50 protein-coding genes, 1 pseudogene and 1 riboswitch (1 of these 52 cut by a window edge) are annotated in these 57,671 nt (G+C 63.1%); of the genes and pseudogenes, 22 read left to right on the top strand and 29 right to left on the bottom strand.

What is annotated here, in order from left to right; genetic code table 11:
• The 4 genes and pseudogenes from D3242_RS07315 to D3242_RS07295 form a co-directional block, all read right to left on the bottom strand.
• On the bottom strand, positions 1-688 hold the 5' portion of the coding sequence (locus tag D3242_RS07315) for a FadR/GntR family transcriptional regulator (RefSeq protein ID WP_019858396.1). 95 nt of this gene lie to the left of the window's left edge; 688 of the gene's 783 nt are visible here — the first part of the coding sequence; it begins with the start codon at positions 686-688; its stop codon lies off the left edge, out of view.
• Positions 689-801: 113 nt separating this feature from the next.
• Positions 802-2,254, bottom strand: a pseudogene (locus tag D3242_RS07310) (FAD-dependent monooxygenase).
• A 513-nt stretch (positions 2,255-2,767) separates the two neighbouring features.
• Positions 2,768-4,141: a PleD family two-component system response regulator gene (locus tag D3242_RS07300; protein WP_064984260.1), complete on the bottom strand. Its 1,374-nt coding sequence runs from the start codon at positions 4,139-4,141 to the stop codon at positions 2,768-2,770.
• A gap of 33 nt (positions 4,142-4,174) precedes the next feature.
• Positions 4,175-4,546 (bottom strand): response regulator, encoded by a 372-nt coding sequence (locus D3242_RS07295; protein ID WP_006334976.1) that lies wholly within the window; start codon positions 4,544-4,546, stop codon positions 4,175-4,177.
• 247 nt (positions 4,547-4,793) lie between these two features.
• Between D3242_RS07295 and D3242_RS07290 the strand changes: the two genes are divergently transcribed.
• Both D3242_RS07290 and D3242_RS07285 read left to right on the top strand, forming a co-directional pair.
• Positions 4,794-5,093, top strand: a complete 300-nt coding sequence (locus tag D3242_RS07290) for a DUF3572 domain-containing protein (RefSeq protein ID WP_027046883.1) — start codon at positions 4,794-4,796, stop codon at positions 5,091-5,093.
• Positions 5,090-5,743: a hypothetical protein gene (locus D3242_RS07285; RefSeq protein WP_019858401.1), complete on the top strand. Its 654-nt coding sequence runs from the start codon at positions 5,090-5,092 to the stop codon at positions 5,741-5,743. The genes D3242_RS07290 and D3242_RS07285 overlap by 4 nt, the downstream gene beginning before the upstream one ends.
• Positions 5,744-5,808: 65 nt before the next feature.
• On the opposite strand, the gene D3242_RS07280 is transcribed toward D3242_RS07285, so the two are convergent.
• Entirely contained in the window at positions 5,809-7,380 is a 1,572-nt protein-coding gene (locus tag D3242_RS07280; protein ID WP_064984359.1) for a hypothetical protein, read from the bottom strand.
• A gap of 85 nt (positions 7,381-7,465) precedes the next feature.
• Positions 7,466-8,053, bottom strand: a complete 588-nt coding sequence (locus D3242_RS07275; RefSeq protein WP_064984258.1) for a GNAT family N-acetyltransferase — start codon at positions 8,051-8,053, stop codon at positions 7,466-7,468.
• Between the two features lie 66 nt (positions 8,054-8,119).
• Between D3242_RS07275 and D3242_RS07270 the strand changes: the two genes are divergently transcribed.
• The gene (locus D3242_RS07270; RefSeq protein WP_064984256.1) at positions 8,120-9,448 is read left to right on the top strand and encodes a DNA polymerase IV; all 1,329 of its coding nucleotides are present in this window, start codon (positions 8,120-8,122) and stop codon (positions 9,446-9,448) included.
• Positions 9,449-9,486: 38 nt separating this feature from the next.
• Here the strand turns inward: D3242_RS07270 and D3242_RS07265 are convergent, their stop codons facing one another.
• Positions 9,487-9,993, bottom strand: a complete 507-nt coding sequence (locus D3242_RS07265) for a hypothetical protein (protein ID WP_019858407.1) — start codon at positions 9,991-9,993, stop codon at positions 9,487-9,489.
• 194 nt (positions 9,994-10,187) lie between these two features.
• Between D3242_RS07265 and D3242_RS07260 the strand changes: the two genes are divergently transcribed.
• A complete protein-coding gene (locus D3242_RS07260) occupies positions 10,188-11,069 on the top strand; it encodes a DMT family transporter (RefSeq protein ID WP_064984357.1) in 882 nt (293 codons plus the stop codon).
• Positions 11,070-11,080: 11 nt separating this feature from the next.
• Here D3242_RS07260 and D3242_RS07255 read toward each other — a convergent pair whose 3' ends face one another.
• The 3 genes from D3242_RS07255 to D3242_RS07245 all read right to left on the bottom strand — a co-directional run bounded on the left by D3242_RS07255 (position 11,081) and on the right by D3242_RS07245 (position 17,725).
• Complete coding sequence (locus D3242_RS07255) at positions 11,081-11,884, bottom strand: potassium channel family protein (protein WP_064984253.1); 804 nt, start codon at positions 11,882-11,884, stop codon at positions 11,081-11,083.
• A 52-nt stretch (positions 11,885-11,936) separates the two neighbouring features.
• Entirely contained in the window at positions 11,937-15,464 is a 3,528-nt protein-coding gene (gene dnaE / locus D3242_RS07250; RefSeq protein WP_064984250.1) for a DNA polymerase III subunit alpha, read from the bottom strand.
• 248 nt (positions 15,465-15,712) lie between these two features.
• A complete protein-coding gene (locus tag D3242_RS07245; protein ID WP_064984248.1) occupies positions 15,713-17,725 on the bottom strand; it encodes an acetyl-CoA carboxylase biotin carboxylase subunit in 2,013 nt (670 codons plus the stop codon).
• 200 nt (positions 17,726-17,925) lie between these two features.
• Here D3242_RS07245 and D3242_RS07240 point away from each other — a divergent pair, with 200 nt between their 5' ends.
• The 7 genes from D3242_RS07240 to D3242_RS07210 all read left to right on the top strand — a co-directional run bounded on the left by D3242_RS07240 (position 17,926) and on the right by D3242_RS07210 (position 23,156).
• Positions 17,926-19,053, top strand: coding sequence for an S-(hydroxymethyl)glutathione dehydrogenase/class III alcohol dehydrogenase (locus D3242_RS07240; RefSeq protein ID WP_019858413.1), 1,128 nt, complete (start codon positions 17,926-17,928; stop codon positions 19,051-19,053).
• Between the two features lie 67 nt (positions 19,054-19,120).
• Positions 19,121-19,690 (top strand): S-(hydroxymethyl)glutathione synthase, encoded by a 570-nt coding sequence (gfa, locus tag D3242_RS07235; RefSeq protein ID WP_027046885.1) that lies wholly within the window; start codon positions 19,121-19,123, stop codon positions 19,688-19,690.
• A gap of 63 nt (positions 19,691-19,753) precedes the next feature.
• Positions 19,754-20,221 carry a YaiI/YqxD family protein gene (locus D3242_RS07230; protein WP_019858415.1) on the top strand — a complete coding sequence of 156 codons (468 nt, stop codon included), beginning with the start codon at positions 19,754-19,756 and terminating at the stop codon, positions 20,219-20,221.
• A gap of 30 nt (positions 20,222-20,251) precedes the next feature.
• Entirely contained in the window at positions 20,252-20,929 is a 678-nt protein-coding gene (locus tag D3242_RS07225; RefSeq protein ID WP_064984246.1) for a DUF1345 domain-containing protein, read from the top strand.
• A gap of 97 nt (positions 20,930-21,026) precedes the next feature.
• A complete protein-coding gene (locus tag D3242_RS07220) occupies positions 21,027-21,908 on the top strand; it encodes a cytochrome b/b6 domain-containing protein (RefSeq protein ID WP_064984244.1) in 882 nt (293 codons plus the stop codon).
• Between the two features lies 1 nt (position 21,909).
• The gene (locus D3242_RS07215) at positions 21,910-22,719 is read left to right on the top strand and encodes a molybdopterin-binding protein (protein ID WP_064984242.1); all 810 of its coding nucleotides are present in this window, start codon (positions 21,910-21,912) and stop codon (positions 22,717-22,719) included.
• Positions 22,719-23,156 carry a GNAT family N-acetyltransferase gene (locus tag D3242_RS07210; RefSeq protein WP_064984241.1) on the top strand — a complete coding sequence of 146 codons (438 nt, stop codon included), beginning with the start codon at positions 22,719-22,721 and terminating at the stop codon, positions 23,154-23,156. The genes D3242_RS07215 and D3242_RS07210 overlap by 1 nt, the downstream gene beginning before the upstream one ends.
• On the opposite strand, the gene D3242_RS07205 is transcribed toward D3242_RS07210, so the two are convergent.
• Complete coding sequence (locus D3242_RS07205; protein WP_064984239.1) at positions 23,153-24,154, bottom strand: hypothetical protein; 1,002 nt, start codon at positions 24,152-24,154, stop codon at positions 23,153-23,155. The two genes, D3242_RS07210 and D3242_RS07205, sit on opposite strands and share 4 nt — an antisense overlap.
• Positions 24,155-24,431: 277 nt before the next feature.
• Positions 24,432-24,518: riboswitch (glycine riboswitch) on the top strand.
• A gap of 149 nt (positions 24,519-24,667) precedes the next feature.
• On the opposite strand from D3242_RS07205, the gene gcvT reads away from it, so the two are divergent.
• From gcvT to gcvP, 3 genes are read left to right on the top strand one after another with little or no spacing between them, the layout of a single operon-like run.
• A complete protein-coding gene (gene gcvT / locus D3242_RS07200; RefSeq protein WP_038647063.1) occupies positions 24,668-25,768 on the top strand; it encodes a glycine cleavage system aminomethyltransferase GcvT in 1,101 nt (366 codons plus the stop codon).
• Positions 25,769-25,773: 5 nt separating this feature from the next.
• Positions 25,774-26,142 (top strand): glycine cleavage system protein GcvH, encoded by a 369-nt coding sequence (gcvH, locus tag D3242_RS07195; RefSeq protein ID WP_027046888.1) that lies wholly within the window; start codon positions 25,774-25,776, stop codon positions 26,140-26,142.
• Between the two features lie 15 nt (positions 26,143-26,157).
• Positions 26,158-28,971, top strand: coding sequence for an aminomethyl-transferring glycine dehydrogenase (gcvP, locus tag D3242_RS07190; RefSeq protein WP_064984238.1), 2,814 nt, complete (start codon positions 26,158-26,160; stop codon positions 28,969-28,971).
• Here the strand turns inward: gcvP and D3242_RS07185 are convergent, their stop codons facing one another.
• The 10 genes from D3242_RS07185 to cpaB form a co-directional block, all read right to left on the bottom strand.
• Complete coding sequence (locus D3242_RS07185) at positions 28,972-30,147, bottom strand: GGDEF domain-containing protein (protein WP_064984236.1); 1,176 nt, start codon at positions 30,145-30,147, stop codon at positions 28,972-28,974.
• A gap of 173 nt (positions 30,148-30,320) precedes the next feature.
• Positions 30,321-30,794 (bottom strand): tetratricopeptide repeat protein, encoded by a 474-nt coding sequence (locus tag D3242_RS07180; RefSeq protein WP_019858425.1) that lies wholly within the window; start codon positions 30,792-30,794, stop codon positions 30,321-30,323.
• 162 nt (positions 30,795-30,956) lie between these two features.
• Positions 30,957-31,784 (bottom strand): PA3715 family protein, encoded by an 828-nt coding sequence (locus tag D3242_RS07175; protein WP_064984235.1) that lies wholly within the window; start codon positions 31,782-31,784, stop codon positions 30,957-30,959.
• 110 nt (positions 31,785-31,894) lie between these two features.
• On the bottom strand, positions 31,895-32,860 hold the full coding sequence (locus D3242_RS07170) for a type II secretion system F family protein (protein ID WP_019858427.1): 966 nt from the start codon (positions 32,858-32,860) through the stop codon (positions 31,895-31,897).
• 1 nt (position 32,861) lies between these two features.
• Positions 32,862-33,827, bottom strand: a complete 966-nt coding sequence (locus D3242_RS07165; RefSeq protein WP_032930462.1) for a type II secretion system F family protein — start codon at positions 33,825-33,827, stop codon at positions 32,862-32,864.
• Positions 33,828-33,831: 4 nt separating this feature from the next.
• A complete protein-coding gene (locus D3242_RS07160) occupies positions 33,832-35,253 on the bottom strand; it encodes a TadA family conjugal transfer-associated ATPase (RefSeq protein ID WP_019858429.1) in 1,422 nt (473 codons plus the stop codon).
• Positions 35,250-36,464: a CpaE/TadZ family protein gene (locus tag D3242_RS07155; protein ID WP_064984233.1), complete on the bottom strand. Its 1,215-nt coding sequence runs from the start codon at positions 36,462-36,464 to the stop codon at positions 35,250-35,252. The genes D3242_RS07160 and D3242_RS07155 overlap by 4 nt, the downstream gene beginning before the upstream one ends.
• 35 nt (positions 36,465-36,499) lie before the next feature.
• Positions 36,500-36,769, bottom strand: coding sequence for a hypothetical protein (locus D3242_RS07150; RefSeq protein ID WP_019858432.1), 270 nt, complete (start codon positions 36,767-36,769; stop codon positions 36,500-36,502).
• Positions 36,770-36,773: 4 nt separating this feature from the next.
• Complete coding sequence (locus D3242_RS07145; RefSeq protein WP_394811855.1) at positions 36,774-38,192, bottom strand: type II and III secretion system protein family protein; 1,419 nt, start codon at positions 38,190-38,192, stop codon at positions 36,774-36,776.
• Positions 38,193-38,249: 57 nt separating this feature from the next.
• Complete coding sequence (gene cpaB / locus D3242_RS07140; RefSeq protein WP_064984232.1) at positions 38,250-39,155, bottom strand: Flp pilus assembly protein CpaB; 906 nt, start codon at positions 39,153-39,155, stop codon at positions 38,250-38,252.
• Positions 39,156-39,413: 258 nt separating this feature from the next.
• Between cpaB and parE the strand changes: the two genes are divergently transcribed.
• Complete coding sequence (gene parE / locus D3242_RS07135) at positions 39,414-41,471, top strand: DNA topoisomerase IV subunit B (RefSeq protein ID WP_064984353.1); 2,058 nt, start codon at positions 39,414-39,416, stop codon at positions 41,469-41,471.
• Between the two features lie 44 nt (positions 41,472-41,515).
• Entirely contained in the window at positions 41,516-43,582 is a 2,067-nt protein-coding gene (locus D3242_RS07130; protein ID WP_064984230.1) for an FUSC family protein, read from the top strand.
• Here the strand turns inward: D3242_RS07130 and D3242_RS07125 are convergent.
• On the bottom strand, positions 43,579-44,703 hold the full coding sequence (locus D3242_RS07125; RefSeq protein WP_064984228.1) for a DUF2336 domain-containing protein: 1,125 nt from the start codon (positions 44,701-44,703) through the stop codon (positions 43,579-43,581). The two genes, D3242_RS07130 and D3242_RS07125, sit on opposite strands and share 4 nt — an antisense overlap.
• A gap of 153 nt (positions 44,704-44,856) precedes the next feature.
• Between D3242_RS07125 and D3242_RS07120 the strand changes: the two genes are divergently transcribed.
• Both D3242_RS07120 and D3242_RS07115 read left to right on the top strand, forming a co-directional pair.
• Positions 44,857-45,309 (top strand): MaoC family dehydratase, encoded by a 453-nt coding sequence (locus D3242_RS07120; protein ID WP_019858440.1) that lies wholly within the window; start codon positions 44,857-44,859, stop codon positions 45,307-45,309.
• The gene (locus D3242_RS07115) at positions 45,309-46,190 is read left to right on the top strand and encodes an HpcH/HpaI aldolase/citrate lyase family protein (protein WP_064984226.1); all 882 of its coding nucleotides are present in this window, start codon (positions 45,309-45,311) and stop codon (positions 46,188-46,190) included. Before D3242_RS07120 ends, D3242_RS07115 begins: the two co-directional genes overlap by 1 nt.
• Positions 46,191-46,209: 19 nt before the next feature.
• On the opposite strand, the gene D3242_RS07110 is transcribed toward D3242_RS07115, so the two are convergent.
• Entirely contained in the window at positions 46,210-48,111 is a 1,902-nt protein-coding gene (locus tag D3242_RS07110; RefSeq protein WP_064984225.1) for a CASTOR/POLLUX-related putative ion channel, read from the bottom strand.
• A 168-nt stretch (positions 48,112-48,279) separates the two neighbouring features.
• Positions 48,280-48,954, bottom strand: a complete 675-nt coding sequence (locus D3242_RS07105) for a methyltransferase family protein (protein ID WP_064984223.1) — start codon at positions 48,952-48,954, stop codon at positions 48,280-48,282.
• 145 nt (positions 48,955-49,099) lie between these two features.
• Between D3242_RS07105 and D3242_RS07100 the strand changes: the two genes are divergently transcribed.
• Positions 49,100-49,810: a TetR/AcrR family transcriptional regulator gene (locus D3242_RS07100; protein WP_064984222.1), complete on the top strand. Its 711-nt coding sequence runs from the start codon at positions 49,100-49,102 to the stop codon at positions 49,808-49,810.
• 17 nt (positions 49,811-49,827) lie between these two features.
• Here D3242_RS07100 and D3242_RS07095 read toward each other — a convergent pair whose 3' ends face one another.
• On the bottom strand, positions 49,828-50,436 hold the full coding sequence (locus D3242_RS07095; protein WP_064984220.1) for a flavin reductase family protein: 609 nt from the start codon (positions 50,434-50,436) through the stop codon (positions 49,828-49,830).
• Positions 50,437-51,021 carry a nitroreductase family protein gene (locus D3242_RS07090; protein WP_064984219.1) on the bottom strand — a complete coding sequence of 195 codons (585 nt, stop codon included), beginning with the start codon at positions 51,019-51,021 and terminating at the stop codon, positions 50,437-50,439.
• Positions 51,022-51,176: 155 nt separating this feature from the next.
• On the opposite strand from D3242_RS07090, the gene D3242_RS07085 reads away from it, so the two are divergent.
• Positions 51,177-52,139 carry a hypothetical protein gene (locus D3242_RS07085; RefSeq protein WP_019858448.1) on the top strand — a complete coding sequence of 321 codons (963 nt, stop codon included), beginning with the start codon at positions 51,177-51,179 and terminating at the stop codon, positions 52,137-52,139.
• 2 nt (positions 52,140-52,141) lie between these two features.
• On the opposite strand, the gene D3242_RS07080 is transcribed toward D3242_RS07085, so the two are convergent.
• Together D3242_RS07080 and thrS are read right to left on the bottom strand one after the other, a co-directional pair.
• On the bottom strand, positions 52,142-53,080 hold the full coding sequence (locus D3242_RS07080) for a lysophospholipid acyltransferase family protein (protein WP_038647088.1): 939 nt from the start codon (positions 53,078-53,080) through the stop codon (positions 52,142-52,144).
• 82 nt (positions 53,081-53,162) lie between these two features.
• Positions 53,163-55,139: a threonine--tRNA ligase gene (thrS, locus tag D3242_RS07075; protein ID WP_064984217.1), complete on the bottom strand. Its 1,977-nt coding sequence runs from the start codon at positions 55,137-55,139 to the stop codon at positions 53,163-53,165.
• Positions 55,140-55,407: 268 nt separating this feature from the next.
• Between thrS and D3242_RS07070 the strand changes: the two genes are divergently transcribed.
• Positions 55,408-56,244, top strand: coding sequence for an SAM-dependent methyltransferase (locus D3242_RS07070; RefSeq protein ID WP_064984215.1), 837 nt, complete (start codon positions 55,408-55,410; stop codon positions 56,242-56,244).
• Between the two features lie 4 nt (positions 56,245-56,248).
• Here the strand turns inward: D3242_RS07070 and blaOXA are convergent, their stop codons facing one another.
• On the bottom strand, positions 56,249-57,076 hold the full coding sequence (gene blaOXA / locus D3242_RS07065; RefSeq protein WP_064984213.1) for a class D beta-lactamase: 828 nt from the start codon (positions 57,074-57,076) through the stop codon (positions 56,249-56,251).
• A 275-nt stretch (positions 57,077-57,351) separates the two neighbouring features.
• On the opposite strand from blaOXA, the gene D3242_RS07060 reads away from it, so the two are divergent.
• Complete coding sequence (locus tag D3242_RS07060; protein WP_065203635.1) at positions 57,352-57,657, top strand: hypothetical protein; 306 nt, start codon at positions 57,352-57,354, stop codon at positions 57,655-57,657.
• The last annotated feature ends 14 nt before the right edge of the window (positions 57,658-57,671 follow it).

Below are 57,671 nucleotides of genomic sequence, written 5' to 3'. Positions count from 1 at the left end.
GCGGGTCGCGCGCGGCAATGCATTCGTAGATGGTGCGGTGATAGGGAAAGCTGGCGTGGCCGAAATCGCGCACGCCGAGCGGATGCTCCCAGAAGCGATGGAACAGTTCGTGCATCGCGGCGATGATCTGCTCGAACAGCGGATTGCCGGAGACCCGGTAGATCGCCTGATGGAACTCCCAGTCCTCTTCCGACGACATGCCGTCACGGGTGCGGAAGGCCTGCTCCATGATGTCGAGCTTGCGCTTGATTTCGGCAATGTCCGCGGGGCTCGCGCGTTCGGCACAAAGGGCCGCGGCCTCCGCTTCCAGTGCGCGGCGAATTTCAAGCGTATGCATCAGGCTGGTGAAGTCGTTGCCGCCTGCCAGCGTCAGCGGCATGTGCAGCATGTCGGGCGAAACAGCCGCCTTGAGGTAGGTGCCGCTGCCTTGCCGGCGCTCAACCAGGCCAAGCCCCTCCCACCGCGTCAGCGCCTCGCGCACCGTGTTGCGGCTGACCTTCAGCCGCTCGGCCAGGATGCGTTCGGTCGGAAGCCGGTCGCCGGGTTGCAAGGCCTCGGCGCGAACAAAACCCACCAACGCCTTCAGCACGGCGTCATCGCGCGCCGTCGTCTGAATGGGCGGCAGGCTGTTCTGGTCCACAAATCCTCCTGAATTCAAGTGGTCCAATGGTCCAACCAATTTCTGCATAGATGAAACCTCCTGTCAATCGGTTGTCAGGAGAACTGTCGGCTTTTGCCTTGTCGCAAGCTGCCACGCGATGCGCTTCAGGACATTGCGTGGACCCGCCTCCATCTTATCCGCTAACTGGCGGGCGGCCCGAACCAGATGGTCAGAGCCTCGGCCAACCCCTGTTGGGTTCCGACCCCAACCCAGGCCACATAGCCATCGGGCCGGATCAAAACGGCGGCGGGCGCGGCGACCGTCCCGAGAACCGGCAGCTCCCAGGGGCCGTCATATCCGGCCTCGATCTGCCGGACCCGATCCGCCCAGGGCGCAATGTCCAGCCTGCCTGGTTCGCCCAGGTTGAGAAGCACCGGCCGGGCGTCATGAAGCAAGCTGAAGACCCGCACTGGACCGCTGGCCGTGGCCAGGTCGAGGTCGGGCATTCGCCGCCCAAGCAGTGGATGTCCCACACCGAGATCGTAGTGGATGCCCAGACCGGACATCTCCGCGGCGATCCGTTTGCGCGGCTCATCCATGCTAAGCAGCTCGGCAAAAGTGTCGTTCAATGCCTTGGTGCTGGCATCCATACGACGAAGCGCAACCTGTGCCTTCGCGTTGCGCAGGACGCGAGCGGCGATCGGATGACGCTCGGTGTGATAGCTGTCGAGAAGGCTTTCCGGTGATATCAGCTTGACCACCTGGGCCAGCTTCCACCCCAGATTGACCGCGTCCTGCACGCCGATGTTGAGCCCCTGCCCGCCCATCGGAGGATGGATGTGCGCGGCGTCACCGGCCAGCAGGACACGTCTGTCGCGGTAGGCGGCGGCCTGCCGTGTCACGTCGGTAAAGCGGGAGATCCAGGTCGGATTGTGGACCCCGTAATCCGTGCCATAGACTGCGACAAGCGCCTCGCTGAGATCGGCCAGCGTCGGTTCGCCGCCGATGGTCAACTGCCTCTCGGTCAACACGACACCCACCCGGCCGCTTTCCTCGATCTTGCCTATCGCATGAATTCCGTAGGCGTCGCTGCGAAAGCCCAGACATTTCGACCTCGGCGATCATCCAACTCATCGTCGGATCCCATCCGGGGAACTCAATGCCCGCCGCCTTGCGGATCGTGCTGCGCCCTCCGTCGCAGCCGACGAGGTATTGCGCCCGCAACCGTTGGCCACCGGACAGCTCCACGTCGACGCCGCCATCCTCCTGCGCGAAACCAGTGACGTCCTGTCCGCGATGGATCGGCACCCCCAACTCGTTGATCCAGTCGGCCAATATCCGCTCTATGTTGTTTTGACGCAGCGCCAGCAGGTAGTTGTGCCGGCTGGGAAAGTCGCTGATATCCAAACGGATCATGTGGAAGCCGACGGTCGGGAAGCTCTGCCCCTGCGAGACAAACCGGTCGGCGATTCCGCGCTGATCGAGAATTTCGATGGTACGCGCGTGCAGGCCGCCCGCGCGCAACCCGATCAGCTGCTGGTCCAGCCGCCGCTCGACAATGGCCACATCGATCCCTGCCAGCGCGAGTTCCCCCGCCAGCATCAATCCTGACGGGCCGCCCCCGGCGATCACCACCGCATGCTCTGAAATCATTGATCGCCACTCCCGTTTTCGCGCCTGATCTGCGGGGGTTTTTACGGGAGGAGCCGGGTCTTGCCGCAAGCCCCTTGTGCGCCATATGTATGAATGGAAGGGGCGCTCTCCCGCGCGGGTCGCTTTGGCTGGCCGACACCCGCGGATCGAAGACGGAGCCCGGATTGCTCACAGGCAAAAAAATCAGAGTCCTTCGTGCCTTGGCACGAAGTTCTGATGTTCTGTTTGGAGAAAGGGGGCCGGTCGGCGTTTGGCAGCGGTACGAGGAGGCCACTATGTGCCAGCGCCGGCCGGCCGACCCCACGGACCCAGGAGATGCGGCGGACCTGAGCATCATGGGGTATTTCTAGGGATCGAGCCGGTTGTCTACTCTCGTGCCGGCTTCGTCTTGGCCTTCACATTTACGCAAGAGCTTATGAAAATCAACAGTTTCTTAACCAAGGCTCGCGAATCGCTTGGATTAAGGTAAATAGCTAACCTTGTTGGATTGACCGTGGAATCGGTCGCGGATGCTCACGCCGCCTTGGCTACAACGCGGTTGCGGCCACCGCTCTTGGCTTCGTAGAGCGCGAGATCGGCGCGCTTCATCAGCGCCGCCACCGTATCCACGCCCTTCAGCACCGACGACACGCCGACGCTGACGGTAACCTCGATCGTCTTGCCGTCGGCGCCGATGGCGAAAGGCTTCTGGGCGATTTCGGCGCGGATGCGTTCGGCCACTTTCTCGGCAACGGCGCCATCGGTGTCGGGCATCACCACGACGAACTCCTCGCCACCGAACCGGCAAGCAAGGTCGATACCCCTGACATTCTTGCGCAGCCGCCGCGCGAATTCCCGCAGCACCTCGTCGCCGCCATCATGGCCATACGCATCATTGATCGACTTGAAACGGTCGAGATCGGTGATCATCACCGACAGCGGCCGGCGCCGCGCCACGGCGCGGTCGAACAGCGTCTGCAGATGGCTGTCGAGGTAGCGGCGGTTGTGCAGCCCGGTCAGGCCGTCGGTCACCGCCATCTCGATGGTCTGGGTGACACTGGCGCGCAATTGGTCGTTGTAGCGCTTGCGGCGCACCTGGGTGCGCAGCCGCGCCGTCAGCTCCTGCTGGTCGATCGGCCGCATCAGATAATCGTTGATGCCGAGTTCGAGACCGCGGATGATACGCTCCTCCTCGCCCTCTTCCGCCAAAAGGATGATCGGCACGAAACGGGTGCGGTCGAGCGAGCGCAATTGTGAGCAGAGCCGCAGCGGATCGAAATCGGCGAAGGCCGTCGCGATCATCACGCATTCATAGGACGTCTCGGCGGCTTGAAAGAACCCGGCATGCGGGTCGCCGATAACATCGAGGTCGGCACGGTCGAGCAGCATTTTCTGGATGCGCTCGACAGACGATTTGCGCTCGTCGATCAACAGCACTTTCGGCGCCGTGTCCTCGGACGCGAAATTGCGGCTGAGCAGCTCTTCGATGCCGATATTGCGCGTCGTCGAGGCCCGTAGCCTGAGTTCGTCTGTGAGAGACTTCAACCGGACCAGGCTCTTGACCCGCGTCATCAGCTGCAGGTCGTTAACCGGCTTGGTCAGGAAATCGTCGGCGCCGGCCTCGAGCCCGCGCACGCGGTCGGAAACCTGGTCGAGCGCGGTGATCATCACCACCGGGATGTGCGACGTCGCGGGATCGCTCTTCAGCCTACGGCAGACCTCGAACCCGTCCATGTCGGGCATCATCACGTCGAGCAGCACGACATCGACCTTGCCGTTTTCACAGGTCTCGATGGCGTCAGGCCCGTTGGTGGCCGTCAGCACCTCGAAATATTCGGCCAGCAGCCGGACCTCCAGCAGCCTCACATTGGCAGGGATGTCGTCGACGACGAGGATCCGCGCGGTCATTTCACAAGGCTCCGGCTCGGCTGGAAAGGGACATCAGGCATCGCCCAGGTAAGATTTGATGGTTTCGATGAAACGAGGCACCGAGATCGGCTTCGAAATATAGGCCTCGCAGCCGCCCTGGCGGATGCGTTCCTCATCGCCTTTCATGGCGAAGGCGGTCACGGCGATGACCGGAATGACGTGCAGATCGTCATCTTCCTTCAGCCATTTGGTCACTTCCAGCCCCGACACCTCGGGCAGCTGGATGTCCATAAGGATGAGATCCGGCCGGTGCTGACGTGCCAGGTCGAGCGCCTCCAGACCATTGCGGGTGCGCACCGTCTCGTAACCGCTCGCTTCGATGAGGTCCCGAAAGAGCTTCATGTTGAGCTCATTGTCCTCGACGATCATAACCTTCTTAGGCATCGACATCCCGTCCCGGCCGTCCTTCCGCTCGAAGGTGGCCGTCATGCGCTCCCGGTTGAACGCACCAAACCCTGCTTCACTATACGGCAATATGATTGACGAAACGGAAACCTCCGGGCTGCAAAGCAGCGCGAATTCCACCTCGCCTCGCTGCGCGTCCAAACGGCGCGCGGCGCTGTAAGGGCTTGCCGCAAGCAAATCTTGCCATTACTGCGGAAGAGACTCATTCCACGTACCGAAGGTAGTGATGGCAAACGCGGCGTCAATGCGCGAAGAGGCTGAAACCATTGCCGTGAAGGCGCTGGGCTTCGTCGCCTCTGATCCGGAGCTGTTGCCGCGCTTTCTGGCGATCACCGGCATAGAGGCGCATTCGATCCGCAAGGCCGCCGGCGAGCCGGGCTTTTTGGCTGGCGTGCTGCAGTTTATCCTTGCCCATGAGCCGACCCTGATGCGCTTTGCCGAGGAAACCGGTACGCCGCCGGCCGCCGTCGGCAAGGCGTTGCGCGCACTGCCGCTCGGCGACGACAACCACGAGCTTTCCATATGAGCGATGATCCCGAGACCGCGCGCCAGATCGAGGAACTGTCAGCGGACGACCGGCCGCTGCTGGTGCTCGACGTCGACGACGTCGTGCTCGAATTCATTCGCCCCTTCCCGCATTTCTTGAAGTCGCGCGGCTATGGCCTGACGCTGGCGTCCTTCCGGCTGACCGGCAACATTGCCGAAACGGCCAGCGGCCGTCTGATCGAACAGCCAGAAGTGACGGCACTTCTGGGCGATTTCTTCGACACCCAGGCCGATTGGCAAAGCATAACCGACGGCGCCGCGGAAACCTTGGCAAGGCTTGGCAACCGCGCGGAAATCATAATGCTGACGGCCATGCCGCACCGGCATCGTGCCGTGCGCCGCGCGCATCTCGACGCGCTCGGGCTGAGCTATCCGCTGCTGACCACCGAGATGGCCAAGGGACCGGCAGTGGCCAGGCTGCGCGGCAAGAGTGGCCGGCCTGTGGTCTTCGTCGACGACCAGCCGCACAATCTGGCGTCTGTGCGCGAATCCGTCGCCGACGCCAGTCTCTTCCACCTGATGGCCGACAATTCGCTGCGCGCCTTCCTGCCGCCGGTCCCGGACGATGTCATCGTCGTCCAGGACTGGCACGAAGCCGGGCCGAGGATCGCCGGCGCGCTGGGGCTCTAAACGTCAGACGCAATCTCAGGAAAAGCGCCATGCGCTTTTCCCGGAATTGCAGAAAAGCCGAACCCTCAAGGATTCAGCTTCGCACCGGCTCCGCCATTGTCGCTGCCGCCACCATTGGCGCCATCGCCATTGTCGCCGCCGCTGCTGTCGTCCGCGCCGTCACCGTCGCCGACGCTGTCGTCCACCGCCGGATCGGCGGGCTTCAGCATGACGCCGTTGACGGTGACCGAGCCGTCGGCCTTGGTGCTGACGGCCCATTCCAGCCGGCCGTCCGGCAGCGTCTTGGCAAAACCCTTGACCATGAGAGCGACAGGCACATACTGCCCGACCTCCGGCTCCGCCTTTGCCGCTTCCTGCAGATGCGCCATGATCTTGTCGAAGCCGGCGACATCGACAGTGAGATTTGCGTCGGGTTTCTGCCCGAAGCTCGTCATCTCGCCTTCCAGCGCGATCTCCATGTCCTTGTTCTTCACAACGCTGTGGCCGATGACGACCTTCGGCGCCTTGGCCAGGAAGTCGGCCTTGAGCTGGGCGCCAAACTCGGCCGACAGCGGCGGATCCTGATTGAGATCAAAGGCTTCGATCGCCTTCTTCGCCATGCTGTCGAGATCGATATTGGCACCGCCGAAGTTCAGGTCGATATCGGTGGGCAGCAACGCAACGCTCCAGCTAGGCAAAAGCTGCTGCGGCACGGTCAGCCCCGATGCCTTGATGCCGTAGGTGACCTTGCCGCTCTGAGAAACGCCGTCGCTGCCGAACGCGGTGCTGAGCTGGGTTGCGCCGAAAGTGCCAATCGGGCTGTCGACTGCGAAATCCTTGAAGCCATAGGTGCCGTCGATGCGCTCCCACACCGGAAGCGCTGCGCGCAGAAGCGACTTGAGCTCCGCCTGGTTTGCCTTCAGCGTCTTCTCGTCCTCATTGGCCACGGCAAATGCCAGGAGGTCGAGCAGCGGCCTCGTCTGCACGCCCTTGCCGCTGGCTTCTACCGACAATTCCGGCGACTTGATGGTGACCGGGAAATTCAGCCCGTTCTCGGGATCGTCCAGTTTGATCGCCTCGGCGAAATTCGAAATTTTTTGCGACATCGTGAAATCGACGCCGCCATTGGCAGCCTTGGTGGCGGCGATCGTCGCGGTGCCGGCACCCGTGCTGGCCTCCATCTGCTGCTTGGCATCCTTCGAGGCCATCGTCATGCCGGCCAACGAACTGGCGCCGCTGATGAAGGCCGCCAGATTGGGATCATAGACGCCGGAACCCTTGCCGTCCTTGATCGAAAACTGCGTGCTTTGCAGCCCCTCGGGCCCGTTGAACTCGAAAGATCCGCTTTGCGAAAAATCCATCGAGACATCCCAGGTCCCGTCGCTGCGCGGCTTCACCAGCACGGCGTAGGGCGCGAAGTCCAATTTCACCTTTCCCTGCTCGGGAAACGTCGCGGCAAGCGCCTTGATGTCCAACGTGACCTTGTAGGCGTCGCCTTCGACCGAAACCTTCAGGATGCCTTTGTCGAGCGCCTGTTTGCCGACATAGCGGGACAGGTCATCGGACAATTGCTTCGCGCCCTTGCTGTCGACGGTCTGGCCGAAGGCGGGCGCGCTGAGCAGAAGCGCGGTAAAGGCAATTGGCAACATACGGTTCACGGGAAGTCTCCGTTCGATCGAAAAGACAAAAATCGTTTCGTGCTTCTGGTAGGGAAATACCACCACAACTGCAAGATGATGACGGTCAGGCAATCGGCTTCAGCACCAGCCGCATCAGCGGCCGGCCCGCCTTGCGTTCCACCAGCCTCTCGAACCCTGCTTTCTCGAACACCCCCGACGAGCCCACGAACAGGCCGATCGATCGCGAATCGCGCGACAGGTCGATCGGGCAGGCCTCGACAATCCGTGCTCCGTTGCTGCGGGCGAAATCGATGCCGCCTTCGACGAGGCGATGCGTGATGCCCCGGCCCCGCGCCTTGGCGCGGATGAAAAAGCAGGAGATCGCCCAGACGGCCGGATCGGAAGCGTCGGCGGGATCAATCGGCGCCGAGCCCCTGCCCTTGTTGTTCCATTCGGGCACGTCGGCGCGCGGTCCGATCTGCATCCAGCCAACCGCCTTCCCATCCTCGAAGGCCAGCAGGCCGGGCGGCGGGCCGGCTTCGATGCGCGCCTTGATGTGGTCCTTGTTGCGTTCGCGGCTGCTCTCGCGCCGCGCCGCCGGCGCCAGCCGGAAATGCGTGCACCAGCAGCCGTAACAGGCGCCCTGTTTGCCGAAAAGGTCCTCGAAATCAGGCCAGAGCTCAGGCGCCAGCGGTACTATGGTCGTGCTCATACGGTTCTCCCCAGGCCAAGCTTGTCGCTGACCCTGCACTGTCGTACCATTGCCTCTGTTCTCTTTATGTTCGCAGTGATGGCGGCCCCTGTCAACAATCCCGATTACGGTTTTTGCCGTGACTGCCTGACGTTTCAGCGCGGTGAAACGCGCCGCTGCGAGCGCTGCGGCAGCCCTCGCCTTGCCCGTCATCCCGAGCTTTACCGGCTGCATCTCGCACATATCGATTGCGACGCCTTCTATGCGGCGATCGAAAAGCGCGACAACCCGCCGCTCAAGGACAAGCCGCTGATCATTGGCGGCGGCAAGCGCGGGGTCGTCTCCACCGCTTGCTACATCGCCCGCATCCGGGGCGTGCGCTCCGCCATGCCGATGTTCAAGGCGCTCGAGGCCTGCCCCGAGGCGGTCGTGATCCCGCCCAACATGGAAAAATATGTACGTGTCGGCCGCGAGGTGCGCGCCATGATGCAGGCGCTGACGCCGCTGGTCGAGCCGCTTTCGATCGACGAGGCGTTTCTCGACCTCGCCGGCACCGAACGGCTGCACGGCCTGCCGCCGGCCGTGGTGCTGGCGCGCTTCGCACTGGCCGTCGAGAAGGAGATCGGCATCACCGTTTCCGCGGGCCTATCCTATTGCAAGTTCCTCGCCAAGATAGCGTCGGACTTCCGCAAGCCGCGCGGCTTTTCGGTCATTGGCGAGGCCGAGGCAGTCGGCTTCCTGGCGACGCAGCCGGTGACCATGATCTGGGGCGTCGGCAAGGCGTTCAACGCCACGCTGGAACGCGACGGCATCCGCACCATCGGCCAGCTTCAGACGATGGAGCGTGGCGACCTGATGCGCCGCTACGGCGTGATGGGCGACCGGCTTTACCGGCTTTCGCGTGGCGAGGACGTTCGCCGCGTCGACCCCGACCAGGACGCCAAGAGCGTATCGGCCGAAACCACCTTCGACACCGACATCGCGTCGCTGGACGAACTGATCTCGGTGCTGAGAGGGCTTTCGGAAAAGGTCTCGGCGCGGTTGAAAAAGTCAGGCATTGCCGGACGCACCGTGGTGCTGAAGCTGAAGACGCAGGATTTCAAGCTGCGCACGCGCAACCGCCAGCTCGGCGACCCGACCCGGCTCGCCGACCGTATCTTTCAGACCGGGGTGGAGCTTCTTCGCAAGGAAACGGACGGAACGAAATTTCGATTGCTCGGCATCGGCGTCAGCGACCTCTCCGACGACGACAAGGCCGACCCACCGGATCTGGTCGACGTCCAGTCGCGCAAGCGCGCCATGGCCGAGGGCGCCATCGATGCGCTGCGCGACAAGTTCGGCCGCAAGGCGGTGGAAACCGGCTATACGTTCGGCAAAGGACGCGATGCCCATCCGCCGGAGCCGCTTGAAGACTGAGCCTGGATACCGGATGTGTTGCGATTCAGGTCAGACCGTCAGGTGCGCGTCAGATCGATCCTGCTCGTCACCACGTTCTTGCCGGTTGTCGGATCGGTGTCGGTGACCGTCAGCCGGATGCCATTCTCGCCTCGCTTCTCGACCGTCATCCGCGCCTTGCGATCGCCATTGACCTCCTGGGCCCAGCGGATGCCAAGATTGATCGCGTTGCCCGAACGGCTGCCGTTCAGCTGTGCCGGCCCGGTGCGCGACCCAACATAGACGCCGCTGTATTTCGCGCCGGTGACGTTCAACTTGGCGCTGATGGCACGTGTCACCAAGACGAGACCGCGGCAACTGCCATCCAGCGAGAGCGAGGTTGAGGTCGCGTTCGACTTGAAGCTGCAGGAAACGCTGACGTTCGGCACATCCGTGGTGACCTGTACAGTGCCCTTGCCGGCAAAATTACCCTTGAACGACTGGAGAAACTTGGTCTCATCGGCGTGTGCCGTGCCTGCCGCGACCAGAAGACAGCCAGCAAGCGCAAATTGCGCGAATGGTCTCATCGAAACTCTCCTGTCGATGCTGAAAGGCAAGATACCCTGCGAAGCTCGGCTGAATATCGGGACTCAACGCCCACTGGCCTATCGGGTTCCGCTCGCAACATGCCCGTTTTGCAACATCACGCCGCTGCAACTGGCCCAGAAGAATGGAGCGGCTAGCGGTTGCGGCAAAAGCCCCGGCCTGCGAGATAGCTGCCATGGCACCCACCCCCTCGATCCCCAAGGCCGCGTTCTGGATGGCGCTGTCGATCAGCTCTTTCCTGGCTATGTCGGTCGCCGGCCGCGCCACCACGGCCGAACTCAACGTCTTCCAGGTGCTGGAACTGCGCTCGGTGATCGGCTTCTTCATCCTCTTGCCGCTGGTGCTGGCGAGCGGCGGCTTCGCGGCAATGCGCACGCAGCGTCCCCTCGCCCATATCGCGCGCAACGTCGTCCACTATACCGGCCAGGCGGCATGGCTCTACGCCTTGACCCTGATCCCGCTGGCGGTGCTGATCTCGATCGAATTCACCACGCCGATCTGGACGGCGATCCTGGCGGTGACGTTTCTCGGCGAAAGGCTGAGCCGGCCGAAACTGGCGGCGGTCGTGCTCGGCCTGATCGGCGTGGTGGTCATCGTCCGTCCAGGCGTCAACGCGGTTGATCCCGGACATCTGGTCGTGCTGGGCGCCGCGGTCTGTTTCGGCATATCGCTGGTCCTGGTCAAATCGCTGACGCGCACCGACAGCGTCGTGCGCATCATCTTCTGGATGCTGATCATCCAGTCGGCGCTCGGCCTCATCCCCGCCGTCTACGTGTGGCGCACGCCATCGCTTGAACTGTGGCCCTGGATCCTGCTGATAGCCTTCACCGGCATGTCGTCACATTTCTGCATGGCCCGCGCGCTCACCTATGCCGACGCCACCGTCATTTCGCCAATGGATTTTCTGCGGGTGCCCTTGTCGGCGCTGGTCGGCTGGCTGCTTTACAAGGAGCAGATCGACGCCTTCACCGCCGGTGGCGCTCTCCTGATCCTGATGGGCAATCTGCTCAACCTGCAGCGCAAACCGGTGCAGCCGGCTGAAGTGGCGGCATCGTAGCAGTCAGCCAGTCAGTCGCCTTCGTTCGGTATGTTGAGGACGTGCGCGCAGGCCTTGCAGTGCACGGCATCCGGCTCATGCCGCTGCAGCCCGCATTGCGGACAGGGAAAGAACACCTTGGCCGGCCGGAAGATCGCCTGCGCCAGCCTGACAAACAGCGATATGCCGATGATCATGGTGACGATCGCCGTCAGCTTGCCGGCCATTCCCGGCAGCACGATGTCGCCGAAGCCGGTCGTCGTCACCGTGGCGACGGTGAAATAAAGCGCATCGATGTAGTTTTCCAGCCCGGCGCCGTTTCGGAAGAAGAAGGTGTAGACGAAGCCGGTGATGACGAACAGAAACGTCAAGAGGTTGATGACCGCATTGCTTGCCTCGCGCCAGGGCCTCAGCCCACGCATCTCGAAATGCCGCCAGATCGAACCGCTGCGCGACAGCGACCACAGCCGCAGGATGCGCAGGAAACCGAGATTGGCGAGCGCCGTCGGCATCAGCAGCGTCAACAGGATGAAGACATCCACCCAGGAGGTCGGCTGCTTCATCAGGCGCAGCATGTCGTTGGAAGCCAGCAGCCTGGCAATCAGATCGGCGCCGACCAGCGCCGCCACCGCATAATCCAGCCACAGGAACGAGGCCGAATGCTGGATGACGGGTGTCGCGATGAAGAAGGCGATGATGGCGAGATCGATGACGATTGCCGCAACCTGAAAGCGGAAGGCGGCCGGCGTGCGCCCATGATAGAGCCTGCGCAGCATGTCGCGCAGCCGCGCCATCGCGGAACGATCCTGTGATGCTCGCCTGTCAGCGGCCTTCATGACGATCGCGATGACATGGGCGGCATGCGCCGATGCCTGCCAAGCGCGGCGATCACACCAGTTCCACTTCGACCACGCCGGGCACGGCGCGCATCGCCGAGGCGATCTGCGGCGAGACGCGGTAGCCGCCCTGCAAAGCGATCTCGACCTCGCCCTGGGCCTCTTCCTTGATTACGATGATGCTCACCTGGCTTTCACCGCGCTGGGTGAGCTGGGACTGGATTATCGAGGCGGGTCCATCGTTCCTGACGAATATGCGCAGCGCCTTCTGGATACGGCTTGCCTCCTCCTCCAGCGATTGCACGGAGTTGATGCGCAAATTGACGCCCTCGGGCCGGTCCTCGGCCGCGACGGTGATCACGACGGAGCGGCCGGCTTCCAGCAAGTCACGGTACTGCGCCAACGCTTCGGAAAACAGCACGGCCTCGTACTGGCCGGAAGTATCGGAAAAGGCCACAACGCCCATCTTGTTGCCGGTGCGCGTCTTGCGCTCCTGTTTGCTGGTCACCGTGCCTGCCAGGCGGCCGGCAGAAGCGCCGCGCTTGACGGCGGCCGAGAACTCCGCCCAGTTCTGCACCCGCATCTTCTGCAAGGCCGCCTTGTATTCGTCGAGCGGATGGGCCGAGAGATAGAAACCGACGACCTGGAATTCGCGGTGCAGCCGGTCGGCGGCGAGCCATGGGTCCGTCGCCGGCAGGTTCAACGCCTGCGACTGAGCGCCGAGTGAGGCGCCGAAAATATCGGCCTGGCCGGAAACGGCGTTCTGCTGGGCAAGTGACGCCAATCCCATCATCCGTTCGACGCCAGCCATCATCTGGGCGCGGTCATGGCCGAAGCAGTCGAGCGCGCCGGCCATGATCAGGCTTTCGAAGACGCGCTTGCCGACGATCTTGGGATCGACCCGCTCGCAGAAATCCGCGAGATTCTTGAACGGTTTTTCGCCCCGCACGGCAACGATGTGCTCGACCGCCGCGTCGCCGACGCCCTTGAGTGCGGCCATCGAATAATAGATGCGGTTCTCGCCGACCTCGAAAGGCCGAAAACTCGTCATCACCGACGGCGCCAGAACCTCGATGCCGAGGCGCAGCGCGTCCTGGCGGAAGTCGGCGAGCTTGTCAGTATTGCCCATATCGAGCGTCATCGACGCGGCCAGGAACTCGACCGGATAATGCGCCTTGAGATAGGCGGTCTGGTACGAGACCACGGCGTAGGCGGCTGCGTGCGACTTGTTGAAACCGTAGTCGGCGAACTTGGCCAGCAGGTCGAAAATAAAGTCGGCTTGCGGCTTGCTGACACCGCGCTCGACCGCACCCGAGACAAAGCGCTCGCGCTGCTTGTCCATCTCGGCGCGGATCTTCTTGCCCATGGCGCGGCGCAGAAGGTCGGCCTCGCCGAGCGAATAGCCGGACAGCTCCTGCGCAATCTGCATCACCTGTTCCTGGTAGACGATGACGCCTTGCGTCTCCTTCACCAGATGGTCGATCTTGGGATGGATCGAGGCCATCTCCTCCTCGCCATGCTTTCTGGCATTGTAGGTCGGGATGTTCTCCATCGGGCCTGGCCGGTAGAGGGCGACGAGCGCGATGATGTCCTCGATGCAGTCGGGCCGCATGCCTATCAGCGCCTTGCGCATGCCGGCACTTTCCACCTGGAACACGCCGACCACCTCGCCGCGCGACAGCATGGCGTAGGTCTCGGGGTCGTCGAGCGGGATCGTCGCCAGGTCGATGTCGATACCGCGCCGGCGGATCAGCTTGACCGCCGTCTCCAGCACGGTCAGCGTCTTCAGGCCGAGGAAGTCGAACTTCACCAGCCCGGCCTGCTCGACATATTTCATGTTGAACTGGGTGACCGGCATGTCCGAGCGCGGATCGCGGTACATCGGCACCAGTTCCGACAAAGGCCGGTCGCCGATGACGATGCCGGCGGCGTGCGTAGAAGCGTGGCGGTAAAGACCTTCCAGCTTCTGAGCCATGTCGAGCAGCGTCTGGACGATCGGCTCCTTCTCGGCCTCTTCGGCAAAGCGCGGCTCATTGGCAATGGCGTCCGCCAGCTTGACCGGATTGGCAGGGTTCTGCGGCACCATTTTGGACAGCTTGTCGACCTGGCCATAGGGCATCTGCAGCACGCGGCCGACATCGCGCAGCACGGCGCGGGCCTGCAGTGTACCGAAGGTGATGATCTGGCCGACCTGGTCGCGGCCGTATTTCTGCTGGACGTAGCGGATCACCTCTTCGCGGCGATCCTGGCAGAAGTCGATGTCGAAGTCGGGCATCGACACGCGGTCGGGATTGAGGAAGCGCTCGAACAGCAGCGAGAAGCGCAGCGGATCGATGTCGGTGATGGTCGTCGAATAGGCGACCAGCGACCCGGCGCCCGAACCACGGCCCGGTCCAACCGGAATGCCTTGCGCCTTGGCCCATTTGATGAAGTCGGCAACGATCAGGAAGTAGCCGGGGAATTTCATCTTCTCGATGATGCCGAGCTCGAATTCCAGCCGTTCGCGATACTGCTCGACCGTGTAGCCCGGAGTCGGTCCGTGCAGGGCGAGCCGTGCGTCGAGCCCCTCACGCGCCTGGCGGGCGAGCTCCGCGGCCTCGGCCTTTTCGGCCGCATCCTTGTCGGAGGCATCGCCGCCAGTGAAGCGTGGCAGGATCGGGCTGCGGGTTTTCGGATAATAGGAACAGCGCTGGGCGATCTCGACCGTATTGTCGATCGCTTCCGGCAGGTCGGCGAACAGCTTTGCCATGTCGGCCTGGCTGCGCAGGAAATTGTCCGGCGACAACCGGCGGCGGGTATCGACAGCGACAACGGAGCCCTCGGCGATGGCGATCAGCGCGTCATGCGCCTCATAATCGTCGCGTGAAGAGAAAAACGCCTCGTTGGTGGCGACAAGCGGAAGTTCGTGCGCATAGGCGAGATCGATCGTCTGATGTTCGATGACCCGGTCATAGCCCGCGACCCGGTCCAATTCGACATAGAGCCGGTCGCCGAACATCGCCTTGAGCGTCAAAAGCCGAACCTCGGCCAGATCGCGGCGATCCTCCTTCAAGGCATTGCCGATCGGGCCGCGTGGCCCGCCGCTGAGGCAGATCAGCCCATCGGCCTTTCCCTCCAGCATCTCGGTCGTCAGATGCACCGCCTCGCCGGGCGGTGTTTCCAGATAGACGCGGCTGACCAGCCTGACCAGGTTGGAATAACCGGCTTCGGTCGCGGCGAGCAGAACGACCGGCCGCATTTCCGGGCCTTGCCGCCGGCGATCCCGCTGGCCGTCGCTGTTTTCGCCGGAAAAGGCGAGCGCGATCTGGCAGCCGATGATCGGTTGGATGCCCTCCTTCACCGCCTTCTGCGCGAATTCGAGCGCGCCGAACAGATTGTTGGTGTCGGTGACGGCGATCGCCGGCGCCTCGTCCTTCACGGCATGGCCGACGATCTTGCCGAGTTGGAGCGCGCCCTCGAGCAGCGAATAGGCCGAATGCACGCGCAGATGCACGAACGGCCGCGCCGGCACCTCCGGCCGCGCCGCCGCTATCGCGGCTTCGCGCTTCAGGGGGTCGCGTGGGAGTTTGTCATCCGCCATGATTTCTCGCGCTGTCGAAGGCCTTGAGTCGATGGAGATATATTGTCCGGGACAGGGCGATACCAGTCCAGCACAAACGACCGCCAATCACAGGCTTGCCGAATGCACGGCGCCTCACCTCAGAGATTGTTTCGACGTTCGCTCCGGCGAGTCATATGATGGTGGTTTCGAGAACCGGAGCGCAAGTAGAACGGGAAGCGCAGAAAACGCCTTCAGATGGCGGCCGAAGTAGAATTTCCAAACAATCTCTAGGCGAATTCCATGATCACCGCGTCCACAGCCAGGCTGTCGCCGGGCTTGGCGTTGAGTTTCGATACGACGAGGTCGCGTTCGGCGCGCAGCACGTTTTCCATCTTCATCGCCTCGACGACGGCCAAGGTCTCGCCGGCCTTGACCTCCTGGCCCTCGGTGACAGCGATCGACACGACGAGGCCGGGCATCGGGCAAAGCAGCAGTTTCGACGTGTCCGGCGCCACCTTCTCCGGCATCAGCCGTTCCAGCTCGGCGATGCGCGGCAGCATGGCGCGCGCGGTCACCGACATGCCTTTCCAGGCGATGCGAAGACCGTTGGCGACAGGCCGGATCTGGGCGACAACGGAGCGCTTGCCGACCGTGCCGCGCCAGATCAGGTCGCCCGGCCGCCAGTCGGATGAAACGGTCAGCGCCTTGCCGCCGTCGATCGACAGGTCGATCTCCATCGGAATGGATATCATGCCTTCGAGGATGGACGCCTGGAGGTAGTCGTCGCCGAGCTTCACCACCCAATCGCGCTTGAGCGCACCCGAATGCGGCGCCAACCGCCCGCCCAGCCGGTCGAGCCGGTCGCGGCGCAGCAATTCCACCGCGGTCACGATCGAGGTGAGAACTGCTTTTTCTTCGCTGTTCGGCACGACGGGCGCAAAACCGTCGGGATATTCCTCGGCTATGAAGCCGGTCGATATCGCCCCTTCCCGCCAGCGCGGATGCTGCATCAGCGCCGCCAGGAACGGAATGTTGTGCTCGATACCGTCGACCACAAAACTGTCGAGCGCTTCCGACATGGCATCGATCGCTTCGATGCGCGTCGGCGCCCAGGTGCACAATTTGGCGAGCATCGGGTCATAGAACATCGAAATCTCGGAGCCTTCGGTGACGCCGGTGTCGTTGCGGATGATCACATCGCCGAATTGCCCTTCCTCCGGCGGCCGGTAGCGCGTCAGCCGGCCGATCGACGGCAGGAAATTGCGATGCGGGTCCTCGGCATAGAGCCGGCTTTCCACCGCCCAGCCATTCAGCTTGATGTCGCTTTGCTTCAAGGCGAGCTTCTCACCGGCGGCGACGCGGATCATCTGCTCGACCAGATCTATGCCGGTGACGAGTTCGGTCACCGGATGCTCGACCTGCAATCGTGTATTCATTTCAAGGAAATAGAAGTTCTTGTCCTTGTCGACGATGAACTCGACCGTGCCGGCGCTCTGGTAGTCGACCGCCCTGGCCAGCGCCACCGACTGCTCGCCCATGGCCTTGCGCGTCTTGGCATCGAGGAAGGGCGACGGCGCCTCTTCCGCCACCTTCTGGTTGCGGCGCTGGATCGAGCATTCACGCTCGCCGAGATAGAGCGCATTGCCATGCGCATCGGCCAGCACCTGGATCTCGATATGGCGCGGATCGACGACGAATTTCTCAATGAACACGCGGTCGTCGCCGAACGAGCTCTTGGCTTCCGAGCGCGCCCGGTCGAAACCGTCGCGCACTTCCGACTGGTTCCAGGCAATGCGCATGCCCTTGCCGCCGCCGCCGGCGGAGGCCTTGATCATCACGGGATAGCCGATCTCGCCGGCGATCTGTTCGGCGTGGTCGGCATTCTCGATGACGCCAAGCCAGCCGGGCACGGTCGAAACCTTGGCGGCGTTGGCGAATTTCTTCGATTCGATCTTGTCGCCCATGGCCTTGATCGCCTTGGGCTTCGGGCCGATGAAGACGATGCCTTCCTTCTCCAGCGTTTCGCAGAAGGCGGCGCGCTCGGACAGGAAGCCATAGCCGGGATGCACGGCCTGAGCCCCGGTTTCCTTGCAGGCGGCGATGATCTTTTCAGGGACAAGATAACTTTGCGCGGCGGGCGAAGGCCCGATATGCACCGCCTCGTCGGCCATCTCGACATGCACGGCATCGCGATCGGCATCGGAATAGACGGCGACCGTGGCAATCCCCATCTTGCGCGCCGTCTTGATGACGCGACAGGCGATCTCGCCACGGTTGGCGATCAGGATTTTCGTGAACATGCTGAGGTCATTCCCCTCCGGTCGGTCGTTCCTTTTATGACCTGTGCTTGCGGGGTCAAGCCGACCATGCAAATCACTGCCTTTCAATCGATTTGCGATTCCAATTCATCGCTGTGGCCCAGTCTCGGCACCAGCTTCTAGTTGATCGTGTCGAAAAAACCTGAAACCTTGGAAAAAAATTCGCATTTGGAGGACGCCCTATGAAAACCCGCGCCGCTGTCGCTGTCGCCGCCGGAAAGCCGCTGGAGATCATGGAGGTCGACCTCGACGGTCCGCGCGAAGGCGAGGTGCTGGTCGAGATCAAGGCGACCGGCATTTGCCACACCGACGAGTTCACGCTGTCGGGCGCCGATCCCGAAGGCCTGTTCCCAGCCATTCTCGGCCATGAGGGCGCTGGCGTGGTGGTCGATGTCGGCAAGGGCGTCACCTCGGTCAAGAAGGGCGACCACGTCATCCCGCTCTACACGCCGGAATGCCGACAGTGCCCGTCCTGCCTGTCGAGAAAGACCAATCTGTGCACGGCGATCCGCGCCACGCAGGGCCAGGGCTTGATGCCCGACGGCTCGTCGCGCTTCTCGATCGGCAAGGACAAGATCTTCCACTATATGGGCTGCTCGACCTTCTCCAACTTCACCGTGCTGCCCGAGATCGCGGTGGCCAAGGTCAATCCGGACGCTCCCTTCGACAAGATCTGCTACATCGGCTGCGGTGTCACCACCGGCATCGGCGCCGTCATCAACACCGCCAAGGTCGAGCAAGGCGCGACCGCCGTGGTCTTCGGCCTCGGCGGTATCGGCCTGAACGTCATTCAGGGCCTGAAGCTTGCCGGCGCCGACATGATCATCGGCGTCGATTTGAACAACGACAAGAAGGCATGGGGCGAGCGGTTCGGCATGACGCATTTCGTCAATCCGAAGGAGATCGACGGCGACATCGTGCCTTACCTCGTCAACATGACCAAGCGCGGCGCCGACCAGATCGGCGGCGCCGACTACACGTTCGACTGCACCGGCAACACCAAGGTGATGCGCCAGGCGCTGGAAGCCTCGCACCGCGGCTGGGGCAAGTCGGTCATCATCGGCGTCGCCGGCGCCGGCCAGGAAATCTCGACGCGGCCGTTCCAGCTGGTCACCGGCCGCACCTGGATGGGCACCGCCTTCGGCGGCGCGCGCGGCCGCACCGACGTGCCGCGCATCGTCGACTGGTACATGGACGGCAAGATCCAGATCGATCCGATGATCACCCATTTGCTGAAACTGGACGAGATCAACAAGGGGTTCGACCTCATGCACGAGGGCAAGTCGATCCGAAGCGTCGTCGTTTACTGAAGCAAGCCACACGCCGCCGACCGACCGGCCAGCGACCTCTGTGGTTCACAACTGGGAGGAGAAAAGAATGGCGGAGAAACTGCATCCGAAAATCGACAATGGCCTGCCAAAGGAGAGCGCGAGCTTTGCCGGCGGCACGCTGGTCTGCGCCTGCACCAGCAAGCCGGTCAAGGTGAAGGTCAAGGGGCAGATCGCCCACAACCATGCCTGCGGCTGCACCAAATGCTGGAAGCCGGAAGGCGCGGTATTCTCGGTGGTTGCCGTGGCCGGCACGGGCGACGTCACCGTCAGCGAGAACGGCGACAAGCTGAAAGTGGTCGATTCCGCGGCGCTGATCCAGCGCCATGCCTGCACCGGCTGCGGTGTCCATATGCACGGCCCGGTCGAGCGCGACCATCCCTTCAAGGGCCTGACCTTCATCCATCCCGAGCGCTTCGTCGAGGATGGCTGGTCGCCGCCGGGGTTTGCAGCCTTCGTCTCGTCAATCATCGAATCCGGCGTCGATCCAAAACGGATGGACGGTATTCGCGCGCAGCTAAGGACAATCGGGCTCGAACCCTATGACTGTCTCAACCCTGGCCTGATGGACTATATGGCCACCTGGACCGCGAAGAAGTCCGGCGCCTTGCCGGCCTGAACACTGTAAGATTTCAGGCAGGGGCCGGACACGTTTCCGGCCCCTGTCCGTTTCGGAGGGATTATGCCCGCACCCGCCATCTACGTCGATGCCGACGCCTGCCCGGTCAAGGCCGAGGTGGAAAAGGTCGCCGAGCGCCTCGGCGTCGTCGTCACCTACGTCTCCAATGGCGGCTTGCGGCCATCGCGCGATCCAATGATCCGCAATGTCGTGGTCTCCAAGGGCGCCGACGCCGCCGACGACTGGATCGTCGAGAATGCCAAATCCAACGACATCGTGATCACGGCGGACATTCCGCTTGCCGCCCGCGCGGTGGCGCTCGGGGCGCATGTGCTTGGGCCAACCGGGCGGCCGTTCACGCCCGAAACCATCGGCATGGCGGTGGCCATGCGCGACCTCAAGCAGCATTTGCGCGAGACCGGTGAGAGCAAGGGCTACAATGCCTCCTTTGCGCCGCAGGACCGTTCGCGGTTTCTTGGTGAACTCGACCGCATCTTGCGGCGCGCGCTGAAATCCGCCACACCCGGCTAGAAACCGAGCGCGATCCAGGGTGGAGACGTCATGGCCATCGAAGCCCCGATCCAGAAACCTATGCAGCGCCATATGCTGTTCGCAATGTCGGCGTGTTTCGGCGCGTTTGCGCTGCTCGTGGCGTTGCTGCTGCACGCCCCGCTCGCCTATTCGATCGGCGCCAATGCCTTTTTCGCCGCCTACGTCATTCTCGTCGTCAGCCAGATGCCCAAATTCAGCGGTAAATATCTGAGCAAGAATGCGCGCGCCACCGACCAGCCGGTGCTGGTCATCTTCGCCGTGACGCTCGTCGTCGTTGTCGTCGCCGTTGTCTCGTTGTTCCTGCTTATCAACCAGAAGAACAGAGGCAATTCCGTCGAACTCGGTTTCGCGCTGCTGTCGATCCCGCTTGGCTGGTTCACCATCCATGCCATGGCCGCACTTCACTATGCGCATGTCTACTGGATGGACGGCGATGCGGTGGACGCTGAAACCAAGAAGAAAATCCCGGTCGGCGGATTGCTGTTCCCAGGCGACAAGCGCCCGGAAGGTTGGGATTTCCTCTATTTCTCGGCAGTCATCGGCATGACGGCGCAAACCGCCGACACCAACATCTCGACCACGCATATGCGCTGTGTCGTCCTCGTCCACTCGATCCTGTCGTTTTTCTTCAACACGGTCATCGTCGCCGCGGCCGTCAATCTCGCCGTCAGCCTGGGTGGCCCGTAATAAATCCGTGATCGGGTGAAACATCGGTTTGGATCGCGACGTATCAGGAGGACAATGAACGCGCAGGTCACGCCGCGAGGCCGGGAGACGAGACAAAATGGAATCCGTTGCCAGAAGCCAATCCGCCACCGGACCGGACGCTCCCGTGTCGAGCGACAGCACGCTGATCTACCGGCAGTCGCGGTGGACGCGGCTGACACACTGGATCTGGGCCATTTCGCTGTTCTTCATGCTGCTTTCCGGCCTGCAGATCTTCAACGCCCGGCCGCAGCTCTATATCGGCAAGCAATCCGGCTTCGGCTACAACAACACCATTTTCGAAATCGGCGCCGAAAACACGAGCGCCGGGCCGCGCGGCTTCACCGAGATCTTCGGGCACCGCTTCGACACGACGGGCGTGCTCGGCTGGTCGGGTCCGCCAGGCAACGAGACGGCGCGTGGCTTCCCGTCCTGGGCGACCATCCCGTCCTATTATGATCTCGGCACCGCCCGCGTCGTGCATTTCTTCTTCGCCTGGATCCTGACGACGACCTTGATCGTCTGGCTGGTCGCCAGCCTGGTCAACGGCCATATCAGGCGCGATCTCGCCCCGCGCCTCGACGACCTCAAGCGGCTGCCGCGGGACATAGTCGACCACGCGAAGCTGAAATTCCATCACACACGTGAATACAACACACTGCAGAAGATGGCCTATGGCGGTGTGCTGTTCGTGCTGTTGCCGCTGATGATCATCACCGGCCTTGCCCTGTCGCCCAGCATGAATTCGGTGCTGCCTTTCCTCAACGAAGTGCTCGGCGGCCGGCAGACGGCGCGCACCATTCATTTCACCGTCATGCTGCTGCTGGTCGGCTTCTTCATCATCCACATTCTGATGATCCTGGCCGCCGGCCCGATCAACGAATTGCGCTCGATCATCACCGGCTGGTACCGCACCGACCCTCCCGCGCATGACGACAAGACGAACGAGAGGAGTGCCTGACATGGCGAAGTTTGAGATCAGCCCCAATTTTCAGATCAGTCGAAGGAAGTTCCTGACCGCCGCCAGCCTTGGCGCCTCGGGTATCATGCTGTCGGGCTGCGACGCTTTCGACAGCCAGTTGAGCATCGGCAGCGGCCTGCGCAGTTTCCTCGAAAACGCCAATGGGCTGACATATCGCGCGCAACGCCTGCTTGCCGGCCGTGACGCGCTGGCACCGGAATTCACCGAGGCCGATATCCGCCAGCCGCAGCGGCCGAACGGCGTTACCGCCCCTGACGACGACACCTACAAGGGCCTGCTCGCCAACAATTTCGCCGACTGGCGGCTGGAAGTCTCGGGCCTCGTCGAAAAGCCGCTGTCGCTCAGCCGCGAGCAGCTTCAGAACATGCCAAGCCGCACGCAGATCACCCGCCACGACTGCGTCGAGGGCTGGAGCTGCATCGCCAAATGGACCGGCACGCCGTTGTCGCAGGTGCTCGACCAGGCGGTGGTCAAGCCGCAGGCGCGTTACGTCATGTTCCACTGCCTCGACACGATCGACCGCAGCCTGTCCGGCGACATCAAATATTACGGCACGATCGACCTGATCGACGCCCGCCATCCGCAGACGATCCTCGCCTACGGCCTGAACGGCAAACCGCTCCCGGTCGAAAACGGCGCCCCGTTGCGCGTCCGCGTCGAACGCCAACTCGGCTATAAGATGCCGAAATATCTCTACAAGATCGAGTTGGTCGACGGCTTCGCCAATGTCGGCGGCGGCCGCGGCGGCTATTGGGAAGACAATGGCTATGACTGGTATGGCGGGATTTGATGACCACCCGCATACAGGCCGAGCACGATCTTTCGCCGATCGAGTTGAGTTCGCTCGAGGAACGCCTCCACAACGACAACCGGCGCGCGACGGGCTGCGCCGATGACCGGGGACTGGCTTTCGTTATTCGTGACGGTGCAGGACATGCGATCGGCGTTGCCGCCGGCTACTCTTGGGCGAGCACGTCCGAGCTGACATTGATGTGGATTGACGCGGCCTATCGCGGTCGCGGCTATGCAAGGCAGTTGCTCAGCGCTTTTGTCGCTGAGGCAACGGCTCGAGGAGTCAGGAGAATTTGGGTCTCCAGCCACGACTTCCAGGCACCGGGCCTCTACGAGAAGGCTGGCTTCCGGCGCATCGCCGAACTCGCGGAATGGCCCGAAGGCCACTCCAACATCATCCTTTGTAAAACGACAGCAGCGGACGGTGCACTTTAGGCAACCTTCTCAAGCAGCGGCCTCAATGCCGGATGTATCTCCGGCGAGGCGTGCTTGATCAGGGTCAGCAGCGCGCGCTCGTTCTCGTACAGAGGCCTATCCCCGCCGATATGCTCGACCAGCCATTTGGCTTCGCCGGCATCGATCGTCTCGGCACGGCGGGCCAGGGCCTCGGCCGCCCTGTTCTTGGCCTCCCATTCGGCCTCGATGTCATCGGGGGACCGATAGGCCTCGATGATGCCAGCAAGGCTGCCGGAGACCATGCGGCTGAAGAACCCGCCGATTGCCGGCTCGGCATGTTCGAGGAAGCTCTCCTGGCGCAGCGCCACGTCGCGGGTCGGCGCCTCATAGCCGGCCGAACACATGACGAAATTGGCGATCGCCTTGACGAAAAGGTCGTTCCAGGACGGATCGTTCTTGGCCTGGGCGGTGTGCTCGTTGATCCTGAACAGCACCTCGGCCTCGCCGCGGGTGACGGCGATGTTGCCGTCGCCGCCATGGGCGTAGAGGATGCGGCGCAGCAGCTCGACTTCCGCCTTGGCGATCAGTCCGGGCACCAGCGCGCCGCCCAGCATCAGCGGCCCCTTGCCGTCGATGACGGCATGCGCGACCTGCTCCAGCGCATAGACGCAAAGCTTGCTCGGTGTGGATCTCGCCTTTTCCAGCACATGAACCAGCAATTCGAGTTCGGTGCGGCTGTCGACCATGCCGTCGCGCGAAATAGTGCGGACCAGCCAATCGGCATTGTCCTGCGAGATATAGCCGGACGGCTTCTCCTGGTGGACGATGTAGTCGGTCACCGCCTCGACGAAGAACGGGGCCCACGCCGCGCATTTGTCCTGGGCCGTCTGGTCGAGAGCGAACAGCGCCTCGGCCTCGCCTCGCGTCACCACGCCATCGGCGAACACGTCGCGGCGCAGCATCACCACATCCTCCGGGGCAATGCGATTCTTCGAGGTCAGCCCCGCCACCGGCGCGCTCATGATCAATTCGCCCATTGTCGTCCCCGTCCGCCCCAAAGCGTTACATCGGCCCGCTATATCAGGAGTGTCTTGAAAAACCGGCAAACGGCGTGGTTAGCGAAGACTTGCCGGCCAGTGCATGTCGCCCAAAAGTGCGCAGCGGTTTTGGGAAAACGACATGCATCAAACAAAGAGCTAAAGCGCATCACCTGAATCCGTTACATCGCGACGCACCTTTAGATGTCGCTGGGAGGTGACAAGGTGTCGCCGACGGGCTATGGATGGCGCGTCGAGGGCTCGGGATTCTGAGTCCTACCTGTTTGCGGGAGAGAGCAGCGAGAGCTGCCGCCGAAGGGGAAATCGCCCGAAATCTCTCAGGCAAAAGAACCGTAGACGGGAAAGACACTCTGGAAAGTCGGGGCTTGCCCCCGCGCCGAAGGTGTAAGCGCCGCTGACAGAGTTCCGGCTGCGCGAGTCTCTCAGGCTTCAGACAGAGGGGCACGGACTGGTCGCCATTCGCGGCCGATTGCGTGCGACTCTGGAGACGACATGACGGGCGACGATAGCAAACACCTTCCCCTCGAAGATATCCACACAGCCGCCGGTGCGCGCTTCGGCGCCTTCGCCGGCTGGTCGATGCCGCTGACCTATCCGGCCGGCGTCATGAAGGAGCACCTGCACACCCGCGAGCATGCCGGTCTCTTCGATATCTCGCATATGAAACTGTTCGAGGTCAGCGGGCCGCAAGCGGTTGCGCTGCTCGACCGCGCTTGCCCCTTGGATGCCGGCGCGCTCGAAATCTCGCAGTCGAAACTGTCCTTCTTCCTCAATGAGGCCGGCGGCATCCTCGACGACCTGATCGTCACCCGGCTCGGCGATACAAGGTTCATGGTGGTCGCCAATGCCGGCAACGCCGCCGCCGACGAGAAGCATCTGCGTGAACTGGCCGCGAATTTCGATGTGAAGGTCGAGCCGCTCGACCGCGTCTTCCTGGCCATCCAGGGACCCGAGGCCTGGGCAGTCCTGTCCCGTGCCGGCATCGAGACCGGCTCGCTGCTGTTCATGCACGGGGTCGAGCCGCGGAAAGACTGGTTCATGAGCCGGTCGGGTTACACCGGCGAGGACGGTTTCGAGATCGGCCTGCCGGAGGCGGACGCGCGTGATTTGGTCACGAAGCTGCTCGAGGATGAACGCGTTCTGTGGATCGGCCTTGCCGCGCGCGACAGCCTGCGGCTTGAGGCCGGCCTCTGCCTGCATGGCCAGGACATCACGCCGGAGACCGACCCGGCCGCCGCCGCGCTGATGTGGGCAATTCCCAAGGACATCAGAGCTTCCGGCGCCTTTATCGGCGCCGACGCCTTGCGCGCCGCCGTCGAACGCGGCCCGGCGCAAAAGCGCGTCGGCCTGAAGCCGGAAGGCCGCCAGCCGGTGCGCGCCGGTGCCGCCCTGTTCGATGCCGACGGCAATCACGCCGGCCATGTCACGTCAGGCGGCTTTGGCCCCTCGGCCGGCCATCCGGTCGCCATGGGCTATGTCGCCGCAGCGCTGGCAAAGCCCGGCACACGGTTGTTCGCCGACGTACGCGGCACGAAGATCCCCGTCGATATCAGCTCCCTGCCCTTCACCCCTCATCGCTACCGCAAAGGATGAACTCCATGGCAACGACCTATTTCACATCAGATCACGAATGGCTCCGCGTCGAAGGAGGTATCGCCACGGTCGGCATCACCGACTACGCGCAGGAGCAGCTCGGCGACCTCGTTTTCGTCGAACTGCCGGAGATCGGAAAGAAGCTGACCAAGGGCGACACCGCCGTCGTGGTCGAATCCGTCAAGGCGGCCTCCGACGTTTACGCGCCGGTTGACGGCGAGATCACCGAGGCCAACGGCACGCTGTCTTCCGACCCGTCGCTGGTCAACTCCGCGGCAACCGGCGCCGGCTGGCTGTGGAAGATGAAGCTTGCCGACGAAAGCCAGCTCGCCGGCCTCATGGACGAGGCCGCCTACAAAGCCCATATCGCCTGAAATCAGGACTTAGAGATGATGACCACAGCACTTACCCCCTTCTCGGCCCGTCATATCGGTCCTGGCGTGAACGATGTCAGAGCCATGCTTGCGGTGATCGGCGTCCCTTCCGTCGAGACGCTGATCAGCCAGGCCGTGCCGCAGTCGATTCGCCTCGACCTGCCGCTGACCTTGCCCGCGCCGGCCAGCGAAGCCGAAGCGCTGGCCGAATTGTCGGCGACCATGGCTGGGAATACCGTGCTGAAGAGCTTCATCGGCGCCGGCTATCACGGCGTCCACGTGCCGCCGGTCATCCAGCGCAATCTGTTCGAGAATCCGGCCTGGTACACGGCCTACACGCCCTATCAGGCCGAGATCAGCCAGGGTCGTCTGGAAATGCTGTTCAATTTCCAGACCTTGGTCACCGAATTGACCGGACTGCCGGTGGCATCCGCCTCGCTGCTCGATGAAGCAACCGCTGTCGCCGAAGCGGTCGGCATCGCGCTGCGCCACCACCGTGACAAGCGCAGCAAGGTGGCGTTCGCCGGCACGCCGCATCCGCAGACGCTGGATGTGGTGCGCACCCGCGCCGAACCGCTCGGCATCGAGATCGACGGCGAGACCATCGACGACAACACCGCTGCCCTGCTCGTCTCCTGGCCCGACACCTTTGGCGTCTATGGCGACCACAAGGCCGCGATCGACAAGGCCCGCGCCACCGGTACCATCGTCGTCTTCATCGCCGATCCGCTGGGCCTGACGCTGACCGATGCGCCGGCGAAACTCGGCGCCGACATCGCCGTCGGCCCGATGCAGCGGTTTGGCGTGCCGATGGGCTTTGGCGGCCCACATGCCGCTTACTGCGCCGTCTCCGATAAGCTGACGCGTCTGATGCCCGGCCGCCTCGTCGGCCAATCGACCGACAGCAAGGGCCGGCCCGGATACCGCCTTGCCTTGCAAACGCGCGAACAGCATATCCGCCGCGACAAGGCGACCTCCAACATCTGCACCGCGCAGGCGCTGCTCGCCAACATGGCGACGGCCTATGCCATCTGGCACGGCCCCGCCGGGCTGCAGGCGATCGCCGGACGCATCCACGCTCTGGCAAACCGTCTGGCGAGCGGCCTCAAGGCGGCGGGCGTTTCGGTGCTCGGCGCCAGCCGCTTCGACACGGTGACGGTGGAGGCGAAAGGCAAGGCCGCGCAAATCGCCGAGGCTGCCGAAAAGACCGGCCGGCTGCTGCGCGTCCTCGACACCGACCATGTCGGCATCGCCTTCGACGAGACCTCGACAGACGCCGATCTCGACGCGATCGCTTCCCTGTTCGGCGCCAAGGCTGCCTCCTCGGCCGACAGCACCGTTCCCGGCAAGCCGCGTGGAAAGGAGTTTCTGACCCAGCAGGTCTTCAACAAGAACAAGTCGGAGACCGACATGATGCGCCTGCTGCGCCGGTTGGCCGACAAGGATCTAGCGCTCGACCGCTCCATGATCCCGCTCGGATCCTGCACCATGAAGCTCAACGCGGCGGCCGAAATGATGCCGGTGAGTTGGCCAAGCATCGCCAATCTGCATCCCTTCGCACCGGCCAGCCATTCGGCCGGCTATCGCGCCATGATCGGCGAGCTGGAAGGCTGGCTGTCCGAAATCACCGGCTTCGACGCGGTCAGCCTGCAGCCCAATGCCGGCAGCCAGGGCGAATATGCCGGACTGCTCGCCATCCGCGCCTATCACCGCTCGCGCGGCGAAGGCCATCGCACGGTCTGCCTGATCCCCTCTTCCGCGCATGGCACCAATCCGGCGAGTGCGGCGATGGCCGGCATGAGCGTCGTCGTCGTGCGCTGCCTGGAAGACGGCAATATCGACATGGACGATATGCGGGCCAAGGCCAACGAGCATTCCAAGAATCTCGCGGCGCTGATGTTCACCTATCCCTCGACGCATGGCGTCTATGAAGAAGGCGCGCGCCACCTCTGCGCCCTCATCCACGAGCATGGCGGCCAGGTCTATTTCGACGGCGCCAACCTCAACGCGCTGGTCGCGCTCGCCCGGCCCGCCGATATCGGCGCCGATGTCTGCCATATGAACCTGCACAAGACCTTCTGCATCCCGCATGGCGGCGGCGGCCCCGGCATCGGCCCGATCGGCGTCAAGGCGCATCTGAAGCCCTATCTGCCGGGCCATGTCACCGAAGGCTCGGCGCATGCCGTGTCGGCGGCACCCTTCGGCAGCGCTTCCATCCTGCCGATCACCTGGATGTATATCCGCATGATGGGCGCCGCCGGACTGAAGCAGGCCACGGAGACCGCCATCATCTCGGCCAACTATGTGGCGACACGGCTCGCGCCGCACTTCCCGCTGCTCTACAAGGGCCGGCACGATCGCATCGCGCATGAGTGCATCCTCGATACCCGCGTGCTCAAGGACAGCGCCGGCATCAGTGTCGATGACATCGCCAAGCGCCTGATCGACTATGGCTTCCACGCGCCGACCATGTCGTTTCCGGTCGCCGGCACGCTGATGGTCGAGCCGACGGAATCCGAGCCGAAGCGCGAACTCGACCGCTTCTGCGAGGCGATGATCGCCATTGCCGGCGAAGCGGCGAAAGTCGCCAGGGGCGACTGGCCCTTGGCCGACAACCCGCTGGTCAACGCGCCGCACACCGCCGCCGAGACGCTGGCAGGCCAGTGGACCCACCCCTACTCGCGCCTGGAAGCGGCCTATCCCGCGGGCGACGCCGATACGGCGGCCAAGTACTGGCCGCCGGTGTCGCGCATCGACAATGTCGCCGGCGACCGCAATCTGGTCTGCTCCTGCCCGCCGCTGTCGGATTACCTGGGCGCGGCTGAATAACTAGGCTGAGCGCAAGGCCGGCTTGACCGGTTCGGCCTGGCCCATTCTTTTGCCGCTGATGACGCAGTTTCGGCCGGCGCGCTTGGCCGCGTAGAGCGCGGCATCCGCCTCGGCCAGCACCTCGTCGAGGCTGCTGCCGTCGGCGCGGCCGAAGCCGATGCCGCCGCTGACCGTGCTGCGCAACGGACCGAGCGGGGTAGGAACGATTTCGGTGCCGAAGGCGACGCCGATCTTGCTGGCGAGATCATGGGCTCGCTCTTCCGTCATCCGCGACATGACGATGGCGAACTCCTCGCCACCCAGGCGAAAGGCGTCGACGCCGGTCCTGGCATATTTCCGGATAACGGCGGCGAAGCGGCACAGGACCTGGTCTCCGACCGGGTGACCGTAGATGTCGTTCGTCCTCTTGAAGTGATCGAGGTCGAACATGACGACCGCCATGAAGGGACCGAAGGGCCGCTCGCCGTGGAGGGACATCAACCCGCGACGGTTCATCAGCCCGGTCAATGGATCGGTCATGGTCTCGGCCTTCAGCTCGATCTGCGCCTGCAGATGATGAAGGGAGAGCGTCAAGGCGCCCAGACCGGTCATGCAGGCTACCGCCACGACGGAATTCAGACGTTCGGCCCAATTGTCGGGCGCCGCCCCGAGCGTCCATTGCCCCTTGGCGATCAGAACCACGCCGCAAAGAGCAAACGACCCCGCGCAGGTGCCACTCAGGAACGAAACCACCAGCAGGATCCGGCGATCGTGGCTGCCATTGACCCAGAACATGGCTCCGATCGTCGACAGCAGCACGGTCACCGTCGCGTAGGTGACGATGAAGCCGACACCGTCAAGGCCGAGGAAGGTGAAGGCCGCGCAGACAGCCATGGCGGCAAGTGTCGGCATGATCGCACGCCTGTGGTCCGGCACGCCGAGATACTGCATGGCCGAAAGGCAGATGATCAGGAAGCCCAGGCTGAGCAACGCCAGCGCAATCTGGCAAAGCAGCGGATCAGGCTCCTTGGTGTAGCGCCAGAACAGGATCACATGCGCGACAAGCACGATAATGCCGTACGCCACCGTCAGCACGAAACGCGCCCGCGGCGCGGTGAGCCAGATAGCAAACATGGTGACGGCAAGGCATGTGCCCGACAGCGCGGCCGCGAGCAGGAGCGAACTGAAATCCAGCATATCTGGCGGGGGCCTCTCGAGCGTCGGCGGTTACGCCGCATTCTAGGTCAGCGGCAGCCCTCGAACATGGTTTTCAGCCGATCTTTCGACCCAGGCTGCGTTTAGGGTTTACAAAGCGTCGACAGTGCCCGTGCGGAAATCGGCCCTTGGGCAGCGCGAGGATCAAACGCGCATCAGCCCTTGTTCAGCAAGGCGAGATTGGCGTTGACGACCGTCGGGTCGGCCATGCCGGCCTTCGCCTCGAGCAGCAGCGCCCTGGCCTTCTTCTTGTTGCCGCGCAGCAGTTGCGAATAGCCCATATTGTTGACGATCTGCGGTTTGCGGCCGGCGACCTTCAACAGCTGGCCATAGGCGCGGTCGGCGAAGTCGAAGCGGCCGAGCTCGTCATAGGAGGCGGCCAGCCCCATCCAGGCCTCCGCATTGTCAGCCTTCAGCTCGACGGCCTTGCGGAAATGCTGTTCGGCGAGACCATAATTGGCGTCGCGAAACTGCGCCTTGCCTTGTGCCAGGTCGGATGTGTCGACATCCTTGGCCGCCGGCTGGATCGCGGTCGTCTTGGTCGTGTCGACGTTGTTGTTCGTCGTGCACCCGGTGATCATCAGGACGGCCGCCATCGTGGCCATCGCCGCAAATTGTGTCTGACGCATGCCCTGCCCCGTCGCCCGATTTGCCGGGTCGTTCTTCAGGTAAAGACATTAGAGCAAAGCGATTAAGCTTCGGTACCGAAATGCAGCTAAGATTTGGTTTCCGCAATTACCAGCCATTAACCACCGGACCCCAACGCCTCAAGCGGACGCGGGGGGACGGTCTCACGGCGGATCCATTGCCTTGAGCTCGGCCGGAACCGGATAGCGGTGGCCGTCATAGCGCAGTCGGTAGGTCCGGCTCACCGACTTGCCGGGGTGGGACTGGCACTCGCCATCCTTGTCGGGGAGCGGCTCGTCGGTATCCTTCCGCTCTACCGCGATGATGTCACGGTAGCCGCGATGGATCCTCGGGCTCATCGCCAGGCTGACCTGGCTGGAATGAAAGGATCCCGCGCAACTGGTGTCGCCTTCGCCGCCATGGCCGGCTACGGCAAGCCCGTCGAGCACCGCCTGCAGCGCATTGCCTGATATGGCGTAGAGCCGCAGGTCGGTTTCGTTGAAGGGATTGGGCTGTGAATGATTGGCCATGTCGATGCGCAGGCCGAAGGCGGTGACACCCGGCGCCAGCCCATAACGGGCGGTATCGAATTCGATTCCCCGGATGGCGACGGCATCGTCGTTCATCAGCCTGGGCTGGAGCAGGCGCTGGCGTACCTGCAGGGTCTTCCTGTCGACGACCAGAAGCTCGATGTCGCCAACATGCTGGCCGTCGGCGGATTGGACGCTGTCGATCAGCGGCACCGCGACCAGCAACAGATCGTCATGGGCAGGCCAGACCTTGCAGAGCAGGCCAGGCATACCGTCCTGCGGGACCGCAAGCGGGATGCTGGTATGCGGTTCGAGCGTGAACGAGCGGCCGTCGGCGCTCTTTTGAATCTTGGGATAAGCCTGCCGCAACAGCGCGGCGGCATCGCCGCAATCATCGGCCGCGGCCAGGGCGGGCCACAGACTGGCCGCGGCAAGAGCGGCGGCACACAACAATATTCGCATGGGGATCCTCATGTCGCAGGGCCGAGTTCGGGCAGCAACTTGTTGGCCAAGCTCCGTATCAAGCTCGGCAAGCCGCGATGCGCAGGCTTGCCACTGAACATCGATGTCGCCTAGTGGTTACCCGTCATTTTGACGATGATCGGGATGATCGCGATCATCAGCACCACCGGCAGGATGCACACCGTCACCGGTATCGACATCTTGGCCGGCAAGGCATGTGCCTTTTCCTCGGCCAGCGACATGCGCTTGTGGCGCATTTCGTCGGAGAAGACGCGCAGCGCGCCTGACAGGCTGGTGCCGAGTTCCTTCGACTGCTGTAAGAGCGTGGCGAAGGAGCGAACCTCGTCCAGGCTGAGGCGGTCGGCGAGTGCCTTCAGCGCATCGTCGAGGCTGCGCCCTGCCCTCAGTTCCAGCGACACCAGCTGCAAATTCTGGCTGAGCGCCGGATAGGTCTTGGCGAGCTCCTTCGAGACGCGCTCGATACCGGCTTCCATGCTCATGCCGGCATCCGAACAGACGATCATCAGATCCATGAAGTCGGGAAAGCCGTTGCGGTACTCGCGCATCTTCTCCCGCACCTGCTGGGTCAGCACCAGGCCGGGCAGGAAATAACCGGCCACGCCCGACAGGATGACGAACGCCCAGCGGCTGGTCATCGTCGCTTCGGCGCTGGCCAGCCACTGGTTGAGGACAAAGGCGCCGATCGCGCCGCCGACCAGCGCGGAAAAGCGTATGATGAAGAACGTGCCGACGGCGCGCGGCTCCATATAGCCGGCCTGGATCAGCTTCATGCGCAACCGGGCGACATTTTCCGGATCGCTCTTGGCGTAGAATTCCTGCGCCCGCTTCACCGCCTTTTCGCGCACGACATTGGCGTTCTTCTTCTGCAGCGGCTCGGGCTTCGCGGCCACCGCGCCATGGTCGACCTTGAGCCGGCGCTTCACGTCGTTGCGGTCGCCCTTCGCCGCTACCATCGGCCAGGCGACGGCGACGCTGCCCAGGGCCAGAAGCAGGATCGCCACCGGCATCAGGGAGGTCGGTGCGAGCGAGGCGAGGAATTCGATGAAGCCCTGCATGTCAGAACCTGAAATTCGACATTTTGAACATCATCAGATTGCCCAGCATCAGCCAGGTCACGGACCCGCCGATCAGGTACCAGGTCTTTGGCTCGTCCCAGACATCACGGTAGAAGCCCGGCATCAGCGCCATGATGGCGGCAAACAGCAGCGCCGGTATCGCCGTCAGGATGTAGGCCGACATGCGGCCTTCGGTCGAGATGGCGCGCACCTTGCGACGCAGCTTGCCGCGCTCGCGGATCGTCAGCGCCAGGCCGTCGAGGATTTCGCGCAGATTGCCCCCCGAACTGGACTGGATGGAGACGGCGGTGATGAACAGCGGCAGATCCTCATGGCCGACCCTGTCGAACAGCGAATTCAAAGCCGAGACCAGGTCGGAACCATAGGTCACCTCATCGGCGATGACGCCGAACTCGGTGCCGATCGGATCGGGCATTTCGCGCGACACCATGGCGATGGCCACCGGCACGGGGTGACCGGCCTTGAGGCCGCGCGTGATCAGTTCCAGTGCCTCGGGCAGCTGCATGCCAAAGCGCTTAAGCCGACGCTTGCGCATGGAGCGCATCACCATCACCGGCACCAGCGGCAACAGCACGACGAACAGGAGAAGCCCCATCAGCAGTGGCAAGCCGTACCAGATGGCGACCAGGGTCATGGCCATCGCCACACCCGAGGTGATCATCAGAAATTTCGACAGCGGCATGATCATGCCCGACTGCGTACGCAGCGCGCGGAACCGGTCTGGCGAGAACAGCGAGGTGCCCGCGTCGAGGCCGCGCTCCTTGCGCAGCTGGATCAGCACCTGCTCCTGGCTGATCTTGCTTTCCTGCAGCTTCATGCGCCGGTTGATGGCGGTGCGCTTGTCGCTGCGGCCGGCATAGAGGAGATAGCAGGCCTCGGCGATCATGATGCCGGTCAGTGCTGCCCCGGCATAGACGACATAGATTGCGCTCAGCCCGTCGAACACCCGGCTACTCCTGCGGCCGGCCGGGTTCGAAGTACCGTCCGGGAAACTCGATTCCCATGGCACGCAGATCCTCCAGGAAGCGCGGCCTAATGCCGGTTGCCTCGAAATAGCCGAGGATGCCGCCATCGGCATCCATGCCGGTGCGCACGAAGCGGAAGATCTCCTGCATCTGGATGACGTCGCCTTCCATGCCGGTCACCTCGGCAACGCTTGTCACCTTGCGCTTGCCATCGGAAAGCCGGGTCAGTTGCACGATGATGTCGATGGCGCTGGCGATCTGGCTGCGGATCGACTGCACCGTCATCGGCATGCCGGTCATGCCCAACATCTGTTCGAGGCGCGAAATGGCATCGCGCGGCGTGTTGGCGTGGATGGTCGCCATCGACCCTTCATGGCCGGTGTTCATCGCCTGCAGCATGTCGAAGGCCTCCTCGCCGCGGCACTCGCCGAGGATGACGCGGTCGGGGCGCATGCGCAGCGCGTTCTTGACGAGATCGCGCTGTTTGAGTTCGCCATGGCCCTCGATGTTGGCGGGACGCGTCTCCATGCGCGCGACATGCGGCTGCTGCAGCTGAAGTTCGGCCGCGTCCTCGATGGTGATCAGCCGCTCGTCTTCGGGAATGAAGGCCGACAGTGCGTTGAGCATAGTCGTCTTGCCGGTGCCGGTGCCGCCCGAAATGATCGTCGTCTTGCGGGCGTGCACGGCCGCCGCCAGCACTTCGGCCATGTTCTGCGTGATGGCGCCGAATTCGACCAGCTTGTGCAGGCCGAGCTTGTTCTTGGAGAATTTGCGGATCGACACCAGCGGCCCGTCGACGCCGACCGGGCGGATGGCCGCGTTGAAGCGCGAGCCGTCCAGCATGCGGGCATCGACCATCGGCTGCGATTCGTCGACCCTACGGCCAACCGCGGCGACGATTTTGTTAATGATTCTAAGCAGATGCGCCTCGTCCTTGAACGGGATATGAACCTGCTGCAGCTTGCCCTTCTTTTCGATGAAGCAGTTCTGGTGGCCGTTGATCAGGATGTCGTTGATGTCGGGATCCTTGAGCAAGGGCTCGAGCGGACCAAGGCCGACCATCTCGTCGACGATATCGTCGACCAGCGCTTCAAGTTCGGCGGTGTTGATCGCCATCCGCTCCTGGCGGGTTTTTTCCGAGACGAAATCATGCACCTGCCGGCGCATCTCCTCCTTGGGCAAACGCTCCAGCGCCACCAGGTTGATTTCCTCGAGCAGCATGCGGTGAATGCGCACGCGCGCATCGAGCACCTTGTTGGCGTTCTTTGCCGGCGCGACATCCGGCTTTGCCGGCAAAGCCTTCCGGCTGGTCGGGATGACGACCGCATGATGCGCGACCGGCGTTGTATCAGCCGGGCGCTGCGGACGCGTATCGCGGTTCTGCAGGGTGGAAAAACGGCTGGTCATCCGGCCTTCCTCTTCAAGAAGCCCTTACCGAGACCGAACAGCGATTTCGATTTGGCTCCGGTCGCGACGGCCTCCTCCGGCAGGATGATCTTCTTCAGATCGTTGACGACATTGGCGTTGGGATCGATCTCGTGCAGCGGCACGCCGCGGTCGACCGCCTCGCGCACCAGCCGGTAATTGTTGGCGATACCGCCGACGAAATGCTCGCCAAGGATCTCCTGGACATCCGCCTGCTTGATGCCGTTGTCGAACATCTTCTGCTCGAAACGGTTGACGATGACGTTCGGCTTCACTTCCTTGCCGGCGGTCTCGTAGACCGCCTGGATCAGCCTTTGCGTGTGGCGCAGGCACGGCACCGTCATTTCGGCGACGATATAGAGCTTGTTGGAGCCCAGCAGCACGGTCTCCGTCCAGGGAAACCAGGTGCGCGGCATGTCGATGACGACATTGTCGAAATAGGCCGAGACGAGGTCCAGCATGCGAACCACGACATCGGTCTTGAACGAGCGCATCTCCGACGGATGCGTCGGTGCCGCCAGCACGCAAAGCCCGCTGGCATGCTTGGACAGCATCACGTCGAGCAATTGCCGGTCGAGGCGTTCGGGCTGGTTTTCGATCTCGGTGATGTCGAAACGCGGCTCGAGGTCGAGATATTCGGCACAGGCGCCCTGCTGGAAATTGAGGTCGACCACACAGGTCGAGGCGCCGCGCGTCACCGAGTGATGCAGTTGGAATGCGGTCTGCAGCGCCAGCGTCGTGGTGCCGACGCCGCCGGCGGCCGGCATGAAGGTGTAGATCTGCGATTCGGTGTTTTCCTCGCGCCCCGGCCCTTGCAGGGCCCGCACCACCGAGCGCACCAGATCGGCCGTGGTGATCGGCTTGACCAGGAAGTCCGCGACCTTGAGCTGCACCAGGATGCGCGCCGCGGCGGCGTTGAATTCCTGGGTGACGACAACCACCGGCGCCTTGCCCTCCAGACGGCGCATGACGCGCTGCAGCGACTCGACTTCCTCCAGTCTCGCCGCGTCCATGTCGACGATGATGGCGCCGAAGTCCGCCTCCTGGATCTCGCCGCGCAGTTCGGTGACATTCTTTTCCACCGTCGAGAGCTGGATGATCTCGGAGGCGGCGAATGCGGTCCGCGTGTCCTGCACGAAGGTCCTGTCCGTCGATACGAGCAGGATCTTCTTGGTCTTGATGCCGTTTGCCATTTTTGTCAGCCTGTGAGCGCGATCGCCCTTTGGGGTCAGTTGCCCGTGGTCGTCTGCGATGCCTTCGAAGCGGCGGCCTGATCCGGCGTGACCGGCCCGGCATCGCCACGCTTGGCAGGCACGAGAAGCCTTGTGTTCTGGACGCCGTATTTCCAGGGATCGACCATCTGCATGACGGTGTTGGCGGCCTGGGCGTCGCCGGAGCCCGGCGTCACCCCTTCTGTGCGTATGTAATCGTCGCTGGTGCAGCCGCCGGCCAAACCGGCAAGAAGCAAGGCGACACTTGATGTCAGGACCAGACGCATGGTTTCAGTCCTTCGGCAGGTCGAGGAAGTGCCCGACCGTGGTGGCGGGAGCGGTCCGTGCGGCGCTGCCATCGGCCAGCGCCAGCGCCCGGCCGGTGTCCGATGCCTTCACTTCCTCGGTGTTGTTGAGGAAATAGTCGACATTGCTGGCCGGCCGCGTGCCATCGGTCGGCTCGAGCATTTTCTTCGACGGATCGACCGGCTTGACCAGGTAGGGCGTGACGATGATGACCAGATCGGTCTCGCGCCGCTGATAGGATTTCGACGAGAACAGCGCCCCGAGCACCGGCATCTTGCCGAGGCCGGGAATGCGCGACGTGGTGATGTCGTTTTGCGACTGCAGCAGTCCCGCGATCATGAAGCTCTGGCCGTTCTTGAGATCGACCGAGGTCTTGGCGCGGCGCACGATGAATCCCGGCACGGAGATAGTGCCGATGTTGTAGGAGGACGACGCATCGATCGAAGAGACTTCCGGCGCGATGTCGAGGCTCACCAGCCCGTCCTTGAGCACGGTCGGCGTGAAGTCCAGGCTGACGCCGTATTTCTTATAGCTGACGGAGATCTTGCCGTTGTCCTCCGAGACCGGGATCGGGAATTCGCCGCCGGCGAGGAAGCTCGCCGTCTCGCCCGAGCGGGCGATGAGGTTCGGTTCCGCCAGACGGCGGGCGAGGCCGCGCTCTTCCAGCGCCTTGATGGCGATGTCGATCGACACGCCGTTCGACAGCAGCCGGCCGATGATTTCACCGGTTCCCGCTGCCGGCACCGTGCCGGGGTCGAGCGAAACATCGCGCCCGCCGAAACCGTAGGCAAAATTGGCACTGTATTTGGCGCCCAGATCCTGCCCCGCCTGGCGATTGATCTCGACGAAGCGGACATTGAGCTGAACCTGCTGCGACGACGAGATGTTGACCGAATTGATCACCTCCTCATTGCCAGAAAAGCGGCTGGCGATCTTGCTTGCCTTGTCGGCGGCGACCGCGTCGTCGGCCTCGCCCGACAGCACGACACGGCCATTGGCCGACCCGACCTTGATCTTGGCGTCCGGCACGCTGGCGCGGATGGTGCTGGCCAGTTGATCCGTGTCGAGCGTCACCTCGATGTCGACGGTGCCGACGAGCTGCTTTTTCTCGTCGAACAGCGCAACGCCGGTGGTGCCGAGATTGTTGCCGAGCACATAGAAGGATTTGTCGGTCAATGGATTGACGTTGGCGATCTCAGGATCGCCGATGACGATCTGGTAGAAGGCGGCACTCGTCACGATCGTCTTGGGCTTGCCCTTGGCGACCTTGATCGACGCATTCTTGGCCGCCGAGACATAGACGATGTCATTGTCCGCCTTGGCCACGCCGGGCAAGGCGAGCATTCCGCCCGCAACCAGCGCAGCAGCCATCGCCAGAGCGCGCGCAAAGCGCGATCGATCCATCATTCGATATAGGGTACGCATCACAATTGCCCTGTCCCGTCCGGTCCCCACCGGCCTTTACTTCTGGTCCGGCGCAGGAACCTGATATTCCTCGGCCTTCGTGCCGCGCGTCACGATGACCGTCTTGAATTTCGGCTTCTCCGGCTCCTTGGTTATCGCATCGAACAGCGAGCCGGCCGCGGCCTGAGCCTTGGCCGCCACCGATCCGCCAAAGGACGAGATGGTGGTGACGCCGTTCTTGCCGTCGCCGCCTTCGGAGGCTGAACGCAGCGACAGCGACAGCGTGCCGACGGTGCGGGCAAGCGCCACTTTCTGCGCGCCTTCGGTCGTCACTTCAATGGTCACGGAATTCGTGATCTGCGGCGTCGTCTGGCGCTCGTCGGCACCCTGGCCGACACTCAGCACCTTGGCGTCGGCAACGACGATCTCGGAGGTGACGGTTGAACCGGCAGCACCTTGCGCGTTCTTGGCGACCTCCTGGATTTCGCCGGCATCGCGCGTCAGCACGACATCCACGCGGTCGCCCGGCGTGACGAAGCCGCCGACGCCGGCGATCTCGTCAGTGCGGATGGTCACCGCTCGCATTCCGGGCGTAAGCATGTTGGAGAGCGTAGCGCGGCCGTTCGGCCCCGACAGCTTGGTCAGCAGCACCGGTTCGTTGACCTCGATCGGCGACAACACGATGCGATTGCCCTCGCCGAGCAATCCGTCGATGGTGGCAAAGGCACCTTGCGGCAGGGAATCCTGTGGCCATGGGATTTCGATCAGCTTGGCGCGGTCAAGTTCCTGGCCGTAGCGCAGCGGCGAGTTCGCCACCACGATGGTCTTGAACTCGATCCTGGGCGGGGCGGGAGCGGCGATCGACGCCGTCTTCTCCTCGGCATCGGCTTTGGCCTGGCTCTTGACCCAGAAATCCGCGGCAAAGATCGAGATCGCGCCGAAAACGGCGGCGATACCGATCATCGTTATGGCCTTGCCCCTCACGCCGAAAACCCCTGATGCCGTCGTTTCTTGTTATGTTGGGCTCACGCTAGGCCGCTTTGTTAAAGAATCAGGAATGTAGAACGGTGGTATTGGACCTATTTCCGCCCGCTTGGTTATCGAATGGTTTTAGGATAAGACGGGTCAAATCCCCGAACGTAACAGGAACCTCCGTCGCTTGGCGCTGAAAAGCGTGGCAGTATCGGCGGGTGATTCGCAGCACCGGACCCTATGGCAGGCATGGACGACAACAACGATCTCTTCGGCAATATGGACAAGCAGCCGCAGCCGGTTCGCTCACCGGCGCGCCCGGCCGACCCGCTTGTGCAGGCAGCAGCCAAGCGCCCAGCCGCGACCAAGGATGGCAGCGAGGGCTATAGCGCCGCCGACATCGAGGTGCTCGAAGGCTTGGAGCCGGTGCGCCGCCGGCCAGGCATGTATATTGGCGGCACCGACGACAAGGCGATGCACCATCTGTTCGCCGAGGTCATCGACAATTCGATGGACGAGGCGGTTGCCGGCCATGCCACCTTCATCGATGTCGAGCTTTCGGCCGACGGGTTTCTGACCGTTACCGACAATGGCCGCGGCATCCCGGTCGATCCGCATCCGAAATTCAAGAAGCCGGCGCTCGAAGTCATCATGACGACGCTGCATTCGGGCGGCAAATTCGACTCCAAGGTCTATGAAACCTCCGGCGGCCTGCACGGCGTCGGCGTTTCCGTGGTCAACGCACTGTCGGACCATCTCGAGGTCGAGGTCGCGCGTGGCCGCCAGCTTTATCGCCAGCGCTTTTCGCGCGGCATTCCGGTAAGCGGCCTGGAGCAGCTTGGCGAGGTCCACAACCGGCGCGGAACGAAAATCCGCTTCCATCCCGACGAGCAGATCTTCGGCAAGGGCGCGGCCTTCGAACCGGCGCGGCTCTACCGCATGACGCGCTCGAAGGCCTATCTGTTCGGCGGCGTCGAAATCCGCTGGACCTGTGATCCCTCACTGATCAAGGAAAAGGACCAGACCCCGGCCAAGGCGGAGTTCCATTTCCCCGGCGGCCTGAAGGACTATCTCAAGGCATCGCTCGGCGACGACTTTCAGGTGACGCGGGAAATCTTCGCGGGAAAAAGCGAAAAGCAAGGCGGCCATGGCTCGCTCGAATGGGCGGTGACCTGGTTCGGCGGCGACGGCTTCATCAATTCCTACTGCAACACCATTCCGACCGGCGAAGGCGGCACGCATGAGGCCGGCTTCCGCAACGTGCTGACGCGCGGCTTGCGCGCCTATGCCGATCTGGTCGGCAACAAGCGCGCCTCGATCGTCACCTCCGAAGACGTCATGATCTCGGCGGCCGGCATGCTGTCCGTGTTCATCCGCGAGCCTGAATTCGTTGGCCAGACCAAGGACAGGCTGGCGACGATCGAGGCAATTCGAATTGTCGAGACCGCGATCCGCGATCCGTTCGACCATTGGCTGGCCGACAATCCGCAGGAAGCCTCGAAGCTGCTGGAATGGGTGATCGCGCGCGCCGACGAGCGGGTGCGCCGGCGTCAGGAAAAGGAAGTGTCGCGCAAGAGCGCGGTGCGCAAATTGCGCCTGCCGGGCAAGCTCGCCGACTGCACGCAGAATGCGGCGGCCGGTGCCGAACTGTTCATCGTCGAAGGTGACTCCGCCGGCGGCTCGGCCAAGCAGGCGCGCGACCGCGCCAGTCAGGCCGTACTGCCATTGCGCGGGAAAATCCTCAACGTCGCCAGTGCCGGCAATGACAAGCTGGCCGCCAACCAGCAGATATCGGACCTGATCCAGGCGCTCGGTTGCGGTACGCGCTCAAAATACCGCGATGAGGATTTGCGCTACGACCGCGTGATCATCATGACCGACGCCGACGTCGACGGCGCCCATATCGCCTCGCTGCTGATCACCTTCTTCTACCAGGAAATGCCGGCGCTAGTGCGTGGCGGCCATCTCTACCTGGCGGTGCCGCCGCTTTATTCGATCCGGCAAGGCGGCAAGGTTGCGTATGCCCGCGACGACGCGCACAAGGACGAGCTCCTGCGCACCGAATTCACCGGGCGCGGCAAGGTCGAGCTTGGCCGCTTCAAGGGCCTGGGCGAGATGATGGCCTCTCAGCTCAAGGAGACCACAATGGATCCGAGGAAGCGCACGCTTCTGCGGGTCGATGTGATCGACGCCGAGGCAGCGACCAAGGACGCGGTCGACGCGCTGATGGGCACCAAGCCGGAAGCCCGCTTCCGCTTCATCCAGGAACGTGCCGAATTCGCCGAGACGGAAGTGCTGGATATCTAGCCGCTGGCCAGTTTAGCTTGCGCTTCCGATATGGAGACCGGCATGTGACCTGGGCGCGGCTGAAAGCGTATTTCGAGACGAGCCTGGCCGGTTTGACGCAGCCGACGCGCTCGGACTGGATTTTCGCCCTGCGCACCGTTTCGGCCGGCCTGATCGCGCTGCTCGCCGCCTATGCCCTCAAGCTCGACCACCCGCAATGGGCGATGATGACGGTGTTTATCGTTGCCCAGCCGGTCGCGGGCATGGTGCTGGCCAAGGGTTTCTACCGGTTGCTCGGCACGCTGGCCGGCGGGCTGGCGGCGATCGGCATCACCACTATCTTCGGCACCAACCCATGGGTTCTGGTGACCGTGCTCGCCGTCTGGATCGGCATCTGCACCTTCGTTTCATCATTGCTGCGCAATCCCGAAGCCTATGGTGCGGCACTTGCCGGTTACACGGCGATGATCATCGGCCTGCCTGCCTTCGGACAGCCGCATCTGATCGTCGATCTTGCTGTCGCGCGTTGCGCGGAAATCGTGCTTGGCATCGTCTGCGCCGGCGTGACCAGCCGGCTGATCCTGCCGAAACTGGCCAGCGATGCCATCATCTCGCGGCTGAAGCGCTGCATTCTCGACCTTGCCACCTATGCCGCGGGCGCCTTCTCGGGCGGTGACACAGCGACACTTTCCGCACTGCATCGCAAACTCATCGCGGACACCCAGACACTCGGCGAAATGCGCGCCTATGCCAGGCTGGAAGCGCCGAGCTTCGCGCCGCGTGCCCACCCGGTGCGGCGCACCATCGGACAATTGCTCTCAGCCCTGTCGGCGGCACGCGCGCTGCATTCGCACGCCGCCCCGAAAAACGCCGCCCTCATCCCGGTGCGTTCGCAATTGCAGGCCCTCGTCGGCGATTTGGCGGCAAAGCCCGGCGCACTGGACGATACGGCATCCTGGGTTAAACAGCTCGACGCGATCTCGGCCAAGGCCCGGCAACTGCCCGATGCCTCGGTCGACCAGGGTGACGACAGGGTCGGCACCATCACCCGCCTCACCATCGCCGCCGATTTCGCCGAGGCGCTCAAGCAGGTGCTGCGCGGGCTCGATGCCTTGCGTTCACCGGTCACCCGCACGGGCCGCGCCAGCAGGCAGCCTGCCCTGGTGGTGCACCGCGACTACCCTGGCGCATCGCGCAATGCCGTGCGTGCGGCCCTTGCCACCTTGCTGGTCGCGGCCTTCTGGCTGACGACGAAATGGTCCGAGGCGGCGGGCACGGTCATTCTCGTCGCCGTCGTATCCAGCCTTTTCGCCGCTCGCCCCGATCCGGTGCAGGTGTCCTGGGGCTTCTTCAAGGGCACGCTGCTAGCTTTGCCCTTTGCCTTCCTCGTCGGCCAGATCGCATTGCCTGCTTTGCCCGGCTTCGGCTGGTTCGTCCTGTTTGTCGTGCCGATCCTGGTGCCGACCGCGCTGGGCATGGCCAATCCGCGCTATGTCGGCGTCGCCACGGCCTTCGCCATCAACTTCCTCGCTTTCCTCAGCCCGCATCAAGCGATGACCTACGATCCTGGCCCGTTCTTCGCCGGCTCGGCATCGGTGCTGGTCGGCATTCTGCTGGCGATCGGCGTCTTCATTGCCGTGCTGCCCGCTGATCCGTGGCTCGCGGCAAACCGGATCGTGCGGGCCATGCGCGAGGATTTGGCACGGCTTTGCCTGCACGAGCGCGTGCCGAGGCGTTCGGCCTTCGAAAGCCTCGCCTATGACCGCATCAACCAGCTGATGCCGCTGGTGCAGAACTCCGGCAGGAAGGGCGAGGCGGTGCTGGGCGGGAGCGTCGCCGCCGCGACGGTCGGCCTGGAGATCCTCAGGCTGCGCGGCGCAAGCCAAAACCATGCCATCCCACCGGAAACCACGGTTTCGATCGCCAATTTCCTGAGAGGGCTGGCGCGCGAACTGCTGTTCCGCTCCCCCGGCGATCCGCAGACAGCGACCGTCGCTGTCGCCCGGCAGTATGCGGCTGGTATCGCCCAGCGAAACGCCACCGGCGACATGCTGCAGATCGCGGCATCCCTGCGCATCATTGCCGCCGCGATGGAGGACTTTCCGGACTTTTTCGCGAAAGACCGAGGCTAGGCCGCTGCAATCGCCAGCGCGTGACCCCGCGCGTTCTCGCGCAGCGCGTCGAGATGGATCGACTTGACCAAGGCCGCGAGATCGCCTTCCGCGGATTGCCCGCCCAACTCCTTGAGCATCAGCCAGCTGACTTCCTGCACGCCGGCAACACGCTTGCCATTGGCAACCTCGCGCCAGATCTTCAGCGCACGCAAGATGATGGCATGCGTGGCGGCAGCCAGGCCGGCGCTGCGGAACAATGCCTGCAAGGCCACGTCGTGGCCGCCTGCCAGCAGCGCCCTCACCCGTGGCTCGGATTGCTGGCCGAGTGCCACCAGCGTGGAGCCGAAGAAATCGACCTTGCCATGCGCGATGGTGCGGATGAGGAAGCTCGCGGTGAGATCGCCGCGCAGCCTGAGATGTTCGATCAGCGCGGCGTGTTCTTCCTGGCGCGTGCCCTCAATCAGCGTCACAGAGGCCTTGACGCAGGCGTCTCGCAGGACACGATCGGCCCGCGCGGCGCCCATCAGTGCCATGACCAGCGGCGATGTCTTCAATGTCTCGCCGAGCTTGATCAGAAGCATGTGCCGGCAGTCGGCCGGCAGCCTGATGTCCGATATCAGCGCCTCGCGCACCTGCGGCAGGTGCCCATGGCGTTCGGCCATGCGGCGGAAGCTCAGCGAAGCAATGCTGGCGCCGCTATTGTCGAGCAGGACGGCGCAGGCTTCCGCCTCACCGATCTCGGCGATGGCCGCCGACAGCGCCATCGAGACGACAGGACGGTCGGCGATCAGCTTCTGCGTTGCCTTCTGGCTCGCAGCCACGCGGTTGATCAGATCGGCATCGGTGAGCAGCGGCGAACGCGCCAGCACCACACCGGCGACTTCCGGCTGGTCAGACGCCAGCGCACTGATGATCTGCAGCGGCGCGTGGTGGCTCATCGAGAGCGCTTCGGCCATCGCCAGCCGCACTTTCGACGATGCATCGTCGAGCAGCAGCGTCAGCGCTGCCTCGGCGGCGCATCGGTCCTCGAACGGCAATTCGGAATTGACATAGGCGCGGGCCAGCGCATTGGCCGCGGCGGCGCGCTCGGACACTCTTGCCGTGTAGATCCATTTCAGGAAATGCGAAACAACAACCATGCCCGTCTGCTTACGCCCCATGCCGGAAGGTTTCCGGCCCCGCTGGAGACGGTAGGCATAAATGGTTTACGAACGGTTCACCATGTTCATTAACTGGCTTGCGACCGCTGAATGCAGCGCCTATCAACCGTCAATCAGTGCAGGAGACTGAAAATGGCCGGCCTATATCTCGAGGAGTTTGTCGTCGGTCATGTCTTCCAGCACACGCTTCGCAAGACCGTGACCGAGAGCGACAACATGCTGTTTTCGGTGATGACGCTGAACCCGCAGCCGCTTCATATCGACTTCGATTTCGCCGCCAGGAGCGAATGGGGCAAACCGCTGGTCAACTCGCTGTTCACGCTCGGCCTGATGATCGGCATTTCGGTCAACGACATCACGGTCGGCACGACGGTCGCCAATCTCGGCATGAAGGAAACCACCTTTCCACACCCGGTCTTCCATGGCGACACCATCCGCGTCGAGACCACTGTCATCTCGGTGCGGGAATCGAAATCGAAGCCCGATCGCGGCATCGTCGAATTCGAACACCGCGCCTACAACCAGCATGGCGACCTCGTCGCCAAATGCGTCAGGCAAGCGATGATGCTGAAGAAGGCCGCCTGATGCGCTCGCTGCTGTTCGTCCCCGGCGATTCCGAGCGCAAGCTTGAAAAAGGTTTTGGCGCGGGCGCCGACGTGGTGATCGTCGATCTCGAGGATTCCGTGGCGCCGCAGAACAAGGCAGCCGCGCGAGACATTGCGGCACGCTTTATTGCCGAACGCAGGGGGCTAACCAGCTCGGCCATCTACATCAGGGTCAACGACCTCTCGACCGGGTTGACGGATGACGATCTTGCCGCGCTCGTTTCGGCAAAGCCGGTCGGCATCATGCTGCCTAAGTCCAACAGCGGCCAGGATGTACAGCAGCTCTCGGCAAAGCTCAGGGTCTGGGAGGCCGAGAACGACCTGCCCGACGGCTCGATCAAAATCCTGCCGATCATCACCGAAACCCCGGCGGGTGTGCTCGCCGCCGCGACCTATGCCGGCGCAAGCGCGCGGCTCGCCGGCCTGACCTGGGGCGCAGAGGATTTGTCTGCGGCGATCGGCGCACGCGCGGCACGCGACGAGCACGGCCGCTACACCGACCTGTTCCGCCACGCTCGCCTGACGACCATCCTTGCGGCCACAGCCGCGGAGGTCGCGGCGATCGACACCGTGTTCCCGAACTTTCGCGACATGGCGGCCTTCACCGCGGAATGCGCGGAGGCCGAGCGCGACGGCTTCACCGGCAAGATGGCGATCCACCCCGACCAGGTGTCCGTCATCAACGCCGCCTTCACGCCCTCGGCCGAGGCGGTGAAACAGTCGGCGGCGATCGTCGCGGCGTTCGAGGCGGCGGGGAATCCCGGCGTCGTCGGCATTGACGGCAAGATGTTCGACCGCCCGCATCTGCGGCTGGCCGAACGGCTGCTGGCCCGCGCCAAGGCAGCCGGGATCTCCGTTTAGTCTGGCGAGCCTTTGCTCGTCAGTCCCGCGCCAGCACGATGATCCGGTCCTCCGGCAGATAGGTCAGCGCTTCCGACTTCGGAGGATTGACGGTAACGCCGCCCAGCGCCCGCTGGTCGGCATCGCCGGCGCGGATTCGCCGGTAGCCTATGGCGATCTCGCCGCGCAGCCGCGCCGATTGCGCGATCGTCCAGAAGGTCAATGGCTGGTCGATGGCGACATAGTCGGCGACCGGGCGCATGTAGATTTCGGAGCCTTGCTCGTCGAGCAAATCATCGAAGATCGCGGCGAGATATTGGTTCTCGGAGGCCTGCGCCAGCATCAGGCTGACCAGCCGGTTGCTGACGACGAAATCATCGGCCTTGGTCACCGCCGCAAGCTCGCGGTTGCGCACGTCGATCATCTCGCTGACGATGGAGATGTGCAGGCCGGCATCATCGGCGATCTTGCGCAGATGCAGCAGCGTCACCAGTGTGCGCGTGTCGGCCGGCTGCGCAGCCATGGCTTCGCTGTAGCCGAGGACGAGCACGTGGTCGTAGGAAGGCACGTCCAGGCTCGCCAGCGCCGTGCTGCTCGAGGTGTCGGTGATGCGGCAGGAAACCGACAGATTGTCGCCGGCAACCGGCAGTCCGGCAACTTCCTGCTCGAGGCCAGGCGTATCAGCGGCGACGGTCAGGATCGAACCAGGCGCGACGTAGCGCGACAGTTCATAGGTGATGATCGGACCGCGCCGGTTCCAGCCGAGAATCAGTGTTCGCTCCGGCTTCGCCTCGACGGACCGCGGGCCGCGGATCGCTGCCGTATCGATCTTGATCGCGGTGCTTCCGAGCCTGATCGCGGCATCGTCCTCGGCGATGATGATGGCGCGCATGTCCTTGCCGATCACCAGTTCCGACTGCGGGTTGAGATTGACGCGCCCCTCCTGGTCACAAAGCCCGATCAGCGCGCAGTGCTCATAGGCCATCACCGCCTCGCCGAAGGTCTTGCCGGCGAGCCCTGGCTGCGCTGTCGTGTAGATTTCGCAGCCGTCGAAATCGAGCAGTTCCGAATAGACGCCGCTGAGACCCGACTGCCGGCTCGAATGCACGACGATGCGCGAGATCAGCTGGTCGGCCAGCACGAGCTGCACCTCGGCCCCGCCGACGACGCGGGCGACCTCGGCATTCTTGCCGTCGCGGATCTCGGCGGCGATGTTATAGGGGTCGGTGCGCCGGCTCGGGTCGTTGACCAGCGCCAGCACCGTCTTGATGACCTGCGAATCCGGATCGTCGCCGTCCGGCGAAAGCACGATCACCGACCGCGAGGTCTGCGGATTGACGATGGCGAGATCATAGAGATCGGTCGGATCGCCGCTGCGGCAGATGATGCGCGTGTTGCCCAGTTTGCCGACCTTGGCCGCGATCTCGTCCTCCATCGCGACCTTATCCATATTGGCCATGACGACGATGCGCGGACGGCGACGGCTGGCATTGGCGATGACGAGTTCGGAAATCACGTCGAAGATCGACGGCGACCAGTTGAGGATGATGGTGTGGTCGCTCTCCAGCACCCGAGAACGGCCCTTGCGCAATTCATCGAGCTTGCCGTCCACGCCGGCGCTGAGCACGCCGATGAGGGCCGACACGACGAAGATGCCGGCAAGCGTGACGACCAGCATGACGATGCGGAAGGCCCAGCCGGTGTCGCCGCCCATCGTCCCGGAATCGAGCGTGCGCATCAGCGATTCCCAGAACGCTTCGAAAAAGTTCAGCGGCTCGCCGCCTTCCGGCGCGATGCGGGTCACGGCAAGGAAAGCGGCGGCGGCGATGATGATCAGCAGGGAAACGACGGCAAGCCAGCCGATCAGGGCGATCGGGCCGGCGGCCATGCTCTTGTCGAAGCCGTAGCGCAGCCGGGCTCCCAGCGAGTCGCGTTTTTTCATGCCAGTGGTGCCCCCGCACTATCCCCAAGGTCGATACGCTAACCCCAACGCATCGCCGAAGCCGCTCTCTTAGCGTGTGTTCAGAGGAAGGGGAATCGCTTTTCGCGTGGTCACGGTGAAGGATTCCTTCCGTGATGGCGAAGCTGCCGCGCGCGTCTGGTGCGGCGGCTACCAGACCATCGGGATCAGGCGATAGCGGACCCGGGTTGCGTAGTCGTTATAGCCGCGCAGGCCGGTGCGCAGGGTTTTCTCCTCGATGAAGGTGCGGATGGCCAGGAGAACGATGAACACGAGCACCGATACCAGCCCCCACCAAGAGCCAAGCAGGAGTGCGGTGCCGGCGAAAAAGAGGATGGCGCCGGCATACATCGGGTGGCGAACGTAGCTGTAGGGGCCCGTGGTGATCACGCGCTGTCCGCGCTCATCTTGGATTTTTACCACGGGTGCGGCGAAACTGTTCTCCAGCATGGTTAGGTAGCAGATCCAGATTCCGACCAGCAGGACCAGCGCGCCGACCGCCTGCGCCCAGAAGGGGACCGCCGACCAGCCGAAACGGAAGTCGAACCCCATGAAGCTCAGCCAGCCGAAGATGCCGATGAGAAGTATGGAGAGCAGGACCTTGTCGGCCGGTGTCTGACTTTTCTGGATCGGAGGGCTCAGCCGCTCATTCATCAGGCCCGGATCGCGCCGCGCCAGCGCCACGCCCATGGTGAGGCTCAGCCCCACCATCACCACCAGATAGACCCAGGCTGCTGGCCAAGCAAAGGTGCCCGCCGGCAGGAAGAGCAAGGCGCCCATGACGCCGAACCAGATGAATGTCTGAAGAAGCAATTTCGCGATCATGACCGACCTTCCACATTATGCCCCTCGCCTGCATTGGCTGAAACAGACCAATGGTCTATCATACCGACCAGTGGTCTGTGTTTCAAGCGGACTGTCTGATATCCGTGCTGGACGGGAGCGGCCGGCGCGTGCAGAAGGTTTCGTCATGCCCCGTGTCATCAAGCATCCAGAGATCAGGCGAGAAGACATTCTGGACCATGCCCAGGCCCTGTTCCTGACGCAGGGTTACGACAGAGCGAGCCTCAACGACGTGATTGCCTCAGCCGGCATCTCGAAGGGCGCCTTCTATCACTACTTCCCCTCCAAGGAGGCTCTTCTGGAAGCCTTGGCCGACCGTTTCGCGCGGCAGGCGCTGGCTGCGGTTCAGAGTGTACTCGACGATCCCGACCTCGACCCGCTTGGACGGCTGAACAGCTTGCTCAGCCAGTCGCGACAGGCCAAGATCGAGACCGCAGCGGAGGCCTGGGCTCTTTTCGAAACGATGTTTCGGCCGGAGAATCTGGTTCTTTTCCACCGCATCAACCTGGCGGCTCACGCGTCTTTTTCGCCCCTGCTGGTCAAGGTCATCCGGCAAGGTGTCGAAGACGGCACCTTCAGGACTTTCGACCCGGAAGGTGTCGCCGACATCGTCATGCAGTTCGGCTTGGCCACGCATGATGTCGTCGCCAAGGCGATCGCCGGCGGCAGCGACGCCGATATGGAGGTCGCGATCGAGGTGCTGGAAAAACGCGTCAGGCTCTACGAAATCGCTCTCGACCGCATTCTCGGCCTTCCCGACGGCAGCATCCGGATCGGGGAGCCCGGCTATATCAGAGCCGTCATGACGGCCCGACGGAAAGCCGACAAGGCGCGGTGATCTGCCAGGTCTGAAACCTAATCCTTGCCCCAGCGTGGCCGGCGCATCGAAAAGACTTCGTCGACGCTGGCATAGTCCATGTAGCCAAGCCGAGCCACATTGCCAGCCTTGGTGGTGTCGAACAGGCCGTCTTTCAGGAAGGCGTCGTCAATGTGCACGCAGACCACTTCGCCGGCGACAACGACGGCGCTCGTCGGCGTTCCGTCCAGCGCCTTCGGGCGAAACACCTCCGTCACCCGGCATTCCAGCGCGGCAGGCGCGGCCGCGACGCGCGGCGGCTTCACGAGACGCGAAGGCGCCATGGCGAGATCGGCATAGACGAACTCGTTGACGCCGCGCGGCGCGTTGACGGACGTATAATTCATCTTCTCCGCGAGATCGCGGCTGACCAGATTGGCAACGAACTCGCCGGTCTCTTGGGCAAAGGAAGCACTGTCCTTCTCGCCCTCCGAGGAGAACCAGACGATGAAGGGCCGCGTCGAAACGGCATTGAAGAAGGAGTATGGCGCCAGGTTGATCTCGCCTGCCCCATTCAGCGTCGATATCCAGCCGATCGGCCGCGGCGCCACGATCGCCTTCGACGGATCATGCGGCAGCCCGTGCCCCTTGGACGGTTCGTAGAACATTCAGCCTGCCCAGGGTCCCGAGTAGTCGGCATAGAGCTTTGCCGGATCGGGCCGTGGCCGCTCCGGCGCCGGGCCGGCATAGGAGCCGATATGGATGAAACCGACGACGCGCTCCTGCGGCGCCAGTCCAAGGATCGCCCTGCCCTCCGGAACGTCGGAATACCAGTTGCTGATCATGTTTGTGCCATAGCCCAGCGCATTGGCTGATATCATCAGGTTCATCGCCGCCATGCCGCCGGACAGGAACATCTCCCATTGCGGGATCTTGGGGTTCTCTTTCGGCACCGACACCACGCCGATCACCAGCGGTGCACGGGAAAAGCGCGCCAGTTCCTGGTTGCGGCGGCCCTCGGGCAGCGGCCCTTCCCGCTGTTCGGCAAGCGCCGCCAGCTTTTTGCCGATCTCGATGCGAGTATCGCCGCGATAAAGGATGAAGCGCCAGGGTTCGAGCCGGCCATGGTCAGGCACGCGCGTGGCGGCGGCGATCATCGTCGCGATATCGGCGTCGCTGGGCGCCGGCTCCTTGAGGTCCGGAATCGGCGCGGAATTTCGGGTCAGCAGGAAGTCGATGATCGGCGACGCCATGGGCGCAAGTCTCCTGAACACTCTGTTTTGAGCTGAAGCGCACCATCGGGAATTCGGGCGGCTCGGGCAAAGGCGCGCGAGCGCCGGGCTGAAGAGTCCATGGATCGGACTCTTAAGCCTTGAAATTGCCACCGCCATGGGCTTCAACGCAAGGCATGTTTGAGGGGCGACTGCGTCTTTTCCTGGTTTGGCTCTGCGCCGCGCTGTTCCTGCTGCCGGTCTCCCTGGCTGCTGCGCAGCAAAAGGATGGCGTGGGCGACCTGAAACTCCCCGGAATATCGAGCTATGCGACGCCCAAGAGCGAAGCCCCGCTGGCGCTTGGCGGCGGTGGCGCCATCACTTTGTCGGCGCAGCTGACCGACAAGGGCACCGACATTACCCGCGGCCTCGTCTGGCGTGTCTTCAAGCCTGAGCCCGTCAACGGCAAATTGCCGATGGTCGCCTCCGCGCATGGCGGCAGCGCCGTCTTCCAGCTCGAGCCCGGCAGCTATCTGGTCCATGCCTCCTATGGCCGCGCCGGCGCCACCAAGCGCATCACTGTCGGCAAGGAAGCCAAGCGGGAAAGCCTGGTACTCGATGCCGGCGGCCTGAAGCTCGACGCGGTCCTGTCCGGCGGCGTGCGCATTCCGCCGAAAAAACTGCGCTTCTCGATCTATGAGGGCACCGCCGAGGCCAATGGCGACCGCGCGCTGATCATTCCCGATGTCGAGCCCAACAGCGTCGTGCGGCTCAATGCCGGCATCTACCATGTCGTCTCGACCTACGGTGCGGTCAACGCGGTGATCCGCTCCGACATCCGCGTCGAGGCCGGCAAGCTGACCGAAGCCACCGTCGAGCATCACGCCGCCGAGATCACCATGAAGCTGGTGCGCGAAGCCGGTGGCGAAGCCATCGCCGACACGTCATGGTCGCTGCTCAACGAATCCGGCGATCCGATCAAGGAGACCGTCGGCGCCTTCGCCTCGATGGTGCTTGCCGAGGGCGACTACACCATCATCGCCAAGAACCGCGACCGTATCTACCAGAAGGATTTCACGGTCGTGGCCGGGCAGAACCAGGAAATCGAGGTTCTGGCATCCGAAGCCGCGGCCATGGACCCCGAAGAAGGCGCGGACTAGCCTTAGGCGGCCAGTTTCGTCCGCGCCGGCAGGAACGGAATCCGGCGGCGCGACACTTGCGGCGCCAGGTCGAACACACCGCGGTAAAGCCGCTCGAGCAATGCCTTGCGATCGCGCAGCGGCTCCAACTCGCTCCAGCTCAGCACATCGCCGACGCGCACGTCGATCGCCTTGCCGGAAAGCCGCGCGAATTCGTGGATGAGCATCGAAAGCCGCAGCGTCAGCGAAGCCTTGCCGACGAATTTGGCCACGCGGCCATCGCGCTCGGCCATGTTCATCGGCCCGCTGACCAAATGGAACAGCCTGCCATTCTGTCCGGAAAAATGCATCGGAATGACGGATGCCTTGGCATCCTGCACCAGACGCGCCGGGAACATCTTCCATGGCAGGTCGCGCGCCCGGCCAAAGCCTTTCGGCGCGGTGGCGACGCCACCGGCGGGGAATACCACGATGGTGACACCCTCCTTCAGCAGCCGCACCGCCTCGTGACGCACGGCCATGTTGTTCTTCAGCGCTTCCTTGGTCTCGGAAAAGTCGATCGGCAGCGAATAGGGCTCCATCTCGCGGATCTTGAGCAGATCCTTGTGGATCATCACCCGGAACGGCCGCCCCAACTGCTCCGCCAGCGACAGCACGGCAATGCCGTCGCCAATGCCGAACGGATGGTTGGCCACGATCACCAGCGGTGTGTCCGGCAATGGCGCGGGCGGCCATTGGTCGGCGGTGCGTATCCGCACATCGATCAAGTCGAGCATGCGGCTGAACACGCGCTCGCCTGATGGCACCACCTGGCGGCGCCAGAAATCATAGAGCGCGGCATAGCGGTCGCGCCCCGACAGGCCTTCAATGGAATGGATGACCCAGCGCGTCAGCGCCGGCTGTCGCGGATTGGCATAGGAAAGCTCGGGAAACGGTTTTTCGCGCGTCTTCAGCTTGAGCATGAGGGCTCGTTACAAGGTTGGCGTGACAGGGATATGAAAATGGCGGTGGATCGCTCCACCGCCATTCCTGGGAACTATCGGATCAGGCCGCGCGTTTGCGCCTGCGGTCCGGTGTAACGGCCTCTTCGGTCAGTCGCGCGATCGCCTCGGCAAGGCCAAGCGATTCCTGGTCGCGCGAACCGAGCCGGCGGATGTTGACCGTCTGTTCCTCCGCCTCGCGCTTGCCGCAGACGAGGATGACCGGCACCTTGGCCAGCGAGTGTTCGCGGACCTTGTAGTTGATCTTCTCGTTGCGCAGATCGGCTTCCGCCAGCAGCCCGGCTGCCTTCAGCTTTGCCACCACCTCGGTCGCGTAGCTGTCCGCCTCCGAGGTGATCGTTGCCACCACCACCTGCAGCGGCGCGAACCACAGCGGGAAATGGCCGGAATAATTCTCGATCAGGATGCCGAGGAAACGCTCCATCGAACCGCAGATGGCGCGGTGTACCATGACGGGCTGCTTCTTCTCCGAATCCGAGCCGATATAGAAGGCGCCAAAGCGTTCCGGCAGGTTGAAATCGACCTGCGTGGTACCGCATTGCCATTCGCGGCCGATGGCATCCTTCAACACATATTCGAACTTCGGCCCGTAGAAAGCGCCCTCGCCCGGATTGATCGAGGTCTTGATCCGGTTGCCGGACCGCGTCCTGATCGTCTCCAGCACGCTGCCCATGATCGCCTCGGCATGATCCCAGGCCTCGTCGGTGCCGACACGCTTGTCGGGCCGCGTCGACAGCTTGACGCTGATTTCGTCGAAGCCGAAATCGGCATAGGTCGACAGGATCAGATCGTTGATGCGCAGGCATTCCGACGCCAGCTGCTCCTCGGTGCAGAAGATATGCGCATCATCCTGCGTGAAGCCGCGCACGCGCATGAGACCGTGAAGCGCGCCCGACGGTTCGTAGCGATGCACATTGCCGAATTCCGCAAGTTTTACGGGCAGATCGCGATAAGACTTCAACCCATGCTTGAAAATCTGTACGTGGCCCGGGCAGTTCATCGGCTTCAGCGCGAAGACGCGGTCGTCGTCGGTATCGTCGCCGGCGACCGTCACCTTGAACATGGCGTCGCGATACCAGCCCCAATGGCCTGACGTTTCCCACAGGCTCTTGTCGAGCACCTGCGGCGCGTTGACCTCCTGGTAGCCCTGCTCGTCGAGGCGGCGGCGCATGTAGTTGACCAGGTTCTGGAACATCTTCCAGCCCTTGGCGTGCCAGAAGACGACGCCCGGCCCCTCTTCCTGGAAATGGAAGAGGTCCATCTCCCGTCCGAGCTTGCGGTGGTCGCGCTTCTCGGCCTCCTCCAGCATCGTCTGGTAGGATTCGAGCTGCGCCTGGTCGGCCCAGGCCGTGCCATAGATGCGTGTCAGCATCGGGTTGTTCGAATCGCCGCGCCAATAGGCACCGGCCACCTTCATCAGCTTGAAGGCGTTGCCGATCTGGCCGGTCGAGGCCATGTGCGGGCCACGGCAGAGATCGAACCAGTCGCCTTGTGCGTAGATCTTGAGATCCTGATCCTCGGGAATGGCGTCGATCAGTTCGAGCTTGTAGCTCTCGCCCTTGTCGGCGAACACCTTTTTCGCCTTGTCGCGCGACCAGACTTCCTTGGTGAACGGCTTGTTGCGCGCGATGATCTCGCGCATCTTCTTCTCGATCACCGGAAAATCGTCCGGCGTAAACGGCTCGTTGCGGGCGAAGTCGTAGTAGAATCCGTTCTCGATCACTGGCCCGATGGTCACCTGCGTCCTCGGCCACAATTCCTGCACGGCCTCCGCCAGCACGTGCGCGGTGTCGTGACGGATAAGCTCAAGCGCGCGCGCATCGTCGCGGGTGATGATCTCGACCTTGCCGGACTTGCCGAGCGGGTCGGAGAGGTCGCGCACGGTGCCGTCAATGGCGTAGGCGACGGCCTTCTTGGCCAGCGACTTCGAGATCGATTCGGCAAGGCCGGCGCCGGTCATCGCCGCGTCGTAGTCGCGGACAGAGCCGTCGGGAAATGTCAGGGAAACGGAATTCAGCATATGGTTCTCCTATCCAGTCCCGCAAACGAGCGCGGGTGGTTGAAATGCATGTCGCCCAAAAGTGTATGACAGTCCTGGGGTTACGACATGCACTAGATAAAGCCGGATGCGCCAATCACATGGACAAACGGCAGCGCGCGGGTTTTAGAGGCAGTGCCGGGCCAGGTAAAGAGTGCTGGCTGGCCGGCCGTCAGGAAATGTCGGCAGAGATGTCGCATCCCACCGCTCAGGCTTGCGAACATCCCCGCAATCGTCTGGAATTGTCGATATGGAAAACGCAACACCCAGCCGAACCGCCCTTGGCGTCGCCCGCATGAGGGCCCTGCATCAATTTTCACCGCAGGCGGGGCTGTTTCGCGATCCCTACGCGATCGCGATTCTGGGTGAAGCCGCTCCCGCGGCGCGCGAGCTTGAGCAGGAAGACGAGCGCCGCCGGCGCATGCGCCTGTTCGTGGCAGCACGCGCCCGCTTCGCCGAGGACTGGCTGGCGGCGGCGGTGCGTCGCGGTGTCCGCCAACTCGTCGCGCTTGGCGCCGGCCTCGATACGTTTTCGCTGCGCAATCCGTATCCCGACCTCAGCGTGTTCGAAGTCGATCACCCGGCCACGCAAGCCTGGAAACGCAAATGCATTGCCGATAGCGGACTTGCCGAGCCAACCGCCACCAGATTCGTGCCGGTCGATTTCGAGCGGCAGAGTCTCTCCACCGAACTGGCTGCCGCCGGTTTGCGGTCGAGCGAGCCGAGTTTCTTCATCTGGCTGGGGGTCGTGCCCTACCTGACGAAGGAAGCGATCTTCAACACATTGTCCTGGATCGCAGGCTTTCCCGGCTCGGAGGTCGTGTTCGACTACAGCGAACCGGCCGAGAACCGTGACGCGGCGGGACAGGCCGCGCTGGCCTTCCATGCGGCCCGCGTCGCATCTGTCGGGGAGCCATGGATCAGCTTCTTCGTTCCGGCCGAACTGGCGAAATCCCTGGGCGAGCTCGGCTTCGACGAGATCGAGGATATCGAGAGCGGCGATCTCGCCGCTCGCTTTTCCAAAGCCCCGAAGGGAATGACGAACACTTCCGGCGGCCACATCATCCGCGCGCGCCGAACCGCCTGACGGGTTACTTCACCAGCAGCGGCAGGTCTTTCAGGAACGTCGCGCGCGTCTTGAGACCTTTTGGCATATCAGTGCGGGTGGCATCGACGACCAGGCGGGCAAAGACAATCTGCTGTCCGTCCTTTTTCGCCCAGCCGACGAACCAGCCGAGCGAACGCTTATCCCTGATCTTGTCGGCATCATTGGCCAGCCTCGTGCTGCCGGTCTTGCCTTGCACCGTCCAGCCTTCGGCCTGGAATGTCGGGATGATGGCTGACGTCATGTCGTAGGCCTTGGCCGAGACCGGCAATTTGTGCGCCAGAAGCTTGCGCAGGAAATCGACCTGCTCGACCGGCGTGATCTTGAGCGAGGAGTTGACCCAGGAATGGGTAAGCCCGTCATTCTTGCCGGGATTACCGGAAACGTCTTTGTTGCCGTAGTCGAGTTTCGAGACATAGCCGGCAAAGCTCTGCGGTCCAAGCTTGCGGGTGAGTTCACGCGAATACCAGAGGATCGAATCCTTTTCCCAGATCGTCGGGTCGACTGTCTTCTGGTCCCGCTTCACCGCCGCGAACTCGGGTTTGTAGTCCCAGCTCGGCGTGTGCTCGTCGCTCAGGATACCGGCGTCATAGCCGATCAGCGAAAGCGGCACCTTGAACGTCGAGGCCGGGCTGAACCGCTGGTCGCAGGTGCCGTCCTGATAAAGAACCTTGCCGCTCGCCGCTTCGGCGATCAGTGTGCACTGCACATCCCCAAGCGGCGCAGATTGCGCGCGCATCGGGAACCCCAGCAGCCAGGCGAGCAGGAAGAGGACTCCAGCCAGGATAAAGGGAAGACGGTCGATGTTACGCATTGATGCTCGCTCCAGTAGGGTGTTCGCCAGCGGACTTAGCGAGGTCTCTTGTCTCGATTTTGTCTCAAATGCGCAGTCTTTGTGCAGGCTTGCGTTAACCCTACCGAATTCTAAAAATCTGCCCTCAAATCGATATCCGTATAATGCTGGCCCATCAAACACGCGTTAATTCAACGCGTGTTGCACTTCAAATCTGAGGAGCTCATATCGTCGCCGGTTAACCCGTCTGGACAATGTCTGCGTCGACTGCTCGAATGCCGATCAGAAATGAAATTATGGCCTTGCTCTCCATGAGTGTTTGGAAAAAAGTTATAGCCTATATCGCGTTAACGAGCCTGATCGGGTACACGATCGGCATATCAGCATCAGCGCTGGCATCTGGAGAAATAAGAGATAAATTCAGCTGGATTAAATTCGAAAAACACCCGATAGAATTCATACTATCTTTAGTTGGAACAGTCGCCTTCACTGTTGTTTTGTTTATTATTATGTATCTGATATACCATCATGAGCGCTACATAGTATATATGGCAATCAGAATCTGGAGAGAATATAAAAAAATGACTGGGCCTCGCCTGTGACGATCGCTTTATCG

It is taken from the genome of Mesorhizobium jarvisii (assembly GCF_003601985.1).
Lineage (GTDB): Bacteria > Pseudomonadota > Alphaproteobacteria > Rhizobiales > Rhizobiaceae > Mesorhizobium > Mesorhizobium jarvisii.
Note: the sequence above shows the minus strand (reverse complement) of the source record. Positions and strands in the feature narration are given on the sequence as shown.

Coding starts and splice junctions, on each gene's coding strand:
- D3242_RS07120 (WP_019858440.1), top strand. CDS start 44,857: ATGGCCGGCCTATATCTCGAGGAGTTTGTCGTCGGTCATGTCTTCCAG.
- D3242_RS07110 (WP_064984225.1), bottom strand. CDS start 48,111: ATGAAAAAACGCGACTCGCTGGGAGCCCGGCTGCGCTACGGCTTCGAC.
- D3242_RS07105 (WP_064984223.1), bottom strand. CDS start 48,954: ATGATCGCGAAATTGCTTCTTCAGACATTCATCTGGTTCGGCGTCATG.
- D3242_RS07290 (WP_027046883.1), top strand. CDS start 4,794: ATGGCAAACGCGGCGTCAATGCGCGAAGAGGCTGAAACCATTGCCGTG.
- D3242_RS07260 (WP_064984357.1), top strand. CDS start 10,188: ATGGCACCCACCCCCTCGATCCCCAAGGCCGCGTTCTGGATGGCGCTG.
- D3242_RS07070 (WP_064984215.1), top strand. CDS start 55,408: ATGGAAAACGCAACACCCAGCCGAACCGCCCTTGGCGTCGCCCGCATG.
- D3242_RS07300 (WP_064984260.1), bottom strand. CDS start 4,141: ATGACCGCGCGGATCCTCGTCGTCGACGACATCCCTGCCAATGTGAGG.
- D3242_RS07180 (WP_019858425.1), bottom strand. CDS start 30,794: ATGCGTCAGACACAATTTGCGGCGATGGCCACGATGGCGGCCGTCCTG.
- D3242_RS07275 (WP_064984258.1), bottom strand. CDS start 8,053: ATGAGCACGACCATAGTACCGCTGGCGCCTGAGCTCTGGCCTGATTTC.
- dnaE (WP_064984250.1), bottom strand. CDS start 15,464: ATGGCGGATGACAAACTCCCACGCGACCCCCTGAAGCGCGAAGCCGCG.
- D3242_RS07230 (WP_019858415.1), top strand. CDS start 19,754: ATGCCCGCACCCGCCATCTACGTCGATGCCGACGCCTGCCCGGTCAAG.
- blaOXA (WP_064984213.1), bottom strand. CDS start 57,076: ATGCGTAACATCGACCGTCTTCCCTTTATCCTGGCTGGAGTCCTCTTC.
- D3242_RS07215 (WP_064984242.1), top strand. CDS start 21,910: ATGGCGAAGTTTGAGATCAGCCCCAATTTTCAGATCAGTCGAAGGAAG.
- D3242_RS07115 (WP_064984226.1), top strand. CDS start 45,309: ATGCGCTCGCTGCTGTTCGTCCCCGGCGATTCCGAGCGCAAGCTTGAA.
- D3242_RS07175 (WP_064984235.1), bottom strand. CDS start 31,784: ATGCGAATATTGTTGTGTGCCGCCGCTCTTGCCGCGGCCAGTCTGTGG.
- D3242_RS07100 (WP_064984222.1), top strand. CDS start 49,100: ATGCCCCGTGTCATCAAGCATCCAGAGATCAGGCGAGAAGACATTCTG.
- D3242_RS07090 (WP_064984219.1), bottom strand. CDS start 51,021: ATGGCGTCGCCGATCATCGACTTCCTGCTGACCCGAAATTCCGCGCCG.
- gcvP (WP_064984238.1), top strand. CDS start 26,158: ATGATGACCACAGCACTTACCCCCTTCTCGGCCCGTCATATCGGTCCT.
- D3242_RS07125 (WP_064984228.1), bottom strand. CDS start 44,703: ATGGTTGTTGTTTCGCATTTCCTGAAATGGATCTACACGGCAAGAGTG.
- D3242_RS07285 (WP_019858401.1), top strand. CDS start 5,090: ATGAGCGATGATCCCGAGACCGCGCGCCAGATCGAGGAACTGTCAGCG.
- D3242_RS07245 (WP_064984248.1), bottom strand. CDS start 17,725: ATGTTCACGAAAATCCTGATCGCCAACCGTGGCGAGATCGCCTGTCGC.
- gcvH (WP_027046888.1), top strand. CDS start 25,774: ATGGCAACGACCTATTTCACATCAGATCACGAATGGCTCCGCGTCGAA.
- thrS (WP_064984217.1), bottom strand. CDS start 55,139: ATGCTGAATTCCGTTTCCCTGACATTTCCCGACGGCTCTGTCCGCGAC.
- gcvT (WP_038647063.1), top strand. CDS start 24,668: ATGACGGGCGACGATAGCAAACACCTTCCCCTCGAAGATATCCACACA.
- parE (WP_064984353.1), top strand. CDS start 39,414: ATGGACGACAACAACGATCTCTTCGGCAATATGGACAAGCAGCCGCAG.
- D3242_RS07210 (WP_064984241.1), top strand. CDS start 22,719: ATGACCACCCGCATACAGGCCGAGCACGATCTTTCGCCGATCGAGTTG.
- D3242_RS07145 (WP_394811855.1), bottom strand. CDS start 38,192: ATGGATCGATCGCGCTTTGCGCGCGCTCTGGCGATGGCTGCTGCGCTG.
- D3242_RS07240 (WP_019858413.1), top strand. CDS start 17,926: ATGAAAACCCGCGCCGCTGTCGCTGTCGCCGCCGGAAAGCCGCTGGAG.
- D3242_RS07295 (WP_006334976.1), bottom strand. CDS start 4,546: ATGCCTAAGAAGGTTATGATCGTCGAGGACAATGAGCTCAACATGAAG.
- D3242_RS07270 (WP_064984256.1), top strand. CDS start 8,120: ATGTTCGCAGTGATGGCGGCCCCTGTCAACAATCCCGATTACGGTTTT.
- D3242_RS07220 (WP_064984244.1), top strand. CDS start 21,027: ATGGAATCCGTTGCCAGAAGCCAATCCGCCACCGGACCGGACGCTCCC.
- D3242_RS07080 (WP_038647088.1), bottom strand. CDS start 53,080: ATGCTCAAGCTGAAGACGCGCGAAAAACCGTTTCCCGAGCTTTCCTAT.
- gfa (WP_027046885.1), top strand. CDS start 19,121: ATGGCGGAGAAACTGCATCCGAAAATCGACAATGGCCTGCCAAAGGAG.
- D3242_RS07225 (WP_064984246.1), top strand. CDS start 20,252: ATGGCCATCGAAGCCCCGATCCAGAAACCTATGCAGCGCCATATGCTG.
- D3242_RS07265 (WP_019858407.1), bottom strand. CDS start 9,993: ATGAGACCATTCGCGCAATTTGCGCTTGCTGGCTGTCTTCTGGTCGCG.
- D3242_RS07160 (WP_019858429.1), bottom strand. CDS start 35,253: ATGACCAGCCGTTTTTCCACCCTGCAGAACCGCGATACGCGTCCGCAG.
- cpaB (WP_064984232.1), bottom strand. CDS start 39,155: ATGATCGGTATCGCCGCCGTTTTCGGCGCGATCTCGATCTTTGCCGCG.
- D3242_RS07185 (WP_064984236.1), bottom strand. CDS start 30,147: ATGCTGGATTTCAGTTCGCTCCTGCTCGCGGCCGCGCTGTCGGGCACA.
- D3242_RS07085 (WP_019858448.1), top strand. CDS start 51,177: ATGTTTGAGGGGCGACTGCGTCTTTTCCTGGTTTGGCTCTGCGCCGCG.
- D3242_RS07095 (WP_064984220.1), bottom strand. CDS start 50,436: ATGTTCTACGAACCGTCCAAGGGGCACGGGCTGCCGCATGATCCGTCG.
- D3242_RS07205 (WP_064984239.1), bottom strand. CDS start 24,154: ATGGGCGAATTGATCATGAGCGCGCCGGTGGCGGGGCTGACCTCGAAG.
- D3242_RS07170 (WP_019858427.1), bottom strand. CDS start 32,860: ATGCAGGGCTTCATCGAATTCCTCGCCTCGCTCGCACCGACCTCCCTG.
- D3242_RS07060 (WP_065203635.1), top strand. CDS start 57,352: ATGGCCTTGCTCTCCATGAGTGTTTGGAAAAAAGTTATAGCCTATATC.
- D3242_RS07255 (WP_064984253.1), bottom strand. CDS start 11,884: ATGAAGGCCGCTGACAGGCGAGCATCACAGGATCGTTCCGCGATGGCG.
- D3242_RS07155 (WP_064984233.1), bottom strand. CDS start 36,464: ATGGCAAACGGCATCAAGACCAAGAAGATCCTGCTCGTATCGACGGAC.
- D3242_RS07150 (WP_019858432.1), bottom strand. CDS start 36,769: ATGCGTCTGGTCCTGACATCAAGTGTCGCCTTGCTTCTTGCCGGTTTG.